Genomic DNA, 56,767 nt, shown 5'->3' with positions numbered 1-56,767 from the left:
CGCAGGCAATATCAAGTGCATTACCCAAGGCTGGAGTTCTGCACTGACAATGGCGCCATGATCGCCTTTGCGGGCGCGATGCGCATGCAACACGCCAAGCAAACCGACCACAGCTTCACAGTAAGGCCACGATGGGACCTGGCAGAATTGACCAGACCTTAAGCAAGCGAATCAAGGCTTTTTGCTGAAACCAGATTCTGTACCATCCAGCAACTTGCGAATGTTGCTGCGATGGCGCCAGATCAGTAGTAATGACAACACAAATACCACAATGATGTATCCCACCTGGGTGAGCAGCAACCAGGCAAATCCGGGTGCCAAGGCCGCAGCCGTTAATGCCGCTAGCGATGAAAAGCGCGTCAGGGCAAACACAGCAACCCAACTCAACAAAGCCAGCCCAGCCAATAATGGTGAGAATGCAAGCAAGACACCCAAAGCAGTCGCCACACCCTTTCCACCCTTGAAGCGATAGAACACTGGATACAAGTGTCCCAAAAATACCGCCAGAGCAATCCAGCACACCACATCTGCTGGCAAGGCATAATATTGCGCCAGCCAAACCGGCAGCCAGCCCTTGGCTGCATCACCCAGCAATGTCAGCAATGCTGCGAGCTTCTTGCCACTACGTAATACATTGGTCGCCCCAGGATTACCGGAGCCGACAGTCCGCGGATCAGGCAAGCCAAAGGCCTTGCTCACCAATATGCCAAAAGAAATTGAGCCGAGAAGATAAGCGGCGATGACGAAAACTGCGTTATTCATGAAGATTGGATTAAAATTGAATTGCAGTATTCTATCAGCCCTCAAGCTCTAACGCAGGATCCCAGCCTTTATGGACATTATTTTTCTCAGCGAAGTCAAAGTTGAAACTCATTTGGGCGTGCCTGATTGGGAGCGGCTCGTCGCACAAACCATCATTCTCGATATTGAAATCGCCATGCCGCACAGCCACTCGTGCCAGACTGACGATATTACAGACACCATAGACTATGGTGTTGTGGTCTCCCGCATTCGAGAAACACTCACATCAAAGTCATTCAAGCTAGTCGAAGCACTGGCAGAACATATCTGCCAGCTCATCATGGGAGAGTTCGGTGCACCATGGGTCAAATTACGCGTTGCCAAGCCAGGTATCTTGCCAGGGCTGAAGGCACTAGGAGTGGTGATAGAGCGCGGTAATCGGAACCTCTCCTAGCCTCGAGGATGGTGCGCCTGATGCAACTGCTTCAAGCGCTCACGCGCAACATGGGTATAGATCTGCGTAGTAGTGATGTCGGCATGACCTAGCAGCATCTGCACCACGCGCAAATCTGCGCCGTGGTTGAGGAGATGGGTCGCAAAGGCATGGCGCAATACGTGGGGTGACAAGGAAGCCTTGATGCCAGCAATAGCGGCATAGCGCTTGATCAAATACCAAAAAGCTTGACGCGTCATGCCTTCGCCACGCTGGGTGACAAACAAGTGATCACTCAACCGCTGCTGCAGAATGGCAGGGCGCCCCTCTGCAAGATAGCGCGACAACCACTCCACCGCTTGCTCACCCAAGGGCACCAACCGGGTTTTGCTGCCTTTACCAGTAATACGCACCACCCCATCGGTCAAGCTAAGCTCTGTCACCTGCATACCAACCAGTTCCGAGACTCGCAAGCCTGTCGCATACAAGGTTTCCAGCATGGCACGATCGCGCAGGCCAAGGTGCGCATTGTAGTCGGGGGCGTTGATCAGTTGCTCTACATCGTCCTCACTCAAGCTCTTAGGCAATGAGCGTGGTAATTTTGGCGACTCGATGTGAATACTGGGGTCTACATCAATATGCGCTTCGCGTAAGGCAAAACGATAAAAACGCCGCAGGCTAGCCACCAGGCGACTGATACTGCGCGGCTTGCTTTGGGGAAAGCGAAACGCAATAAAACCCTGGATATCTTCAGGCCCAGCTTGCAGCATGCCCTTGCCTTTATCCTGTTGCAGCCAAGCAGCAAATGCAGCAAGGTCTTGGCGGTAACTCGCCAAGGTGTTTTTTGCCAAGCCATCCTCTAGCCACAAATGGTCCAGAAAATGATCAAGCAGCGCCTCAGTAGTATCCATCAGCTTGCTCATGCTGCAACAACCAGCGCTTGATCTCCAGGCCTTTGGCATCGCCTTGCATGAAACCACCTAAGCCGCTCTTGGCAACAATACGATGACAAGGAACCACCAGAGTCAGGTGGTTGGCACCGCAAACATTCGCAACAGCCCGCGGACCAGATCGTACGCGCTCAGCAAGTTCACTATACGTCCACACTGTACCCAGCGGAATCTCAACCATCGCCTGCCACACCCGCTTCTGGAACAAGGTGCCTTGCAATAAGTAAGGAAAATCCAGCGGGACGGTCGCATCTTGTAAATATTGTGCAACCTGGCGGGCAACCTGCTGAACAAAAGGGTTGTCGCTACAAGATGCTGTCAGCTCATCAGAGAGCAGGCGCATGCCCGTCACATAGTCATTCGAGACATGAATGCCTACTGCTCCGAATGGCGCTGCCACAACAGCATCAAAAGTGGACTCTGACTTTGGTTTCATAGCAAGATGATAGAGGAAAATAGCGAGGTAGATAAAACTCGGTATCTGGAAAATAAAAAAGCCCCGAAAATCGGGGCTTTTTTGCACTGCTGATAATCAGGCGCTTATTCTGCGCTGTTGGTTTCCTTGTTGCGCAGTTGCAGCTTTTCCTTGATACGTGCGGACTTACCGGAACGCTCGCGCAAGTAGTACAGCTTGCTGCGGCGTACGTCACCACGGCGCTTGACTTCGATGCTGGCGATCAGCGGGGAGTAGGTTTGGAAAGTACGTTCCACGCCTTCACCGGAGGAAATCTTGCGCACGATGAAGGAGGAGTTCAAACCGCGGTTGCGGATTGCAATCACAACACCTTCGTATGCCTGTACACGCTTACGTGTACCTTCAACCACGTTAACACCAACGACAACGGTGTCGCCTGGCGCGAAAGAAGGAATGGTCTTGCCAAGGCGGGCAATTTCTTCCTGTTCCAGTTGCTTGATAATATCAGCCATTTTTTGCTTCCTTTTAGTTATGGGAATCTTGTTCCTGCTCTATTTCTATGAGCAGCCGAGATTCCTCTTTCGTCAACGGCCTTACGGCCAATAAATCCGGGCGTCTTGCCCGAGTTCGCGCTAGCGATTGTTTCAGCCGCCAGCGCTTGATCTTTGCATGGTTACCGGAGAGCAATACTTCCGGTACCTTCTGCCCCGCATATTCCTCGGGGCGCGTGTAATGCGGACAATCCAGCAATCCATCAGCAAAAGAATCTTCCTCTGCCGAACCAGCATCACCCAAACTGCCGGGCAACTGCCTGATGATCGAGTCTAGTATTACCATGGCGGGAATTTCACCACCAGAAAGTACATAGTCCCCGATAGAGTATTCTTCATCAATCAGGGTAGACAGCAATCGCTCATCTACACCTTCATAACGACTAGCCAATAAAATCAGGCCAGGCACATCTTTCAACTGCATCACATGCTTATGCTTAAGCGGAATACCTTGTGGCGAAAGGTGAATCACTCTGGGATTTTCAACCCCGCGTGATTGCTGCCTTGCCTTGGCCGCCGCAATCGCTTTTTCCAATGGCTCTGCCAGCATCACCATACCAGGACCACCGCCATAAGGCCTATCGTCAATGGTACGATAATTGTCAGTCGTGAAATCTCGCGGATTCCACAAGGCCAACTCATAAATCTTGCGTTCTTGTGCCCGGGAACTGATACCAAACTTGGTCAGCGCATCAAACATTTCCGGGAACAGCGTCACCACATCAAACTGCGTGGCAGGCTTTTCCTGCGCCTGATCAGCATCGTTCAAAACTCAGGATCCCAATCCACCAGCATGGTCTTGGCGACTACATCCACCTCAAGCACGACCTGCCCGACAAACGGCACCAAACGCTCACGATCACCCTTGAGCACCAGCACATCATTCGCACCAGTCGCGAACACATCAGCCACCTGACCGAAATCGACACCAGCCTGGTTACGCACTTGCAAGCCAATCAGGTCAGACCAGTAATACTCGCCTTCCTCTGGCTCTGGCAATTCATCACGGCGTACCGCGACATGCATACCCTTGCAAGCGAAGGCCTGGTCACGGTCATCAACGCCTTCCAGCTTAACCAGCAGGAGATCGTTATGGACCTTGGCCTTTTCTACTTCATATGGCTGCCATTGCTCAGGGCGTTTTGGATCACCGCGCCCCAGCAACCACCGGTCATAATCAAACAGGCTATCGATATACTCGGTATCTGGCTGGACTTTCACCCAACCATAAACGCCATAAGGGGCGACGATGCGCCCCATAATGACTAATTCACTCACAGCTTGCCAATAACCGCTTGCACAGCGGCCCTTAAATTAAGCAGACTTTTGAGCTTGCTTAACCAAGCGTGCTACGCTCTCAGACAACTGAGCACCGTTGCTACGCCAGTGAGCAATACGCTCGCTGTTCAGACGCAGGCCCTCTTGGCCTTCCTTCGCGAGAGGGTTGTAGAAACCAACACGCTCAATGAAGCGACCATCGCGACGGTTACGGGAATCAGCTACAACAACGCTGTAAAAAGGAGCTTTCTTCGCGCCACCGCGGGCGAGACGAATAATCACCATAATCTTGTTCTCTTTGGATTGGACTGAAAGGCGCGGATTTTACGTTATTTTTTATAGTCTTGGCAAGTCCATCATGCAGTTTTTGCTGTCGATGCATAACGCGTAGGATCAGCCAAGCCTGCTGCAATAAAGCCCTGACGCCGTAATCGGCAAGAATCGCACACACCACATGCATGTCCTTGCGCATCCGCCTGGTAACAGGAAACAGTAATGCCATAATCAAGCCCTAGCGCAGTCCCCTGCGTCACGATTTGAGCTTTGGTCATTTCGATCAATGGCGCGTGGATGCTGATTGTACGGCCTTCAACAGCACTCTTGGTGGCAAGATTAGCCATGGCCTGAAAAGCACGAACGTACTCACCGCGACAATCCGGGTAACCAGAATAATCCAAAGCATTGACGCCGATAAAGATATCGCGCGCATCCAGCACCTCTGCCCAAGCCAACGCAAGCGACAACATAATAGTGTTGCGCGCAGGTACATAAGTCACGGGAATACCCTCAGCTGGCGCCTCAGGCACGGCAATCGAGGCGTCGGTCAAGGCAGAGCCGCCAAAGATCGAGAGATCAAGCTTTACCGTTCGGTGCATGACAGCCCCCAGCGCCTGGGTAACACGCTCTGCCGCATCCAGCTCGGCACGATGGCGCTGCTGGTAATCCAGACTCAAGCAATAGGCTTCATAGCCTTGACTGCGGGCAATCGCCAGCACAGTGGCCGAATCCAAGCCACCTGACAATAGCACGACGGCTTTTTTGCTCATGACGTTAATTCCTCAAGAATGGCTACAGACTGGTAGCCAGCTTTGATTATTTTCCTGGGGCCTCGCCCCAGAGAATTTTGTGCAACTGCACTTGCATACGCACCGGCAATTTATCTGCTAACACCCAGTCGGCAAGCTCTGCAGGCTTCACTTGACTGTAAACGGGTGAAAAAATAACGGGACATTTCTCGTTGAGCGCATGTTCGGCCAGCAATTGCTTGGCCCACTCATAGTCCGATCGACTACAGAGCACGATCTTGATTTCATCATTAGGCTTGAGACGCGAGAGATTTTCCCAATGATTTTTGGCGAGCTCGCCTGAATCTGGCGTTTTAATATCCAGAATCACCGCCACGCGCTCATCAACACCATCAGTGGCGATCGCACCACCGGTTTCCAGAGAAACTCCATACCCAGCGTCACACAGCCGCCTTAACAGCTCCAGACAGCCTTTCTTTTGCGCCAAGGGCTCGCCCCCGGTCACACAGACATAGCGCGCACCGTAGCTGGCCACCTGCTCAAGGATAGCATCCAGCGTCATATTGCTACCGCCTTTGAAGGCATATTCGGTATCACAATAGACACAACGCATCGGGCAGCCGGTAAGGCGCACAAAAACGGTAGGCAGGCCTACACGCGATGACTCCCCTTGCAGGGAGTAAAAAATCTCATGAATACGTAACACGGGAAACTATCTGGACTTGATTGAGTCCAGCACATTCAGGCGTCGCTTGGCACTCGGCGCCAATTCGTGGCTGGGAAATTTGTCCAATAAACCGCGTAAGGTTTTCTTGGCACCATCCACATCAGAAAGCTGGATATGGCTATTGGCAATACTAAACAAGGCATCAGGCACCTTATCGCTATTCGGAAACTGCGAAATCAGTTTCTGCTGGGTGCTGATGGAAGCCTTGTAGTTCTTCAATGAAAACTGGGCACTACCCAAGCCGAGCAATGCTTCTGCCGTCAGAGATGAACCGGGATAGGTTTGCAGGAACTTGTTATAAGCGTCAAATGCTTCCTTGAATTTTCCGGAGGCACTTAGCGCCTTGGCCGCATCTAGATCGCGCGCTTCAGGATTGCCAGCACTACCACCATTCTGGGCAGAGGCGGCCCCCTCATCAGAACCAGCCTGCGCATGGGCAGATACACCACCCTCTTCCAGCTTGCGTAAGCGCCCGTCAGTATCAGCATACAAATCACGCTGACGCTGCTGGGTATTGTCTACATTGTGATTGACCACCTCAAGATCACCCCTAAGGCGGCTAATTTCCTGATTGAGCCTGTCGATTTGCCCCATCAGGTCCAGCATGCCTTGGCTTTTTGCTTCCAAGGCCTGCTGGCTTTTCTTCAACTCCGCTAATGCAGCTTGCGTTTCCTGGTGCTGGGTTTGTACCTGCTGTTGCAGATCTGCAATCTTTTTTCTTGCTTCATCATCCCCAAATAGCGCAGCCTGCGCAAGAAGAGGCAGAGAAAGAAAACCGACGACAACCAACACCAGTAAACGCTGCATCATGAATTACTCGCCTTGATATTGAAGTTCTACACGGCGATCTTGCTGCCAGCAAGTTTCATCGGCGCAAGCAGCGTTAGCCTTTTCCTTGCCGAAACTGACAGTCTCGATCTGTGCATCTTGTACGCCTAGCAGGTTCAATACCTTCTTGACGGCAACAGCACGGCGTTGACCCAAGGACAAGTTGTATTCACGTGTACCACGATCATCGGTATTGCCTTGCAGGAACACCTTGGCATCACCATGTGAGCTCAGGTATTGCGCATGCGCTTCGATCAGTGGGCGGAACTCTGCCTTGATCGCATCGCTGTCAAAGTCGAAATATACGTTGCGCTTGGACAAGATGTTGTTAGGATCCTTCAGCGGGTTGCTGGACAGAGAAGAATCAGATACGCCACTAGTAGCAGAACCACTGGAGCTGCTGCTTTGTGTTGTAGCTGGGCTCTTGTCTTCAACAGCCGCTTGTGGGGTTTCCTTTACTGCCTTGCTTGAGCAAGCTGCCAACATCGCTGCGAGCAATACACTGATCACGATATTCTTGTTCACTTTGTTCTCTCCTTTAAATTATCTAAAGACACACACATCAACTGTTACATCACTACAAACTTGCCTGTTGTTACAAAAACACCCGACGTACGCTTAACGGCTATTTTCACAAAAACTTGCTTGTTATTCTTTACATCGCCCTACTGATTGATAATCGGTCCCCAAGCAGGCTCACGCACATCACCACCACTTTCACTCAAACGCTGCTTGACGCGGCCATCAGCAGATACCGCGGCCAAGGCCCCACGTCCACCGATACGAGTAGCATGCAACAGCATGCGGCCATTAGGCGCAAAACTAGGAGACTCATCCTTGGGGCCATCACTCAACACCTGCACCTGACCAGACTGAAGATCTTGTATCGCGACCTTAAAGAGCCCGGCATCACGGCGGATATAAGCAAGAGACTTGCCATCTGGCGAAATACGCGGACTCACCACATAACCACCCTCAAACGTCATGCGGCTAGCATCGCCACCAGTAGCAGGCATGCGGTAAATTTGCGGGCTACCGCCACGATCAGAGGTGAAATAGATATAGCGCCCATCAGGCGACCAAGTTGGCTCTGTATCAATCGCGGTGGTGCGGGTCAACTGCTGCAGACCAGTGCCATCGGCATTGATGCTATACACCTGGGAATTGGCCGCATGCGTCAATACAATCGCCAGCTTCTTGCCATCAGGCGACCAAGATGGTGCACTGTTATTGCCCTTGAAGTTGGCCAATACGGTGCGCTGACCGGAGACCAGTGACTGCACATAAACAATGGGCTTTTTCTTTTCAAACGAAACATAAGCCAGCCTGCTACCCTCAGGCGACCACACCGGAGAAATGATAGGCTCGACAGAGGAAACCACGGTTTGCGGGTTATACCCATCAGAATCCGCGACTTGCAAGGCATAACGCCCGGCAGACTTGCTGACATAGGCAATACGGGTGGCAAATACCCCCTGTTCGCCTGTCAGCTTCTGGTAGATCACATCGGCAATCTTGTGTGCCGTCAGGCGTAGCTGGGCTGGGGTAATGTTGTATTCCATGCCCACCAATTGGTTTTGCTTGTAAACATCAAGCAGACGGAAAGATACCTTAAGGCGGTTGTCTGGCAATACTTCGACTTTACCTATAGTCAATGCCTGTGCCTGGATAGCTGCCCAATCGGAATAGCTCACTTGGCTGATATCGCTAGGTTGATTAGCAACACCCCGTGTTTCCAGCACACGAAACAAGCCACTGCGCCGCAAATCAGCACTAATCACATTGGCAATCGTGTCTTGCTGGGCAGGGAGATTACCCTGCTGTGCAAACGGGACAATGGCAATCGGGATCTGTTGTGCTGCACCACCGACAATTTCCACCGTCAAGGCCGCATGCGCACCATGGGTGAGACCAAATGACAGGAAAAAAACTAAGGGACTGAGAAATAAGCGTAATTTATTCATGAGGGTTTAGGGCGATAAAATAATGCAAAGTTCCCCGATAGCTAAGCGCACATTCTATCAAACTCCCACCCCATCTTGCCATGGGGCTTGATAAAACAATGCCTTCCCGCCGTCAATGATGTAACTATCAACTGGTATGTGCTAACAATTGACACTTCCGCATCACAAAAGCAGGTAGCACCTCTATATCAACCGCAATGACTTAGCCGTCCTCATTGGGGCGGAATTTGAGCCTGAGATCACGGAATCGCGAGAATAGTTCGGACTGAACAGGAACAGGCAAAGGCTGCGCCTGCAATATCGCCCGCTCAATCGCCTCATCACAAGCTGGCAAGCCACTGCTCTTCAATATGCGCGGCACACCAATGACCTCCCCCGTCGGCATCAAGCTAATACCCACTTCCAACTCAGGCTTGCCCGTGCCACATAGCTGGCGGTTGACATTGCGCTTGATCTTGTCGCGAATCTGGCCCAGGTATTTATCTATTTCACTCTGATTCACCACATTATCGCCAGATTGAGTAGGCCCTTGTTTTTTAGCTGCCGCAGGCTGGGCACTTTCTTCCAGTAACTGTTGCTGTAACTTCTTCAGCTCATCCAGCTTGACCTTATCCTCTTTCTTCGGCTCAGCCTTTACCGGCTCTGGCTTCTTGGGTTCAGGCTTGGGCTCCGGCTTTTTTGGTTCAGGTTTTTTTTCCGGCTTCACCACCTTTTTCTCAGGCTCCTTTTTCACTTGGATTTCAGCTTCAGGCTGAGGCTCAGGTGCTGGCTCGGGCTTTGGTTCAGGTTTAGGCTCTGGTTTGGGTTCCGGTTTTGGTGGCTCAGGAGCCGGCTGTGGCTGTGGTGGTTTAGTCACCGGCTGGGCAACAGGCAAGTTTTCCCACAGCTCAACTTGTGCGACAGTCACTGGCTGATGCGTCTTCCAATCGAAAGACACAAACAACGCACCCAGCAATAAGAGATGGGTGAGTAGTGAGAGTGCCGCAGCGCGGACCTTGTAAGGATTTCTATTACGTGGCTTCATGCATCAATTGGCTGGCTTGAGCAACAACCCCACCTTGTACTGCTTGAGACTGTCCATCAAAGTCACCACCTTGTCATACTGGACATTCTTGTCAGCAGCGATCACGATCGCCCGATCAGGCGTTTGCTCGATTTGTGTCTTGACGGCAAACAGTAGCTCATCGCGCTGCAACACTTTGCCATCAAGCTCGGCGCGACCATCCGCCTTGACAGTAATCACAACAGGGGCAGCAGCCTGCTTGAGCGCCTGGCCCACCTGGGGCAACTCAACCACCCCGGGATTGGTCATGGGCGCAGTCACCATAAAAATCACCAACAGCACCAACATCACGTCGATGTACGGCACGACGTTAATCTGGTTCATCAGGCGGCGTGATTTGCGACGACTCATCACACCCTCCTTAAGCCTTGCGTTGCAGGATATTGGTGAACTCTTCGATAAAGCTCTCGTAGCGTACGGCCAAGCGATCCACAGATGCCGTGAAGCGGTTATAGGCAATCACGGCTGGGATGGCAGCAAACAGGCCGATGGCCGTCGCCACCAATGCCTCGGCGATACCGGGTGCAACATGGGACAAGGTGGCCTGTGCCATATTAGATAAACCACGGAAAGCATTCATGATGCCCCATACCGTCCCCAACAAACCGATATAAGGGCTGACAGAACCCACGGATGCCAGGAATGGCAAGTGCGAATCCAGATCATCCATTTCGCGATTGTAAGCAGCGCGCATTGCACGACGTGCCCCCTCGGTGACATCGCTCACTTCCAGACCTGCCTGCCGCTTGAGACGGGCATAATCCTTGAATCCAGCTTCAAAAATACTGGCCATGCCCTGAGTGCTACGGCGACCGGAATTCACGCTTTCATAGAGCTGGTTAAGATCGCCACCCTTCCAGAACACGCGCTCGAACTCTTCCGCATCGCGATCTGCGCTGCGAATAGCAAAAAACTTGATGAAGATATACCACCACGAAATCAGCGATGTCAGCACCAGCACCGCCATCACCAACTGGGCGGGCACGCTGGCACCAGCAATCAGCGAGATAAACGACATGTCTTCAGTAGGATTCATTCAAGCTCCATTGGGTTTGATCATGTAGATTGATCACTCAGGATCAATCATGTTGCGTACAACAGCCGGAATAGTGACCGGCCTGAATTGTTCTGCATCAATACAGACAATCTCAACCGTGGCTTCAGTCAGCAATTCATCGCCACGATAGATTTTCTGCTCAAATGTCATCAGGCTGCGCCTAAAGTCCTTGAGTCGCGTCACGACTGCCAGCGCATCATCAAAACGCGCAGGGCGGCGGTATTGTAGCGCAAGGCTACGCACCACGAACAAGACCCCAAGATCATCTCTTAGTTCCGCCTGCCCAAACCCCAGGCTACGCAAGAACTCGGTGCGCGCACGCTCCATGAACTTAAGGTAATTCGAGTGATAAACCACGCCGCCACTATCGGTATCTTCGTAATAAACACGTACCGGCCAGCGGAATTCCCTACTCGCACTCATTGCTGCCAAAGGTCTCCCGCACCGATCTTGCCAGGCACAGCCAAGCCGAAATGCTGATAGGCTTGCTGGGTGGCGATGCGTCCACGCGGAGTACGCATGAGGTAGCCTTGCTGGATCAAGTAGGGCTCCAGCACATCCTCGATGGTATCGCGCTCTTCGCCAATCGCCGCGGCGAGGTTATCCAGGCCTACCGGCCCGCCATCAAACTTCTCCAGCACAGCCAGCAAAAGCTTGCGGTCCATGACATCGAAGCCGAGTTTGTCTACATCCAGCATCTTCAGGGCCGCATCGGCAATCGCGGCACTCACCATGCCATCCGACTTAACTTGCGCGTAATCGCGCACGCGGCGTAACAGGCGATTGGCGATGCGCGGCGTACCGCGCGAGCGGCGGGCGATTTCCAACGCCCCTTCCTGCTGCATGGACACCTCCAACAAACCAGCGGAACGATGCACGATGCGCGCCAGCTCTTCTGCGGTGTAAAACTCCAGGCGCGACACAATGCCGAAGCGGTCACGCAGCGGGTTAGTCAGCATACCCGCACGGGTAGTTGCGCCGACCAAGGTAAAAGGTGGCAAGTCCAGGCGCACCGAACGCGCGGCCGGCCCTTCACCTATCATGATATCGAGACGGTAATCCTCCATCGCCGGATAGAGAATCTCCTCGACCACTGGCGACAAGCGGTGGATTTCGTCGATGAAGAGCACATCATTGGGCTCAAGATTGGTCAGCAGTGCAGCCAGGTCACCTGCTCGCTCGAGGACCGGGCCAGAGGTCTGGCGCATATTCACGCCCATTTCCTTGGCGATAATATGTGCCAATGTAGTCTTACCCAAGCCAGGTGGCCCGAACAGCAGGACATGGTCCAGCGCCTCGGAGCGCCCGCGTGCAGCGTTGATGAAGATTTCAAGCTGGCCACGCGCCTTTTCCTGCCCGACATATTCGTCGAGCACCTTGGGGCGCAATGCGCGCTCCAGCGCTTCTTCCTGCGTGCCTTGGGTAGAGGGGGCGATTAAGCGGTCGGTTTCTATCATCAGGTTGGATTCTGCTTAGCTACGCTGCGCAGCTTCTGCGCTCAGCGGCATATGCCATGATACAGAAAAGCCTTCGATTGTTCTCTACCTTGCCAGTCAAAAATCGTAAAAACCTTCCGCGACTTACTAACCGGGACTGGCTATTTCCAGTCGCTGGATGATCCGGCCCAGAGATCAATGCCGCCTTCCTGGGCGAGGACATCTATCGCCGCCAGCTCTTCTGCCGTGAAGGCAAGGTTCTGCAAAGCGGCAACATTCTCGCGCACCTGCTGGCTATTGCTTGCACCAATCAAGGTAGAAGTCACGCGTTCGTCGCGCAGCACCCAGGCTAGTGCCATCTGCGCCAGCGTTTGCCCACGCTGTGATGCAATCTGATTGAGGCCCTTAATGCGCTTGAGGTTTTGCTCGCTCAAGTGGCTGGGTGGGATGGAGTTGCCACCCGGGCGGTTGATACGTGCCTCCTGCGGAATTCCGTTGAGATATTTATCCGAGAGCAGCCCTTGGGCCAGTGCGGTAAAGGTAATGCAGCCCATGCCTTCCTGCTGCAGGGTATCAAGTAGGCCGCGCTCTATCCAGCGATTCAGCAGATTGTAGGAGGGCTGATGGATCAGGCAGGGGATTTTCCACTCGTGCAGTAGCCTGGAGGCTTCCAGCGTTTTGGCTGGAGAATAAGAGGAAATACCAACATAGAGCGCCTTGCCCTGCTGCACAGCACTAGCGAGGGCGCCCATCGTTTCCTCCAGCGGAGTTTCTGCATCGAAGCGGTGGGAATAGAAAATATCCACATAGTCCAACCCCATGCGCTGCAGGCTTTGATCCAGGCTCGCCAGCAGGTATTTGCGCGAACCGCCGCCCTGGCCATAAGGCCCTGGCCACATGTCCCATCCCGCCTTGGTAGAAATAATCAGCTCATCGCGGTAAGGACGAAAATCCTGCCGGAGCAATTGTCCGAAGTTAGCTTCAGCACTGCCATAGGGCGGGCCGTAGTTATTGGCAAGGTCAAAATGGGTGATGCCGAGATCAAACGCGGTGCGCAGCATATCGCGCTGCACGGCGATATTAGTGTTATCGCCAAAGTTGTGCCACAAGCCCAACGATAGCAAGGGTAGTTTCAAGCCACTCTTGCCACAACGGCGATATTGCATCTGGTCATAACGGGCTTCATTTGCTTGGTAAGTCATTGCTACTCCTTCAATTCATCAATATTCAAGCGCTTTCACGCACAATCAATTCACAATCCAGCAGGTTCAAATGCGGTACGGCACCTTCCACCGGGATATCCCCCAAGGCCTGTAATATCCGCAAAGCAGCAATCTCGCCGATTTCCCTGGCGGGAGGGCGAATAGTGGTCAGGCTAGGCAATAGCAATTCAGCAAACGCATAATTACCAAAACCAAAGATGGCACAATCCCCGGGGAAACTCATGCCAGCACGCGTTCCGGCCAGCATGCCACCAGCGGCCAGATTATCATTGGCAAAAATAATCGCTTCAGCAGGCTGGGGGCGTAATAACAGCGCATTAATCGCTTGCCGGCCTGCCTCGAAGGGATCAGCCTGAGTCGGCACAAACACCCAGGGCTTAAGGCCATTCTCGGTCATCTGCGCAATATATCCATCCCGCCTATCCAGCGCGCTCAAGTCGCCGACCATGCTGTTCTGCACAAATGCAATCCGCTCATATCCCTTGCCGTGCAGATACGCCACAGATTGCCGGCCCACTTCCACATGAGAGAACCCCACCTGTAGAGGGTTGCGTGCCGGAACATAATCCCAGGTTTCCACGATAGGCATATTGGCTTTTGCAATTAAACGCTCTGTTTCCTCGGAATGATATTGGCTGGTTAACACCAGTGCAGCAGGAGACCAGCCCAGGAAGGCACGCACAGCGCTTTCCTCCTTCTCGATGGAGAAAGAACTGGATGCCAGAAGCAACTGGTAGCCATGGCGGTTTAACTCATCACTGAAGCTCTGGATGGTATTGGCAAAGATCGGGCCTGAAATATTCGGGATCACCATCGCCACGATACGCCCGTGCGTTGACGCCAGGCCTCCAGCAGCATGATTGGGTAAATAATCCAGCCGCGCTACCGCATCGGCAATACGATCCCGCAACCCCTGAGACACGATGCCCGGCTGCTTGAAATAACGCGAAACAGTGATGGAAGAAACCCCAGCCAGCTTGGCCACATCATGCACCGTTGCCCGGCCCAGACCTTTACGCTTACCCGACATAGATATTGAGCCACATATAACTTTTAAAAATATTTAATTTCAATTTAATTCTTTGACAGCATGTAAAGGCTTGCTGAAAATCTCTAATGTTACCGGTAACATCATTGAGATTATCAGTGTTTTTAAAATTTTCAAACTCTTTCACTTTTATTCAGCAAATATTGCAATCGGATATATTGAAAGCACATTTAATACAAGCAGGCACCTATGGCAAAGCTTAGCTTGCAGCGTATCAGCAAGCACTTTGCCCAGACGCATATCCTGAAGGATATCGACCTGGACATTGATTCGGGCGAGTTCCTCGTCCTCATTGGCCCTTCCGGCTGCGGGAAATCCACCTTGCTCCGCATAGTGGCTGGGCTGGATCATGCCGATGAAGGGCAGGTGATCCTGGATGGTCGCAGCATCAATCGCCTACCTCCGCGTGAGCGCAATATGGCGTTGGTGTTTCAGGACTACGCCCTGTATCCGCACAAGACGGTGTATGACAACTTGGCGTTCGGCCTCAGCATCCGCGGCACACCTAAAAGCGAAATCGAGCAAAAAGTGCAGGCAGCAGCAGAACTTCTGCAGCTCACTAACCTGCTGCAACGCAAGCCTGCCGCGCTTTCTGGTGGACAGCGCCAACGCGTAGCCATTGGCCGAGCCCTGGTGCGCGAAGCCCAGCTATTCCTGTTCGATGAGCCACTCTCCAACCTGGACGCCAAGCTACGCACCGAGATGCGCATGGAGATCAAGCGCCTGCACCAGCGCCTAGGCAAGACCATGATCTACGTGACGCACGACCAGGTGGAAGCCATGACGTTGGCAGACCGCATTGCCGTCATCAACCATGGCCGTATCGAACAACTGGGTACACCGGCAGACATATATCAGTCTCCCGCCACCACTTTTGTGGCCGGTTTCATGGGCTCGCCCGCGATGAACTTGCTTGATCTGCCGTTGCAATGGTCTACTAACGGCCAATCAGCCTTTATTGCCGGGCAAACCGTGCCTGTTGGCCACCTTGAAACCACCCCCGAGCAAGCCATCACACTGGGTATCCGGCCAGAGCACCTGTATATCGATCCTGGCCATCTCAACGGCCAAGCCGCCATCACCCTCAATGCCGTCATTGAGCTGATTGAACCATTGGGCGCAGAAACCATTGCCACTTTGCGCCTGGAACAACCCACTGCCAATCTTGAGACATTCACGGTACAGGCTCGCCTGCCTGGCCACCAGGCTGTCGTCAACGGGCAGAAGCTGCAACTTCATGTCGCCCATGCAAACCTGCACTGGTTCGACAGCGAAAAAGGCACACGCCTCATGACCCGCCAGGCCGGCAACAAGGATCAGGCAGCATGAGCCTCCTGCATGCGCTCCGCACCGTGTCACTCTTGCTATTGATGCTTGGGGCAATGCCTGCTCAGGCAGACACCGTGCTACGCGTTTTTATTGGCGGACCAGCACAACGCCCTGATCTGTTCCGCACGCTGGCAGACCGCTATGAAGCCAGTCACCCTGGCATCCGCATAGAAATTGGCAGCAGTGCCGCCACTTCAGAATTGCAACGAAAATACCTTTCCGTCTTGCTCAATGCACACGATCCCAGCTTTGACGCCCTGATGCTGGACATCGTCCACCCCTACCAATTCGCCACTGCCAGCTGGATCGCCCCGCTAGACCCGTATCTTGGCAAAGAAAAGGAAGCCCTGCTTGCTGATGGCCTGCCCATTTATCGCCAGACTAACCTGATCAAAGGCCAGCTATATACCCTGCCTGCGGTGACAGATGCCATGTTCATGTATTACCGCAAGGATCTATTGGCGCAATACGGCATTGCCCCACCACAGAGCTGGCAGGAGCTGGAAGCGGCCGCACAAACCATTCTCAAGCAAGAGAACAAACCAGCGCTGCAAGGCCTTTCCATGCAGGGCGCACCGATCGAAGGCACGGTATGCAGCTTCTTGCTGCCTTACTGGAGCCAAGGCAAGGAGGTGCTCAACAAAAACGGCAAGCTGATATTGGACAAACCCGCCGCATTGCAAAGCCTGACACTATGGACAGGTCTGATTAAGAAAAACGTCATCCGCCGCCATGTCGGCGAAGTCAAGACCGGCGACACCGTCAACACCTTCAAGGCGGGCAATGCCATTTTCGCCATCAACTGGGGCTTTGCCTGGAACGTGTTCCAGAACGATGCAGATTCCCGCGTCAAGGATAAAGTCGGCATTATCAGGATGCCGGCCATGCCGGGCGGAGAACACGCCACTTGCCTGGGCGGATGGCAGTGGGCGCTATCCAACTATTCGCGCAACAAGGCCCAGACCGCCGATTTACTGCGCTTTCTGGCATCGCCTGAAAGTGTACGCTTCATCACGCTGCAAGGTGGCTTGCTGCCACCTTACCTCTCACTTTATGACGATGCAGATGTCCAGGCCGTGATCCCTTGGCTCAAGGATGCCAAACCCGCATTGCTGGGCGCCAGGTCACGCCCGTTGACCGCACGCTATGCGCAGGTATCGGACGTGCTACGCATCTCGACTTCTGCCGTGCTGGCCGGCTCACTAACGACCGAAGAAGGCCTGGAAGACATCAGCCTGCGCCTGGAAAGGATATTGCGTTGAGCCTGCGCACCATATTCACACGCCGGCAACACAGCCTGCGCCAGAAATCTGGCGATATCAGTCAAGCCTCGCTGGCGTTCTGGCTATTGCTCCCCGCCGTGCTATTGCTCGGCCTGATTGTGGTATACCCCGTGGCCAAGGTCATCCATGACAGCTTTTATTCCATCAGCCTATTCAGCGATAGCGGCCCGATGTTCATTGGTTTTGCCAACTATCTTGATGCCCTGCGCGACCCGGATGTCTGGCGCGCCGTGCGCTTCACGCTGGCCTTGTGCGTAGTGACTGTACCCGGTGCCTTGCTGGTTGGCCTTGGGCTGGCCCTGCTCGCCAACCGTGAGTGGAAATGGCGCTGGCCAGTACGCCTGGCGCTGCTATTGCCATGGGCATTGCCGCTGGCTTTTTCCGGCATGATCTTCGCCTGGTTCTTCAATACGGAATACGGCGTAGTCAATGATCTGCTGCGCCGTGCAGGCTTTGCGCCGATCTCATTCCTGCTGATACCGCAATGGGGCTTTTTCGCCATTTGCATCGCCACCATCTGGAAAACATCTTCATTCGTTGCATTGATCCTGCTCGCGGGCCTGCAAACTATCCCGCGCAGCCTCTACGAAGCAGCAGAGCTGGAGGGTGCCAGCCGCTGGCAGACTTTCCGCCACGTTACCCTGCCCTTGCTGGCACCGGCCATGATGGTCGCGCTGATCTTCCGCACCATCAGCGCACTGCAATCCTTTGACATCCCCTATGCCATGACGCAAGGCGGCCCTGCACGCTATACCGAAACCTTATCCATCCTCATCAACACCACAGCGATTGAATATATGGATGTTGGCTACGGCTCAGCATTGGCCGTGCTGTTGTTCCTGCTCTCCATGGTGGTCAGCTCCATTTATCTGCGCAAACTCTACAAGGGGACTCTGTGATGCTGAAACTCCCCTTACGCTGGATTGCCGCAGCCGTACTGCTGATCAACGGCTTTTTTCCCGCGCTGTGGATATTGCTGACTTCGTTCAAGAGCGATATCGAGCTGGCGCAAACCCCCATCACCTGGCTGCCGCAACACCCCAGTCTGAACAATTACCTGCATGCATTCAGCGATCAGCCCTTGCTGCTATTTCTCGGCAACAGCTTTGCCGTGGCATTGTTATCTACCCTGCTAACCCTGTTTGCAGCCACAGGTGCCGCCTATACCCTCACCCGGCTACAGCTGCGGCATCGCGACCTGATTCTCATCCTGCTGGTTGCCGTGGCCATGTTTCCACCCGCGACATTATTGGTACCACTGTTTGAGATCATGCGCGGGCTAGGGCTGATCAACACCTATGGCGCACTGATCCTGCCTTACGCCGTGCAAAGCCTGCCAGTTTGCACCCTGGTGCTGGCAAGCTTTTTCCAACAGGTGCCCAAGGACATTGAAAACGCTGCCATGCTCGATGGTTGCACCCGCTTGCAAGCGCTATACCGCATCGTACTGCCACTCTCCGCTCCCGGCGTGTTTACCGCGGGCATCCTGGCTTTCGTCAATGCCTGGGATGAGTTCCTGCTGGCACTGGCGCTGAATGCTGCCCCAGGCAGCCGCACCTTGCCCGTTGGCATCCTGCTGTATCAAGGGGAATTCACCTTCCCCTGGCCGGTGATCTCCGCCGCTTTGGTGGTTGCTATCGTGCCACTCGCCATCCTCATCGTCCTCTTTCAGGAGCGCGTCATCAGCGGGCTCACCACAGGAGGCATCAAAGGATGAAACATTTCTTTTCATTCCCCTGGTTTCCCGACAACGGGTATCAGGCTAACGACATCATTTTTACGACTAAATTAGGGGAATCTGCATGAAACCACACCATACTCACTTACAACAGTTCCGGCGCAGCGGCATCCGCCTGGCGCTGGCTTCGGCACTACTTTCCGGCGGAATTTCCGCTGCGCTGGCAGCTGAAGAGCCCAAAGAAACTGAAAGCAAGAAAACAGCCTCCGAACAAGAAGCACAGCCTTCGCTCGGTATCGTTACCGTCACCGCAACCCGCCGTGAAGCCAGCCTGCAATCTATCCCGGTGGCGGTTTCCGTACTGGATGGCAAAAAGCTGGAACAATCCAATCTCAACAGCATCCAGACCATTGCCAACGAAGTGCCCAGCCTGACCTTCCGTCAGCAGGGTGGTAACAAGGACTCATCCATCTTCATTCGTGGTGTAGGAACAATCTCTACATCACCAGGTATTGAACCTACCGTTTCTACCGTGATTGACGGCGTGGTCTATGCCCGTCCCGGTCAAGCAACACTGGACCTAATGGATGTTGAGCGCATCGAAGTCTTACGCGGCCCGCAAGGCACCCTGTTCGGCAAAAATGCCTCCGCGGGTGTCATCAACATCGTATCCAAGGAACCCAGTGCTGACACTCATGCTTATGTCGATACCTCCTACTATGAAGGTGGAGAGAAACGCATCCGCTTTGGTCTTTCCGGCACATTAGTACCTGACCTACTCTATGCATCTATCAATGGTCTCTGGGCCGACTATGACGGGAACGTAAAAAATGTGCTCGGCGGCCGTCTCAACGGTTATGAACGCGAAGGCGCACGCGCCAAGTTCTTGCTGACACCAAATGAAGACCTCGATATTACTCTGATTGCCGACTATACCCACGGTACTAATACTATTGCTTCCGTGCCTTATCAATCCCGAGATGCTGCGTTTAACCAAGCTATTAGTCCAGTGCAAGCCAGCAAGGGAAACCGCACAGTCCGTAGCGATGGCAAAAACGAAATCACCGATACCAATCAAGGAATTTCTGCGCAAGTCGATTGGCGCATCAATGACTACACTTTGACATCAATCACAGCATTCCGCACTTGGGATAATACGCAAAACACTTCCTCATCTCCAATAGGTAACAACTATGATCTCAGTAGAATCACAACCGCCTACCCCGCAACTCGGGACAGGGGAACAGTAGACTCCAAGCAGTTCTCACAAGAAATTCGCTTAGCATCACCCAAGGAACAATTCCTTGAGTATGTAGCAGGTATCTATTATCTCAAGAGCAAAACTGATGAGGTCTATCAACGCAACGCAACGACCCTGGCTGGCGCAAACCTTGTAGGACGTTCTGACTACGGGGTGGAAAATGACAGCATCTCGCTATTTGGTGAAAGTACTCTGAACTTTACACCCGAGCTTCGCGGCATTTTAGGCCTGCGTTACACGCATGACGACTTATCTTTCGACCATATACGTAACAGTAATGTCCCTTCTGGAATACAGGCAGCGGTCAGATCCAGCCAGCCACTCAGAAAAGGAACCACTAGCGCAAGCGAATACTCTGGTCGACTAGGTGCACAATATGACTTGAGCAAAGATGTAATGACCTACGCTACCTATTCTCGTGGCTACAAAGGTCCAGCGTACAACGTATTTTTCAATATGTTCGATGGTAATAATGATACAAACGCGCTGGCTCCTGAAACAGCTAACTCCTTCGAGATCGGCCTAAAATCGGCATGGCTTGATAATCGCCTTATCTTTAATGCAGCAGCTTTTTATACTAAATATAAAAACTACCAGGCCAATGCTCCAGAAAATGTTGGCAACAATGTGTTCATATACCGGCTAATCAATGCTGGTGATGTATCTACTCGGGGGGTTGAACTAGACGTTAATGCAAAAGCCACCTCCAGACTAAGCTTATCTGGCTCGTTGGCTTATGTAGATGCACGCATTGACAATCTCAATTGCCCTCCAACCGATGCTAGTTGCCAGGTCAATGGCAAGCCACTGCCATTTGCTCCCAAGTTCAAATCCGTAGTACGCGCCAACTATGCTATCCCTCTAAACAATGGCTATATAGTTGACGTTGGCACCGACTACACCTGGCAAAGTAAACAACAATTCGTACTAATACCACAGACAGATGCCACCATTCAGGAAGCCTATGGCATCTGGAACGCCAGCGTTGCGCTTTCCACCCAGGATGGCTGGCGCTTTGCCGTAGTAGGCCGCAATCTGCTGGATCGCTCATATGCCACCACATTGTCTGGCAATGCGACTGTCTCCCATCGCTTCGTCCCCCGCGACGATGCTCGCTACTTCGGCGTTCAAGTGAGAAAGGACTTTTAATCATGAGCCAACCCCGTCAACTCAGCCTGGGCGCGTTTCTTATCCGTAATGGTCACCATGTGGCCGGATGGCGCTACCCGGACAATGTGCTGGATGACGACCCGTTCGCCGTCTATAAGGAAGCTGCGCAATTGGCAGAAGCAGCGCATTTCGATGCGGTGTTTTTTGCCGATGCAGTCACGGCTGCCGCAGGCCCCGCGGGGCTGGAGCCGCTGACCTTGCTAAGCGCGCTGGCAGCGGTGACCAAGCGCATCGGCCTGATCGGCACAGCTACCACGACCTATAACGAGCCCTACCACATCGCGCGCAAATTTGCCTCTCTCGACCAGATTTCGCGTGGACGCAGTGGCTGGAACCTGGTGACCTCCGACAATGCCTCGGAATCTGCCAATTTCGGCCTACCGCAGCATGTTCCCCATGCCGAGCGCTACGCAAGGGCACGTGAGTTCTACGATGTGGTGACCGGCTTGTGGGATACCTGGGAAGAAGGCGCGTTTCTTAACGATAAGGAGAAAGGCATCTGGTTTGACCGCAGCAAGCTGCATACGCTTGATCACCACGGCAAGTACTTCAATGTGGCCGGGCCGCTTAACGTAGCTCGCAGCCCACAGGGTAGACCGGTGATCGTACAGGCAGGTGGATCGGAAACGGGGCGCGAGTTGGCGGCGGAAACCGCAGAAGTCGTATTCACTGCCCATCCAACCTTGAGCTCGGCACAGGCTTTTTATCAGGATCTCAAGGGTCGCCTGGCAAAATACGGCAGGCAACCTGAGAGCCTGAAAATCATGCCTGGCATCTTCAGCATTGTGGGGCGCACCCAGGCAGAAGCAGAGGCAAAGTTCAACAAACTGCAAGAGCTGGTTGACCCTGAGTCTGGCTTGGCATTGCTGGGGCGCATGATCGGTAACTTTGATTTGTCACCCTACCCGATTGATGGCCCATTGCCAGAGCTGCCACTGACCGACAATGGCCAGCAAAGTCGGCAGAAACTGCTGACTGAATTGGCCCAAGGCGAACACCTGACCATACGCCAGTTATACCTGCGCATTGCTGGCGGGCGCGGTCATCTGACCGTTATAGGGACGCCAGAAACCGTGGCGGACAAAATACAGGAGTGGTTCGAGCAAGGCGGTGCAGATGGTTTTAATGTCATGGCCCCCTGGCTACCAGGCGGCTTGCGCGACTTCACGGAGTTGGTAGTGCCGGAATTACAGCGACGTGGTATTTTCCGTACCCAGTACCAAGGCAGCACATTACGCGAACACCTAGGGTTGAAGAAACCGGTGAATCGCTATAGCAAAGCCTGATAGCACACCACACAGCCTTCCCTCCATTAATCACCTTACATGCCTGGCAACTATCGCCAGGCATTTTCTTTTTAAATCATCAGAGACGGACAAGGCTGAGCACAAGTATGCCCAGTCGCAGGAGGGCATACCCAGAAAATGCTAGGCCACTGCCCTGCATGGCGCGAGAAATAAAGGGATATTTTTGCTTATACTTTAGAAAGCGACTTGAGCGACAGCTTAATACCTTCAGCAACCGAGGTATCAGCAGGCAATTGCTTCACGGCCGCCAACGCTTCGCGCTCGTTGTAACCTAGCGCCAGCAGCGCATTGAGCACGTCTCCACTGGCTGATTTAGCCTGATTCGTACCTGCTAACGTAGCTCCGCCATCAATAGAAAACTTGTCCTTGAGCTCCAGTAGCAGGCGCTCGGCTGTTTTCTTGCCTATGCCAGGCACCTTGGTCAGCAACCCGGTTTCCTGCAAGGCCACGGCCTGGGCAAGATCATCAACAGACAGGCCGCTAAGGATAGCAAGCGCTGACTTTGCACCTATACCATTCACCTTGAGCAATTGGCGGAAAGTTGCACGCTCTTGCTCAGAACCAAAGCCATACAAGAGTTGCGCATCCTCACGCACGATGAACTGGGTCAATAGCACGACTTTTTCACCCGTGGCTGGCAGGTTATAGAAAGTGCTCATGGGCACTTCGCATTCATAACCCACGCCATGGCAATCAATCACCACCTGCGGTGGGGTTTTCTCAATGAGGATACCGCTTAATCTTGCAATCATATTAACCTGCCACCCTTTACCCTGAATCCTGCCGTTGCCAATTTACCCAAGCCCTGCCCGCCATGTGCATGGCAAATCGCACAAGCCAACGCATCTGCCGAATCCGGCCTGGGCAGGCCAGGCAGATTGAGCAAACGCTTGACCATCTCCTGGACCTGATCCTTCGCGGCATGGCCATTACCAACCACGGATTGCTTGACTTGCAAGGCGGTGTATTCCGCCACCGGCAGATTCTGCAACACCAGCGCACTGATCGCAGCACCGCGCGCCTGGCCTAACAACAAGGTAGACTGGGGATTGACGTTGACAAACACCTTCTCGATGGCAGCCTGCTGCGGCTGGTAGCTGGCGATTACCTCGGCAAGGCTATCAAGAATGATCTTGAGCCGGGTTGGCAAATCCTCGATTTCACTGCCCTTGCCAGTCGTCGTCTTGATGGTGCCACTTGCAATATAGGCAAGCTTCTCGCCGGTTTTCTCAATCACCCCGAAGCCCGTCAAGCGCAGGCCGGGGTCGATACCGAGGATACGCGTTGTCATTACTCCTCGATCACGGCTGTCGTGTAGACATCCTGCACGTCATCAAGATCTTCCAGCGCATCCAGCAGCTTCTGCATCTTGGCACCATCTTCACCGCTGAACACAGTTTCGTTATCCGGCTTCATCGTTACTTCAGCCAATACCGGCTTCAGACCTGCCGCTTCCAATGCCTCTTTCACCACAGTGAAGTCACCAGGCGAGGTAATCACCTCGATGCTGCCATCCTCATCTGTCACCACATCTTCCGCACCGGCTTCCAGTGCAGCTTCCATCACTTGATCTTCGCTGGTGCCTGGCTCGAACACTAACACGCCGCAGTGCTTGAACATGAAAGAAACCGAACCATCAGTGCCGAGATTGCCACCATTTTTGCTCAGGGCATGACGCACATCAGCGACCGCGCGCTGCTTGTTATCGGTCAGGCAGTCGATAATGATGGCAGCACCACCAATACCATAACCTTCATAACGGATTTCTTCGTAGTTGACGCCTTCAAGCTCGCCAGTACCACGTTTGATCGCACGCGTGATGTTATCCGCTGGCATGTTCTGCTCCTTGGCTTCTGCCACGGCAGCGCGCAGGCGCGGATTGAAATTGAGATCGCCGCCCGAAAGGCGCGCAGATACAGTGATTTCCTTGATCAGCTTGGTGAAAATCTTGCCACGCTTAGCATCCTGGCGACCTTTACGGTGCTGGATGTTGGCCCATTTGGAATGCCCTGCCATGTGTAAAATCCTTTGATTGCGAATTGTGCAAAAAACTTGGCGGATTTTACCATAGAGCTTACCTGGTCTGCCTCCCCATCCTGATTGACAAGATCAGGGACGACAGCCCGGCTTTATCCTATTTCAATAACTCCTCAAGAATTTTTTTGCCCTTGCGTCTCGCATCATCCGCCGCTTTCACCTTGGCCTCCTTGCCGACCTGATCCGGGAAGAAACCAGCGAAAATATCTTCAGGATCATAATCTCTCAACCATTCCCGTGGAAATGTGGCCAGTTGCTCACCCGTGCCTTCGTAGCGATACACCATCCCTGGAGATACGCGCTGGTTATAAGGAATCACATTCTTGCCTTGCTTGGTCTGCAACCCATCATAAAGCTGTTTACGTAACGCCACTTTAGTCTTGATGATAGCCTCATCCTTGGAGTCGATCAGATTGTGCTTTTCCTGCGGATCGCGCTGCATGTCGTACAACTCTTCCTTATCCCAAATACCGTAATACTGTATGTATTTATATTGCGCTGTACGGATAGCAAACGTTGTCGGCGTTTGTGGGAAGGTATATTCCCAGAAATATTCGTAGACAAAATTATCTGGCCGCTTAGCAGCCCTTTCACTATCTAGGCCCAGCTTCCAGAAGCTTTGACCATCATAATGCTGCGGTGTCTCGATGCCTGCGGCCTCTAATATAGTAGGCGCAACATCAATATTCCTGACAATACCTTCTTCCACCTTGTTTTTGGCAAACCCTGGCCCGGCAGCAATCAAGGGCACGCGTATCGATTCCTCATAGGCATTGCGCTTGTCGATGAGACCATGCTCACCGAACATGAAGCCATTATCACCCATCACCATGATGATGGTATTTTTATCTAGGCCATTCTGTTTCAACCACTCCCGCACGCGCCCAACACTATCATCCACCGCACGCAGGGTTTCATAATAATCTCGCTGATATTGCTCAATCTCCAGGTTGGAGTTGTAGGGGTAATCCACACCATGCCAGCTATTGCGCTGATTCTTTACCCACATCGGCTTACCAGCGTAATTTTCCTCAGTATCGGCATATGTATCGGGACGGGGGAACTGAACATCTTTCATGCTGCCACGATGGCGCTTGGCAGGATAGAACTCAGAATGCACACCTTTATGAGATAAGTACATCATAAACGGCTTGCGCTTATCGAGATGGTTCAACCAGTCCACGGCGTAGTCAGTCAACTCATCCGTGATATAGCCTTTCTGCGGCACCAGCTTTCCATCAATATTAAGTTTCTCAGGCTCACCATAATTGCCAACAGGGTAATAGTTGCCCTGCCCCAACAAACCAACCCAACGATCAAATCCCGCAAATCCCTTGGTCGCTGTTTTATCCGCACCACCAAAATGCCATTTACCAAAGAAACCCGTCTGATAACCCTGGTCACGCAGCAGCTGCGGGAAATAACTCAAATGCGAAAGATCCATCGGATTGTTATCCGATACACCATGGTGATGTGCATACATGCCGGTGAGAATGCTGGCACGACTCGGTGAGCACAACGATGTAGTCACGAATGCATTCTTAAAATAAGTCCCTTCCTTGGCAATGCTGTCCATATGTGGTGTTTGCAGGGCTGGTTTCAGGAAGCCAAAAGCATCATAGCGTTGATCATCGACAAGAATGTATACCACATTGGGTTTTGTGCCGGCGCCCGGCAGTGTTGGTAACGCGGCCATCGAAACCTGGGGCATCGCGGTCTGCATGGCCAGCGCCAGCGCAACCAGGACTTTTTTTCTGTTCATACGGACTTTCTCTTTCTTCAATACCATCACCCGGCTGTGGGTCATTCCATTCACTTTCAGTGAGGTGAGCTGATAGGACAGGCTCAATAGAATGCTTCCTTGATCTGTTTCTTTACCTTTTTTAAAGGCTCCCTGCGCATCATCTGGCTCAACAATAGTTGCATGCGCGGCATGGCATGGGTGAGATGCGTTTTGTATCCATCACAAAAATAATTCCTGTTGCGCTGACCGTCGCTGGAAAACTCGAAACGATGTTTTGGGCAGCCACCGTTGCACACTGGCCTGACTTCACACCCCAGGCAATCCTTGCTGATATTGTCGAGCTTATCCTGGCCAAACTTTATGTTCTGGGGCGAATTCACCATGGCCACCAGGTCATGCTGGTTGATATTGCCCAGCTTGTGCTCCGGATAGACAAAATGATCGCAGGAATACACATCGCCATTCGACTCGACAATAAGGTTGCCACCACAGGCTTCATTGATCACACAGGCGCTCGGCTGGCCTGTCATTTTGGTCAGCGTCTGCTCAAAATTCATCACAAACACATTGCCAATATCATGCTGTATCCAGGCATCGAAAATGGCATTGAGAAAACGTCCATAAGCCCTGGCGGGAACCGACCACTCCGTGACGCTGCAATCTCGGGAGAACGTCGGCTGGATCAGGATCAGGCCGTTTTCATCCGGCTGCGCAGCACGGCGCTCCACCAGGGGGATGAACTGCATGTGACGGCTGCCGATACCCTTGAGAAATCGGTAAACATCCAGCGGGCGCTTCACATTTTCGGAATTTACAACGGTGAGGGTATTGAATTCGACCTTATGGCGCCTGAGTGCCGCGACACCCTGCATCACAGCATCAAAGGTACTTTTTCCTGTGCGGGTCAGGCGGTGCGCATCGTTACTGACGCGGTCACCATCAATTGATAGCCCGACCAGAAACTGATGCTCCTTGAGAAAACGCGCCCAATCATTGTCGATATTGATGCCATTGGTCTGAAAGAGGTTGTTGATCTGCTTATGCCCACGATATTGCTGTTGCAAGCGGATCGCCTCGCGAAAGAAATCAATACCCAGCAGGGTGGGCTCTCCCCCTTGCCAGAGAAAATCGACCACATGCGCCTGCTGCCCTTCGATATTCTTACGCACATAGTTTTCTAAGGTGTCGCCATTCATCTTCCAGCGACTTTTCCGGTCAGGGTAGAGGTGCTCTTTTTCCAGGTAAAAACAATACGAGCAATTAATGTTGCAGATTGACCCGGAGGGCTTAGCCATCAATTGGAAGTTTTGAATAGACCGCGCCATGGAAATTTATATAACAACTAGAATGAATCATTATATAAAAACTGCCTGGCCGGCTATAGATCGTTTCATTACAAACTTAAAACTATCCTTTATTTAGCCCCGACCATGTTTCATGCTAGCTTAACCAATCATCGGGTTTGCGAACAGCATTTAATCCTGCCCCATGGCCGGATCAACTTCTTCATGTCGCTTCATGCTGTGCAATGAAATAATCAGCAAGGCAACGCCTATCAGCGCCATGCCAACCACCTCTCCCTGACTCGGCTCCTCACCAAGCTGCGCCCATGCCGCCAGCACACCGATCACGGGGGCCAGCAGCGAAGTCATACTGGCAATACCGGCAGGCAAGTGCTGCAGGGCATAGAGCCAAAGCAGCCAGGCCAAGGCATTACACAGCACGGCATTGAAGAGCACAGCGCCGATGAAGTTCATGCTCCAGTCTATCGGCGGGGCTGGCACGATAAAGGCGATTGCCACCAAGGGCAACGAGCCAAATAACATCTGCCAGGCCGTGAGCGACATCAGGTCAAGGTCTGGTACTCGATGGTGCAGTTTTTTGGCCACAATTACCGAGATCGCCCAGAACACCCCTCCCAGTATCGCCAGCATCATGCTGAAAAGGTCAGCACCAAGATGCAGGGGATCAAGGATGAACAGCAAGCCCATTACTGAGAATAGCGCCGCCAGCCACTGGATGCCGCGGATTTTCTCGCCCAACAATGGCCAGGCCAACACCATGACCCAGAACGGCATGGTGTAAGTCAGGACTGCTGTCTTGCCTGCGCCGCCTTCGACCAAGGCCCAGATGATCAGGCCTGTAAATCCACAGGTCTGTAATACCCCAAGCCAGATCAGGGTGGGAAGCTCGCGGGGCTTGAGTGGCTTGCGCATCAAGATCAGCAGCGCAAACAAGCACATGGCACCATAAAAAGTACGCATGGCACCAAACTGGAAAGCACCCGCATAATCCAGCGCATGCTTCATTACTACCCAGTTATAGCCCCACAGGATTGCCAGCAGCAGCAATGCTGCAAAGGCCTTCACCGTGGTCGAGGTTCCCGCGTTCATGTCGATTCCTGGCCCAGGGCCTTAAGTTAAGCTTTAATTCCAGATATGGCTGAGTAGCTTCCAGTTGCCATCCGCCTGCTTCTTGTAAAGCAAATGCACATTACCATTGAAGCTCTGGCGATTGCCTTGTTGATCAATCACTGCAGCACTCCAGTGACCACGCTGAAATGCCAAGTTGGCATCAGCCCCAGCCTCTAGCAGCTCCAGCTTGTGATCAATGATGCCTTGGGCAATAGAGGTTTTCCAGAAGCCCAACAACGCTTCCTTACCAGTAATTTGCGCGGCACCAGCAGGCAATACAGTGGCGGCATCATCGTAGAAAGATGTGACCAAGGCATGATCCTTGGCATTAAAAGCGGCATCCCATGCTTGGTTAAGCTGTTGGGCCGTCGCCTTGAAATCGCTATTCGACATCGTGCTTCCTTTGTAGTCTAAAAATTAATTCCAGGTATGCGTGAGGATTTTCCAGCTACCGTCATCCTGCTTTTTGTAGAGGATATGCAAGTTGCCGCTGAATTGTTGTGGCTCGCTGTCTGCACTCTTAAGCACCGCACTCCACTTGCCACGCTGGTACAAGGTGTTACCCACAATACCAGTTTCGACATTGGTGATCTGGTGCTCAGCAAATCCCTTTGCAAACAAGCCAGACCAGAAATCAGCAATCGCCTTGCCCCCTGTTACTTGCTCACCACCGGCAGGCAGCAAGCTGCCATTGGCATCGTAATAAGTCGCCAAGGTACCGGCAGAAGCTTGGGCAAATGCCTCATCCCATGCGCTATTAAGCTTATTGACGATGGCCTTGGCCTCTTCCTCGTTAGGCTTGGCATTACATTGATACACCGCAACCGCAGCGACACTAACCAACGCCAGCAATACCACTGCCACTATCACCTTGCTGATCTTCATGATGGTGCTCCTCTCTTGAAAAATATTGATATAAATACACTTACACTAACGCTGTTGCACTATTTGGCAACATCAAACGCCGCCATACCGACATTTAACTTGTGCAGAATGTCGTTAAGCACTGCTCGCTCTGCCTCAGTCACGCCAGACATACAATGCCGTAGGCGCGTGTAATAATCCGGCATGACTTGATCCAACTTCTCCTGCCCTTGCGCAGTCAAACGTATCGAGACCCGCCTGCGATCATCCGTATCAAAAATACGTTCAACCAGGCTATCGCGCTCCAGACCATCGAGCAAGCCAGTCATGGTGGCACGGCTCACTCCCGCTTTTTCCGCCAGTACCGAAGGCAATGAAACTCCCTGATCTTCGCGCATGAGCAAGATGAGCACCCACCAGCGCCCTTGCAGCAAACCATGCTGACTAAGGCAAGCATCCAAAGCCAGTGAAAGATCACTAGCCACTCTTAACAAATGCAAAAAGGACGATACTGCACTGACATCCGCTTCTGGATAACGTGCAGAAAATTTATCAAGCACCGCTTTGCTGGGGAGGTCTCTAAGTTGCAACATGATTAGTCGAATTATAATTAGCCAGCTAATTATGTCAATCGCATCCTGTCTTATTCAGAATTTTCATACCAAATCAACAGAATGTCTGAGCTGACATTCTGTTGCTCGCTCAACCATTTAACCCCGCTTCAATAAGGTGTATATTGATCCCACGCCAATAAGAAAACGAAGGAGGAGCCAACATGAAAACCGTGAGGCAAGTTCTGGAAACCAAAGGCAGCACCATTTATTCAGTATCACCAGAGAGCCTGGTCTATGACGCCTTGCTACTCATGGCCGAGCATCATATCGGCGCATTAGTCGTCATGCAGCGTGACAAGATGGTAGGTATCTTTTCCGAGCGCGATTACGCGCGTGAGGTAGTCATCAAGGGTAAAACGTCCAAGACCACGACAGTAGGCGACATCATGTCAGTACAACTGATCACGGTCAGTCCGGATGATACGGTTGACCACTGCATGAACCTGATGTCCGGCAAACGCATTCGCCATTTGCCGGTATTGGAACATGATCAATTGATCGGGCTGCTCTCCATCGGCGATCTGGTGAAGGAAACCATCGCTTATCAAGAGTTCCTGATCAAACAATTGGAAAGTTATATCCAGAGCTAGCGATAGCTCCCCCCACCTAAAGGTGGGCGCAATCACTAACTGGATGTGTTCTGGCCTTCCCAGGCATTGTGCCCAGGATTTGCAGCAGCCTCCTCGGTTTCACGCATCAAGGTACGCTGCAAATCTTGTCGCGCACGCACGGTGTAGGACACCACCTGTTGCATATCGGTGTGGATGGGATGCACATCCCGCATCATCTTTTCATCACCCTGACGGAAGCGCCAAGCCTTGCCATAGGCATCGAACGGTGAGTAGCCCATTTCCCGCAATGCCTTTTCCCCCAGGTGCACGGCACTCAGGAAGGTCTCCCGCACGCAATCAATGCCAAGATCCATATAATCGAAGGCATAGGTCCGGTTACGTGCACGCGCCAGGATTTTCACATCAGGATAGTATTCGCGCACATAACGTGCAGTCTCCAAGGCCTCTTCCGCGTCATCTATTGCCAATATCAACAATTTTGCGTGCGCAATGCCTGCAGCCCTCAAGACATCAGGCCGCGTAATGTCGCCGTAATATGCTCGATAGCCAAAACCACGCATCAACTCGATCTGGTTAGGGTCATGCTCAATCACGGTAGGCTCTACGCCAACACTGGTCAACAGCCGGGTAATCACCTGCCCCACACGACCAAAACCCGCCACAATGACTGGACGTTCCTGGTCAAACTCGTCATGTCGCCCATCCTTGCGTCGCTGCTGCAAACGGCGTCGATACACCGCATGAATGCCCAGCAACAGCAAAGGAGTGGTGACCATAGATACCGCCACTACTGAATTCAGCAATGCACCGTGTTCATAACGAATCACCTTGGCATCCAGTGCCGCGCCAAAGATCACAAAGGCAAACTCGCCGATCTGCGACAAAGTCACGGCGAACATCAGCCCTCCCGCATTATCCAGCTTGAATGCCTTGGCAAGACCGAACAGCAACAGCAGCTTGAAAAGCACAAACCCCAGCGCCAAACCAATCACCAACCCCGGCTGCTGCAACACCAAATCAAGGTTGACGGACATACCCACCGAAATAAAGAACAACCCTAATAGCAGTCCCTTGAAAGGCTCAATATCCAATTCCAGCTCTTGCCGGTACTCGGAATCCGCCAGCAAGACGCCCGCAATAAAAGCGCCCAAGGCCATGGAGAGGCCAACCAGCGTCATAAGGATGGAAACGCCGATGATCAAGAACAAGGCGAAGGCAATGAAAATCTCGCGCAAGCCTGTGTTGGCGACATACCGCAACACTGGCCGCAGCAGGTATTGCCCACCCAGCACAAGCAGCACAACCAAGGATACCGCCTTGAGAATGGCGAGCCAGTCCATGTGCACGCCATGCGCAGTGTGAGCGCCCGGTGCGATCACCAATAACAGGATCATGATAGGAATAACGGCAAGATCCTGGAATAACAGCACCGAGAACGCAGAGCGTCCGGACGGACGATTCAATGCCCCCTGTTCAGCAAGCATCTGCATGGCAATCGCTGTTGACGACATGGCTACCCCCATACCGACCACCAACGACAAGCGCCACTCCAATCCGAAAGCGATGCCAGCGGCATACACCAGCGCTGCGGTAATCACGACCTGCAAGCCACCCATACCAAAAATCGGCATGCGCAATGTCATCAACTTATCCGGCTCGATCTCCAGACCGATCAAGAACAACATCATGACCACGCCAAATTCGGAAAAATGCATGACCGACTCGGTATCTGCCACCAAAGACAAGCCCCAAGGGCCGATCACGATGCCAGCAAACAGGTAGCCCAGCACCGAGCCAAGCCCGATGCGCCGAAAAACAGGCACAGCCAGCACGGCAGCACCAAGATAGATGGCGCTTTCGAGCAACAAGGAGGGAATATGTACTTCAGTCATCAGGATGTCTCTAACGTCGGATTGGCAGCTACCAAATATTCAGCCTGCTCCATCTGGAGGCTATCAACCTGCGGCGGCCCGTTCCCCTCGGTAAGTTGCATCAACCATGCCGCATAATGAGCAGCATGCTCATGCAAAGCCTCATCGCTCAAAGTATCTGCCGCCTGAGTAAGGAATGGCTGTAGATAGCGCATGTTGCATAACCGTGCCGTCTGCTCGAATGGTCGCAACAACTCAGCGATAGAAAAACAATTGTATCCACGCCTCTGATAAACAATTTCCGAACCGCCAGTGGAAACCGCCTGCACCCAGGCCTTTCCTGTCAGCCTGGTGGCATTATCGCCATATGCCCAGCCATAACTCAGCACAGAGTCGAACCAGCTCTTGAGCAAGGCTGGGCAAGAATACCAATACATCGGATGCTGAAACACCAACACATCGTGCGCATCGACCAGAGCCTGCTCGTGCCGCACATCGATCATCTGCTCTGGATAGCGTGCATAAAGATCATGCACTTCAACGCCATCACATTGCCGCGCCGACTCCAGTAAAGCGCGATTGACGCGAGAGCTTTCCAGCGCAGGATGCGCCACGATTACCAGCACACGCTGCTTCAAAGCTTACTCACCAATAATCTTAACCAGGACGCGCTTGTTGCGCCGCCCATCGAACTCACCGTAAAAAATCTGTTCCCACGGGCCAAAGTCCAATTGCCCGTCAGTCACCGCTACGACCACTTCACGTCCCATCACCTGGCGCTTCATATGCGCATCGGCATTATCTTCGCCAGTATCATTGTGGCGATAATTGCGAATAGGCTCATGCGGTGCAAGGCGCTCCAGCCACTCGCGGTAGTCATGATGCAAACCGGATTCATCGTCATTGATAAAGACGCTGGCAGTAATGTGCATGGCATTCACCAACACCATCCCTTCCCTGACACCGCTCTCGCGCAAACAGGCCTCGACTTCGTGCGTAATGTTGATAAATGCCACGCGCGAAGGCGCATTGAACCACAGCTCTTTACGGTAACTTTTCATGGGTTTTGCCTTTAAAAATAGTAAGCCGGGAAATTATAGCCTGCCGCTGTTGTCATTGAGTGGTCTGCCAGCATTTTTGCAATTAGCGCGGATTTCAGTTAAAAGTAACTGATCCATTATTTTCGTTATCTATTTCATTTCATCAGCAAGGAGAAACAAGTGAGTGACAAGATTTTCATGCGCGTCGGCGAGGCCCTGGTAGCAGGAGGCCCTCCTGGCACGGCAGCAGAGCCTGAAGTCATCATCGGCGAGATGGATGGCCCTATGGGGACGGCTTTCGGCACATTGCTCGGCGACCAAGTGAAAGGCCACTCCCGTGTACTTGCCATCCTCAACACCGACATTATGGTCCGCCCTGCCACCATCATGGTGAGCAAGGTCACCGTCAAGAATGAGCGTTATACCAACATCCTCATGGGCACCGTGCAAGCCGCGATCGCCAATGGCGTGCTGGATGCGGTGCGTAATGGCGACATCCCTAAGGAAAAAGCCAATGACCTCGGCATCATCGTCTCGGTCTGGCTCAACCCTATCGTGGCCGAACAAGATAACCTGGATCACAAGATCCTGTTTGATATCCACCGCAAGGCGACTGCCAATGCCATCCACAAGGCGATGAGCAACAAGCCGGATATCGACTGGCTATTGGAAAACCAGGAAAAAATCGTCCACAAATATTTCCAGATGGGCCTGGACGGCAAAATATAAATAGCAAGTTTCATCTGCCATTACCCATGTTATAAAGAGCGCATCGGCGGCATCCATCTGCCGATGCGATACCAGCCTTCTGGCTGGAACCTCATGACATGACTGGCTCCACAATCACCAAAGGATGCTATGGCTGCAGCAAGTTTTCAGGTAGAGCAAACTCCCCAGGGCGCAAAACGCATTGCCCTGCATGGTCAATGGTCCTTGCGCGACCTGGATAATGACTTCGCCCAGTTGCGTCGGGCGCTCAAACCATACTTTGCCGATGCCAAGATGCAGTGGGACCTGACCCAGGTCGAACAGCTGGATACCGCTGGTGCAGCAGTCTTATGGAATGGTTGGCAGGGCCAACTGGAAAACCGCGTTACGCTAACTGAAGAACAAGCTACCTTATTTGATACTTTGGCCAGCATTGAGGCCAAGGATGATCACAAGCCACCACGCTTTGACTGGCTTAGACTGATTGCCGGAGCCGGCAAACTGACGATGTTCCTCTCCAGCCATATCGTCGATTTCGTCAAGTTAGTCGGGCTGTTGATATTGGAGTTAGGCTACCTCTTTCGCCGTCCGCAGGATTTCCCTTGGCGCGAGTTCAGCGCCAATATTTACAAAAGCGGTGTGACCGCTTTACCCGTCACCGCGCTGCTTGGGTTCATGATCGGGATTGCCATGAGTTACCTGATGGCAACCCAGCTACGCACCTTTGGCGCAGACATCTTCATCGTCAATATTCTCGGGCTAGCCGTCATTCGCGAATTAGGGCCTATCCTTATGGCGGTATTGATCGCAGGGCGCTCTGGCTCTGCCATGGCGGCGCAAATCGGCGTCATGCGCGTTACCGAGGAGATTGATGCACTGGCCACCATGGGCATTTCCCGCATTCTGCGCGTGGTGCTGCCCAAAGTGCTAGGGCTCACTTTCATCGCGCCATTCCTGGTAATATGGACTTCGTGCTGGGCCTTATTTGGCGGTGCTCTCTCTGCCAACCTTGAGCTAGGCCTTGGATTCCGCTTTTTCTTCGACTATCTGGCAGCGGTAGTGCAACCGGTCAACATCACGCTCAGTATCATCAAGGGCTTCATGTTCGGCTTTATCGTGGCCGTCATGGCCTGCCACTTCGGCCTGCGCATCAAGCCCAATACCGAAAGCTTGAGCCGAAGCACCACCAGTTCAGTCGTCACTGCGATCACCTGCGTCATCCTGATCGACGCCGCTTTTGCCATTCTCACCAGCGGCATCGGGGTATAAGCACCCATGGCAGAGCATATGACAGAAAAACAGGCGCATCCAATCTGTGAAATCAAGAAGGTCTGGACCGTATTTGGCAGTAATGTAGTGCACCAGGATCTAGACTTGACCATCAACGCAGGCGAAATCGTCTCGCTAGTAGGCGGCTCAGGCAGCGGCAAGACCACGCTGCTCAGACACATCGTCGGCCTGACACGCCCGACCAAAGGTGAGGTGCTGCTTTTTGGCAAAAACCTGCATGCGATGGATCGCGTCCCGCAACAACGCCTGATGAACCGACTCGGCATGCTGTTTCAACAAGGCGCACTGTTTTCTGCCTTGAGCGTATATGACAACATTGCTTTTCCGCTGCGGGAGCTCAGGCAATTCGACGAAGCCACCATTCATCAATTGGTACTGCACAAACTATCATTGGTAGAACTGGAGCTGGATACTGGCTCAAGGTTGCCTTCGCAGCTATCCGGCGGCATGATCAAGCGTGTCGCCCTGGCTCGTGCATTAGCGCTAGAACCCGAGCTATTGCTGCTGGATGAGCCAACCGCGGGGCTGGACCCGGACCGCAGCGAAAAATTCGTCGAATTGATCAAGAGCATCAAACATGCCCTGGGCTTGACGGTGATCTTCGTCACGCACGACCTGGACACCTTGGTATCACTCACCGACAAGGTTGCCGTGCTCGCCGACAAACGCATCGTCGCCAATTGCGGCCTACGCGAGCTGGGTAATATTGACCATCCCTTTGTGCAACACTTTTTCCAAGGTGTACGCATTCGCCTGGAGAGAACTGGATAATTTATGGAAAATCGCGCTCACGCCCTTGCCGTTGGCATTGTTACCCTCATCCTGATCGGCATTCTCGCCTTTGCATTCTGGTGGATGAGTGGCACGCGCCAGGCATTCACGGAATACAAGATCATCTCGAAACAACCAGTGACCGGCCTTAGCCAGGAAGCCTCAGTGAAATTCCGTGGCGTCAATGTCGGCAAGGTCTCGGATATATCGCTTGACCCAAACTCGCAATCCTCTATCGAGATCACCATTCGCGTCGATGAGAAACTGCACCTGACCAAGGATGCCTATGCAGAACTGCGCGCGCAAGGCGTAACAGGGCTTGCCTATATTGACCTCAACGACCTGAATGACACGGGCGAGCAGCTGGCCCCTGGCTCGCTCATTACTATGCGCCCATCGCTCATAGACCGCATTTCCGAACGCGTGCCGCAGTTGGTGGACAAGGTAGAAGCATTCGTCAACCACGGTGTCTCCACCATCGAGCAAGCCAACACTGTGATGCAAAGTATTGACGTACAAAGCCTGAACCAGACCCTTGCCAATCTTGAGCATGCCTCATCCAAGCTAGGCGAAACGCTGGTATCTGCCAATGATGCCTTCGGTAAGGCCAGCAAATTTATGTCTGCACAAAATCAGCAGCACCTGACGCAAACATTGGATAACCTGCAACAAGCCACGCAGGCCGCCACGCCCTTGCTCAATGAGCTCACCGCCACGGTGCAGGACATACGCGGCATGTCTGGTGACTTCCGCCAAAGTGTTAGCCTGATAGGCGACACGCTCAATAACGAAACCCTGCCTAGTATTAATGAACTGACAGTCACTGCCAATGACGATGCACGCCGTATCAGACGACTGTTGGATATGCTGGAAGAAAACCCGCAAAGCCTGATTTTTGGTAAACCGACGCTACGCCCTGGCCCAGGTGAATCTGGCTTCAAACCCGCTCAATGAGGTATCCCATGCACATCACCCCACCTATTGCATTCCTGTTGCTGGCAACACTCGGCCTCAATGCCTGCGTTAGCTCAATCAAGCCTGAAACCAAGCAATTGGACTTTTATGATTTCGGCTTGCAATCCAATGAAAATCGCGTGAGTTTCGACCTGCCTATCGAGCAGCTGAGTGCCACGGATGCCATCCAACATAGCAATATCCGCTACCGCCTCAACGACAAGAATCCAGCCCAGGTATTCGGCTATACAGAAAGCCGCTGGTCTACCCTGCCTGCGGAGTTATTGCGTCAAAAGATTGTCAATGCGCCCTCTAACAATACAAGTTGTAACGTAAAACTGCAGATTGCGGCATTTGACCAAGTATTTGATAGCGCCAGCAGCAGCCATGGCGTAGTGCAGCTACAAGCAGGCCTGATTGACAGGCGATCGCGTAAACAACTCGCTTCCACCTTACTCTCCGCGCAGAGCACTGCACAAAGTGCCGATGCCCGCGGGGGTGTTGCAGCATTGAATGCCGCCAGTACGCAAGCATTGCAGCAGGCCGCTGATTGGGCGAAGCAAACCAGTCAGTCCTTCAGTGAATGCCAAACCAGCACGCTGCCATGAGCCTCTTAAGCAGCCACCTGCAACATGACAGAGATCACAGTTTACCCAGTCTTCACTGACCTCAACGGCACAGGCCCAGATCCGGACCTTTCTCCATTGCCGGTTGTCGCCCGGGTGGGCCGCTACTCCAAGCACTGGCAGGTTGAAACACACGCGCACCAGCGCGGACAATTGATGTTCGTGACTTCGGGCAGCATGCGCGTACAAACACGCGACGGCTCCTGGATTACCCCACCAGGCCGTGCCTGCTGGATACCCAGCGCTGCGATGCATAGCGTCACCTATACCCAAATGTCAGAAATGCAGACTGTATTGATCTCTCCGACGTGGCTGGACACCTTGCCTACACGCTGTTGCGTCATCAAGCTGACACCGTTGCTTCGCGAACTGGTCTCGCAAGCTGTTGCGATCAATAACCAATATCCGCTTGATGGGCCTGAGCACAGATTAATGCGCGTATTGGTCGACCAGATCAGCATTGCCCAGCAAGCGCCGCTTTTCCTACCGGAAGGCCGCGATCAACGTTTACGCCGCGTGACAGAACGCCTGCATCAGAACCCCGGTGATAATCGCAATATTGAAGAATGGTCACAGCTTGCCGGAGCCAGCACACGGACGCTCGCACGCTTGTTCCAGAAGGAAACCGGCATGACCTTCTCCGCCTGGCGCCAACAGCTATGCCTGATCAGAGCCGTCGAGATGTTGATTGAAGGCGCCAGCGTCACCAATATTGCACTGGCGCTGGGTTATGAGAGCACCGCGGGTTTCACCAGCATGTTTTCGCGCTCAATGGGAGAGTCGCCCAGTAATTACCTGACACGTTGGTCACAAGACAAACCAGCGTCGCAATAACCCTCACTGCAGACTAGCAGCAGCAGTAGCCGACGCTTCTTGCTGCTACCAACCACCACCCAAGGCGCGGATCAAATCCACGCTGGCACGTAACTGGCTGACATTAAGCGTCAACAGTGCACGCTGGGTATCCAAGGCCTGCGTTTGTGCCGAGGTAACCTCAAGGTAGTTGGCTGCCCCTTCACGATAACGGTTCATCGCAAAATCCATTGATTTCTGCGCAGCTTCTGCCGCTGCTCGCTCGGCATCCGTAGCAGATTGGTAATGATTGAGCCGCGCCAGGTTGTCTTCCACCTGCTGAAAAGCTTCCAGCACTACACCGCGATAGCGCGCACCCGTTTCGTCCAGCATCGCTTCAGCCTGGGCAACCTGGGCTTTGCGCCGCCCACCGTCAAAGAGCTGGAATAGCATACCGGGGCCAATCGACCAGAAATTACTAGGCGCACTCAACCAGTTCCCGGTAGAAACACTCTGGTAACCAAAAGCCGCGCTCAAGCTCAACGCCGGAAAATAAGCCGTTTTTGCCACGCCAATATTGGCATTGGCAGCCGCAACACGCCGCTGTGCTGCGGCAATATCAGGCCGGCGCTGCAACAAAGTGGAAGGCACACCCAGCGGGATCTGCGGCAGGGCAATCACATCCTGCCGACTGGTGATAGCAAAGCTGGAGGGAGATTCGCCAACCAGGGCGGCAATCGCATGCTCGACCACCGCACGCTGCGCCTTGACCTGCTCCAGCTGCGAACGTGTGGTTTCAAGCTGCGTTTGGGCACGGCTCACATCCAGGCCGGGCACAATGCCCGCATCGTGGCGCGTTTTGGTAATCACCAATGCCTTGTCGTTGGCTTGTACGGTCTCGGCCAAAATATGTAGCTGTTGATCCAGGCCACGCAACACGATGAAATTTTCGGCCAGCTGGGCTTGCAAACTCAAGCGCACCGATTCAAGATCAGCCTCGCGCGCGCCAGCCTCGGCCACCCCGGCCTTGACCGTGTTGCGTACACGCCCCCATAAATCCAGCTCATAATTGGCCTGCAAGCCTATGCTGTAGTTGGAGTAAGTAGGCGGGATCACCGCATTGGGGGGCACCAGCGGGCGGTGCTCAGAAACTCGGTTACGCCCGGCTTGCCCATTTGCAAACAATGTAGGAAACAACCCGGCCCGGGCTTGCTCGCTGTAAGCCAGCGCCTGCTGATAACGTGCCAGTGCCGCTGCAAGGTCTGGACTGTGTGCCAGCAGCTTCTCTTGCAATGCATCCAGCTCTGCATCGCCATACAGTTTCCACCAGTCCCCACGAGGCAACTGATCAGCCGACTGAGCCGGCACCCATGGTTGGACCTCTTTGTAGGCGCTAGCCACTGGCACCTCCGGCAATTTCAACTCGGGCGCAAACGAACAGCCTCCAAGCAATGCCGCCAGGCCGAGCAAAGCATATTGCCTGACGCTCATGACTGGCCTGCCCCTGGATTGGCTTTCGTATTTGCGCGCACTTGCATGCCATCGGCAATATCATCGGGCGGGCTGTCTATCAGCTTATCGCCAGCGTCCAAGCCAGCGCTGATTTCCAGGGTTTTACCCAAATCACGCGCCACGGTAACTGTCTTCAGCACAACCTTGTCATGCTCGCCCAGCGTGGCGACACGCAAGCCATCCTGGCGGAAGATGATGGCACTTGCCGGGATGCTCAACGTAGCTTGGCTGGCTGGCAGCTCGATGCCAGCACGCGCAAACCCGCCAGGTAACAGCTCGCCCTCTTTATTCGGTACCACAAACTGGAACAGGGTGGTGCCAGAAGCCGCATCCACGGCACGTGACGAAGCCACCAAGCTGGCAGAATACTCTACACCTGGACGGCCTGGAATCGTCACCTTGGCCAAGGTACCCTGCCCCAATGCTGGCGCATAGCTTTGCGGCACATTCACATAAAGACGCAGCTTGCGCATATCAGACACCACGAATAGTGGTTGCGCCGCCTCACCCGCATTGATGAGGGCGCCAATATCCGTATGACGTGCGGTCACGATGCCATCAAAGGGTGCCACCAGCCTAGTGAAACCCTTATTGGCTTGCACGCGGTCCAGGTTTGCCTGGGCAGCTTGCAAGAGTGCCTGCTTGGCTGCGTAATCACCCAGGCGCTCATCGACTTCCTGCTTGGAGACAGAATCGGTGTTCAACATGGATTGCCAGCGCTTGGCAGTGGTGCCCGCCAATTCGGCATTCACCTTGGCAGCCGCCACATCAGCCTTGGCCTGCAGCAACTGCTGGTCCAAGTCTGGAGTTTCAATCTCACCGAGCAATTGGCCAGCCTTGACCGGGCTACCAATATCCACATGCCATTGCTTCAAGTAGCCACTCACACGCGCATAGATAGGTGCACGCGCAAATGCCTCAAGACGGGCAGGTAATTCCAGCGTGCTCATCTTACTGCCAGCCACAGGCTCTACCAGGGTGACAGATGGGATGGACTGCTCATCCGTCCATTGCTTGAGGGCATCGCTTTCCTTGGCCCGTATCGTCAAACCATACGCCACCACTCCAATCGCCACTAGGGCAATGATCAAGCCGCCTCGACGCACAGTACGGCGCGGGGCACCAAGATCAGTAGAGCTAAAATCAGATGACATTTACTTCTCCATAACTCGAATTCTCGACAACGGGCTTGCGGTAATTACGGTGCACAACGCTAAATACCACAGGCACAAAAATCAGGGTGGTAATGGTGGCAAACAACAGGCCGCCGATGACTGCGCGCCCTAGCGGCGCATTCTGTTCACCACCCTCGCCCAGGCCCAATGCCATTGGCGCCATCCCTATCATCATGGCCAGGGCAGTCATCAATACCGGGCGGAAGCGTACAAAACCAGCTTCTATCGCAGCCTGGGTCGCATTCCCCAGCTCTGCCAAGCGCTCGCGTGCAAAGCTGATCACCAAGACGCTATTGGCGGTCGCCACCCCCATACACATGATCGCCCCGGTCAATGCCGGTACGGACAAGGGGGTAAAGCTTGCAAACAGCATCCAGACAATGCCAGCAATCGCGGCAGGCAAGGCACTGACGATCACGAAGGAGTCACTCCATGATTGGAAGTTCACCACGATCAACAGATAGATCAGCGCAATCGCCCCCACCAACCCAAACAGCAGGCCAGAAAATGCGTGCTCCATGGTTTCGACCTGACCCAACAAGGCAACGCTAGAACCCTTGGGTACCGTATCAGCATGGGCATCCATGATCTGGCGTATCTCCTTCGCCACCGCACCAAGATCACGTCCCTGGGTGGTCGCATTGATCTGCACCATAGGCTGAATATCATATTGGCTAACCAAGGCGTTGGCATTGCTACGCGAGAAAGTCGCCAAGCCGCCCAGGATTTGTGAGCTTGTGCCCGGCACGCTGCCGTTAATCGGCAAGTTTTCCAGCGCAGACAGGCTATCCATTTTGTATTGAGGCGTTTGCATGACGATAGGATAAGAAACCCCATTCGCCGGATTCAGCCAGAAAGTAGGGGCTACCTGGCTACTACCGGCCAGGTTGACCACCATGTTATTGGTCACGTCACGTGTCGTCAGGCCAAGCTCCTGCGCCCGCACCCGGTCAATATCGACATTCAAGACCGGATTACGACGCGACTGCTGTATACGCACGTCAGCGATGCCGGGCACCTTGCGGATTTCCGCCACCAGCATGTTGGCATAATCAAAATTAGCCTGCAGGTTATTGCCACGGATTTGCAGGTCAATCGGAGCTGGAGAGCCAAAATTCAGGATCTGGCTGACAATATCCGCTGGCGGGAAGGTAAAGGTTGCATCCGGGAACAGGCGAGGTAACTCCTCGCGCAAGCGCTTGACGTAAGCAGCGGTTGGCTGGTGCTCGCGACTCAAGGCGATCTGGATATCACCATCCTGCACCCCCATGATGCCAGTGTTATTGTAGGCAAGGTTGATTGAGCTGATCGGCAAGCCAATGTTGTCGACGATAGTTTCGATCTCATGAGCCGGGATGATCTTGCGAATCTCGGTTTGTATATTGGCAAACTTGGCGGCTGTTTCCTCCAGTCGGGTACCAACAGGCACGCGTACATGCATGAGAATCTGCCCGCCATCCACCTCGGGGAAGAAGTTCCTGCCTAGGAATGGTACCAGCGCAAAACTCAGCAAGATAAACGCCATGAAGCCCGCAATAAATTTGCGGCGATTGGCCAGCATCAATAGCAAGACACCACGATAGCCTTCACGGAAATGCTCAAAACGCGCCTCAAAACCACGCTGGAACCTCACCAGAGGATTGCGTGACGGCGCCAACACCAGATTATTACCATGCAGGTCGGTATGCGGCGCATGCGGCTTAAGCAGGTATTTGGCCATGGTCGGCACCAGGGTGCGCGACAGGATGAAGGAGCTCACCATCGCAAACATCACCGCTTCTGCCATCGGCACGAACAGGAAGCGCGATACCCCCTCAAGGAAAAACATCGGCACGAACACAATACAAATACACAAGAGCGAGACAAACGCAGGTGTCACGATCTGGCGCGCACCATCAAGAATCGCTGGCTCCACTGGTTTCCCCTGCTCCAGGTGCCAATTGATGTTTTCTATCGTCACAGTGGCATCATCCACCAGGATACCCACGGCGAGCGCAAGCCCACCCAGCGTCATGATATTGAGCGTTTCCCCCACCAGTGCCAGGCTGGCAATTGCACCCAGAATCGATAATGGGATGGAGATTGCGATAATCACCGTAGAACGCCAGCTACCCAGGAACAGCAGGATCATGATGCTGGTCAGCGCAGCCGCAATACAGCCCTCCAGCACTACACCCTTGATCGCGGCACTGACAAAAATCGATTGATCGTTGATGGGGCGAACTTCCAGCTCATCAGGTAAGGTTGGCCTGATTTCGTCCAGTTTGGCCTTAATCCCATCCACAATCGCCAGCGTAGATGTCGCACCGTTCTTGAGTACCGACATCAATACCGAACGCGCACCATCCACATGCACCAGATTGGTCTGTGGTGGATTACCGTCACGCACCTGCGCCACATCGCGGATATACACCGTGGCACCATTGACCACCTTGACCGGCAGATTGCCCAGCTCTTCTAGCGCCGATGGGGCATTATTGAGCTGTATCGTATATTCAAAATTGCCGATTTTCTGGGTACCGGCCGGCAAGATCAGGTTCTGTGCGGCAAGCGCATTCGCCACATCCTGGCCAGACAGCCCCCGTGCCTGCATGGCATCGGGGTCCAAGTCGATCTGCACTTGGCGTGACTTGCCACCAAATGGCCAGGGAATCGCTGCTCCCGGCACGGATACCAGCCGCACACGCACCGCATTCATACCCAAGTCTGCAAGGTTTTGTTCGGTCAGCCCTTTGCCTGCGAGAGCAAGCTGCAGGATAGGCACAGTGGAGGCGTTGTAATTGAGGATCAGCGGAGGCTGTGTTCCTGGCGGCAATAAGCGCAACATGGTTTGCGAGATCGCCGTCACCTGAGCATTCGCCGTTGCCACATCAACGCCTGGCTGGAAGAAAATCTTGACGATACCGAACCCAGCATAAGAATTAGCCTCGATATGCTCAATATCGTTTACCGTTGTCGTCAATGAGCGCTGGAAAGGCGTCATGATGCGCCCGGTCATCTGGTCCGGGGACATCCCGGCATATTGCCAAGCGACCGCAATCACGGGGATACGAATTTCCGGGAAAATATCGGTAGGCATGCGCAATGCCGACAACACACCCGCGATCAGAATGAGGATCGCCATGACCACAAAGGTATACGGGCGCCTGAGCGCGATTTTCACTATGCCTAACATACAGGATTTACCACACTGGATTCTTTTGACAGACTGATTTAGTCAACAATTATTTCAGAGATTATCAGCCTCGTGCTTAATGGAAACTGCCACTTTCTTGCTTGATCATGCCATTATGACCTGACTAGAAGTAAGGGGATTGAAGCCCAAGCCTAAAGTAAAAAGCCGCTGTTGAAAGCGGCTTTTTACTTTCTATTCTGTCACTTTATGACTTATTGACCGGGAGATTGATCTTGCAATCATTGTAGTCATGCTTATAGCCGTCATCCAGCTTCGCCCCCTCTCCCTCCAACAGCAGTGTCGTAATGCTGTTGCTGTATGCACCAGAGTCGGTCTTGTTCAGCAGGATTTCCCGATCAGGCAGGATCAACCAGGCAGCTTTGCCAGCATCCACCTGCTTCACATAGAACTTGCGCCCTTTGTCGCATAGATATGGCGTGGAACCAGCAGGCCCACTGTGACGCACATCCCCCTCACTCCCACCGAATGGCCAGAGGCTGAAACCACCACACGCAGACAAAGTAGCCAGCAACCCAATGACCAACACCGACTTAGCAACATTAACCCACATTTCCAAAGCACCTCATGTTCGTACTGCGTGACTACGCAAAACGTACAGTATAAACAATGCGGCTTTAGTTAGCCTAGCCAGCTTTGCACTCTGTAGAATAATAGTCCTTGACCTCGTCTACCCACATCGGCTCTGCAAGGCCAAACCCTTGCAAGCCATCACAACCAAGCTCCTGCAAAAAGGACTTTTGCTCATCGTTCTCGACCCCTTCTGCGATCACCTTGAAATTAAGCGTATGACCGAGGTTGATGATCGCCGAGACAATGGCCTGGTCATTCATCAAGGTACCGGTACCCAGGTTGCTGATGAATGCTTTGTCTATCTTGAGCTCATTGGCTGGCAAGCGCTTGAGATATAGCAGGCTGGAATATCCTGTACCGAAATCATCAATCGAGATATTTACACCAAGCTGGGATAATTGATTCAATATCTCCAGTGTTTTCTTGGCGTTGTGCATTGCAACAGTTTCGGTAATTTCTAGCGTCAGACAATGAGGCGGCAACTCCCATCGAGCCAGTACCTGCCTAACCACATCCAGTAGCCGCTCATGCGAAAACTGCAAGGCCGATAGATTAATCGCGACATGCCATTTCTCGCAGCCCGAGCTGTACCACTCCTTCATTTGTCGACAAGCTGCATTGAGCACCCATTCGCCAATCGGGATGATCAAGCCGGACTTTTCAGCCAGGGAGACAAAATGATCAGGAAGCACCAAACCCAATGTCGGATGCTGCCAGCGTAATAGCGCCTCAAAACCCACCACATTGTTATGCAAGTCAAACTTGGGCTGGTACATCAACACAAACTGCTGCCTTTCAAGGGCAGCCCCCAAATCCAACATCATGTCTAAGCGTTCCCGCGTATCCAGGTGCATGGACATCTCAAAAACATGATAGCCATTACGGCCAGCACGCTTGGTGTAATACATGGCCGCATCCGCATTGATGGCAAGCTCGCGATAATTTGCCCCATGGTTTGGATACATAGCGATGCCAATACTGGTGGAAACATGCAATGCACGCTCTTCAGTGTGAAAGGGTTGCCTGATCACCGAGACAATCTTGTTGGCAACAATACATGCCTCTTCGACAGTGACCCTTTCAAGCAAAACCACGAACTCATCACCCCCCATGCGTGCCACGGTGTCATGCCCGCGGAGAATGCCATGTAGCCTGGTTGCCACCTCCACCAGCAAACTGTCCCCGACGTGATGCCCCAAGGAGTCATTGATGGTCTTGAAACCATCAATATCAACAAACAGTAAGGCAAACTGCTCCTGATCGCGTTTTGCTCGGCTCAAGGCCTCTGACACCTTGCTCTCCAACATCATCCGATTGGGCAGATTCGTCAGGTTGTCATGCAGGGAGCGATGCAGTAGCTCCTTATTGGCTTGTTCCAATGATCTCGCCAAGTGGATAAACCGACTGATCCTGACCTCCAGCTTGGCATCCAGCAATGTCACGATAAAAGCCACAAACAGAATGCTCCCTACCCCAGCGATCACCATGATGCTCAGGTCATCCAAGTTAGTCCCGTTGGCAGCACCACAAACACTACCCAAAGGGAAGCTGGCTGCCGCCATGGCGGTGTAATGCATACCACCAATCGCAGCGCCCATCACCAAGGCAGCGCCCAACCTAGCAAGCCATCCACGGTGAAGTTTATGACGCAACTTGAAAGTGATCCACATCGCCGCCCCCGAGGCAGCAATAGCAATCAAGATAGACAAACTGACCAGCCAGGGATCATAGACAGGGGTTGGATCCATGAACATGGACCACATGCCAAGATAATGCATGCTGGCAACACCCAATCCCATCAGTACCGCACTACCAGCTAAACGCGTCAAAGGTAAGGTTGGCCGAACGGCCTGGAACAGGGCAACCCCTGATGCAAGAATTGCTACCAGCAAAGAGAGCAGAGTAATGGCGGGATCATAACCAAGTGGAATATCGAGATGGAAGGCCAGCATGCCAATAAAGTGCATGGACCATATGCCAGCCCCCAGAGTCGCAGCACTCCCCCATAGCCACCATCGGGAAAGCCTCTCCCCTTTGGCGGGATTAACGCGCTCTGACATGGCTAACGCCGCATACGAAGCAAACATGGCCACGATGAGCGAAACCAACACGAGAGACTGGTGATAGCCTTCGCTCAGCATGATACGAAACCTCTCAAGATTGCCTTCAACGCATCCCTCCCAAGATTACGTTTGCTCAAACTCAAGTATTGAAGCCGTTGCTGGCACTATAGCGGAAAATGACAAAACGAAATCTCTTTTTTGAAGCCATTCCGCAAGTGTTACTGCTCCCGCCCAAGCTATATTGAAGGCAAATAGCGACTGCTCCACAAACCAATGCTATCTGCCACAAACTCAGATGCAGGACGTTCATAGACCATATGATCTGCATCCTCGATAGCGATCAGGCTCTTGGGATGGCTAGCCGCCTCGAATAATGCGTGAGCATGCTGCATCGGTACCATGTCATCTCTAGGAGAGTGCATCATCAGCAAGGGGACGCCGATGCCAGCTATCAGACTCGCCATATCAAATTGGCGTGCATTGTCCACGAACTGCTGACGCAAGGTGTAGCGCTGCCGATTCACCTCTATCTCGGTGGCTCCGTATTGCTCAATTTCCCCGGTTTTTTCCGATCCAATAATCGCCAGCACATGGGCAGGAGTACTAGGCGTAGCAATCGTGACGCAAGCCTTGACCTCATTGATGAGACGACTAGCGTTGATAGCAACCAAGCCACCAAAGCTATGGCCTATCAATAAATCTGGCGCCCGGACATGCAGTCGCAACCAGTCAGCTGCACTGACAAAATCCTGAGTTTGCGTATCCAGATTGGTAAAAGAAAAATCGCCTTCGCTCTGACCAACACCGGTAAAGTCGATACGTAAAGACCCTATGCCATATTCGAGTAATCGGCGCGCGGTTCTGGAGGCGATCAAGATATCTTTCGCACAGCCAAACGCGGGCGCAATCATCACCATTCCACGTAACGCTGTCTCCGGCAGCTCTAATCTCGCTGCCAAACCCAACCCATTCGGGTTATGAATAATGATATGTTGTGATTCCATCAGTCTTGCCATACGGTCACATGCTGCCTTATACAATCAGGTGGCTGCATACTAGCACTGTTATTCGAGGTAAATAGCCATAAATCCATTGCTTTAAAATAGATCGCGGTGATAGTGTCCCTATCATGATCAGCTTGAGCTAGGAGAATTTGATTGGGTAGCCGCTTGAATCCACAAGCCAAAGACAGCATTCGACGTTATCGTTTACGCACGTGGCTGGGACTACTCGTGATCATCGCCTTGCTGCCCATTCTGGGCTTGGCCATCCTGGCCGTCTGGCAAGTCACCGTGCAAGACAAGAATGCCAGTAAAACCCGATTACTGGATAGCGCACGCGCACTGGCAAGATCCGTCGAAAATGACATCATCATCAACACGACCTTGCTGAAGTCACTCGCTACGGCAAGCTACACCCACCAGACCAGTATTGAGCAACTACAAAGCTGGCTGGATCATGCCCAGCCCGGATTAGGACGCTTATATGTCGTATCTCCCCATGAAAGGCAGACACCAACATCCGAGCATGATAAGCTACCTCCGGCAGAGTTTTTGCAATCTGCACTTGATTTCACGGATCGCAACCGGCCAGTGATTTCCAACCTGTACTTCACCTCCCCTTTGCATGATCCAAAAATTGCATTGGGGATTGCCTGGCAGCACCAATCCATCCAACAAGTCCTGTATTTCGTGCTATCCCCTCGACGGCTGCTGCAATTGGCACCGCAACTTGGTTCATCAGAGACCAGCTTGCTGATTGCTATCGTCGATGGCAATGGCAAAATCATCGCTCGCTCACGTGACAATGACCGCTATGTCGGTCAACCTGTGCCAGACTGGGAAAAGCTCATGTCCTTGCCAAGAACGGAGAAGTTCTTTGAAGCCAAAACCAAGGAAGGCTCACATGTGATCTTTTCCTATGAATTCCTTGCAGGCACTCCAGGCTGGGTTTTGGTGGTAGGAGAGCCTTTGCAAGCTTTTGATGCGCGATGGAAGAAACCCCTGATGCAGCTTGGTATTGGCGGCGGCATCATGTTGCTACTTGCACTATGGCTAACCAGCAAACTCTCCGGCTATATCCTGCGGCCTATGCGCTCCTTAGCAAAAGAAGCTCGCGGCATTATTGATAACAAATACCAAGAGCTTTACAACACGGTCGAATACAGCTCATCTAGAATCCTGGAATTCGACTCCCTGCATGAAAGCATTATCGCCGCCCAAACCGCCCTCAAGCTCAGTACCCAACAAGCAGAAAACAGCGAGCTAAAATACCGCACACTTGCTCACACTGGGGCTTTGACACTATGGGAAGCCAATGCAAAGCAAGGCATCACTTCCATTACAGGCTGGCAGGAGTTGACGGGAGCACCGAATGAGCATGCCCTGCGATGGAACTGGATCAAACGTGTTCATCCGGAAGATGTCAATATTGTGCGCCAATGCCTTGCATCCGATACCAACGACATGGATTGTGAATTCCGCATCCTGACCGCTGACCAGACATGGCATTGGGTGCGCGCCAAGGGTTCAGCCATCCCCTCGAAGAACACCTCACAAGGATGGATAGGCACATTGGAAGACATCCATGAGCGCAGGAAAATGCAGGAACATGTGGCCCACTTGGCATTGCATGACGATCTGACCAAGCTACCTAATCGCACAGCATTAAACCAGCACCTGCAGCAGATGCTGTCACGCACCACACATGGCCATCAATCAGGCATCTTGTTTTTGGACTTGGATTACTTCAAAGAGGTCAACGATACCCATGGTCATGAAACCGGGGATGCGCTGCTGACCGCAGTCAGCGCAAGATTATCGGCACTTGCACGCGACAATGACTTTATCGCTCGCCTCGGCGGTGATGAGTTTGTCGTGGTCTGTAGCCAGCTATCCTCTCAGGAAGAATTAGCCCTCATTGCAAAACGCATCATCCAGGCACTCAGCCAACCATTCAACCTGCAAGGCCTCACCATACACATCGGCGTGAGCATCGGGATCACCCTGCTATCAAACGCCATGAGTGCCAACGAACACCTCAAACAAGCAGATATTGCCCTATACAAAGCCAAGGAAAATGGCAAAAACTGTTATGTTTTTCACCATGAGATCAACACCGACTAAACCGCAGCTTACCTACTAACGACACCTAAGTGCCGACTCGAACATCATGCCATCCGGGTATTGCGGTCAGTCACGATAGAAAAATGGTGCCGGAGATAGGAGTCGAACCTACGACCTTCGCATTACGAATGCGCTGCTCTACCAACTGAGCTACACCGGCATCATGGATTGCATTTTATTACAAACCACTGACAGAATTCACTACTTGGGGAATCCCTCGATGATGTCAGTTGAAATGGATATTTCACGCAGAAAACACAGCAAGCCTGCGACCAATGAACCCATCGCACAAATGAACAACAGGGAAACCAGCCGCGACGGGTTCCAGCCCACCTCTGTGGCAGCAAACAAAGTAGCAATCACCACGCAGACCAGCAGCGCTGCCAATGTAGATAAGCTAATGGCTAGATGAATCCAGCGCGAACGCTTGAGCAGGGTATGCATTTCCAGTGACTTTTGCTCATGGCTCCAGCCACCAGATTCATGTAATTCGCGAAACCGATCCACCACCCGCGCCAATCGGCTTGCCATCACGCCCAGCATGGCACCCGCGCCGGTGAGCAAGAAAGCAGGCGCTACCGCCAACTGGATGACATTGGCAACACTCGCCACATTCAGTACATCAGGCACAGGCAACATCAATGTTTCTCCTTGGAGCCAACCAGGCCTATCATCAGCCGCACAACCATATACACCACCCATGAAAACATGCGCTTGAACACATGTCGACGCGACCAGTCCTCCGGCCGTACCTTGATGGATTTTTCTGCAATCGCTTTTTCCAGGTCGGCCTTGAGTTCGGCATTGAACACTTTATCCTGAACCAGGATATTGGCCTCGCGCGCCAGCAACAAGCTAAAAGGGTCGATATTGGAAGAGCCCACTGTCGCCCAGCGATTATCTGCCACAGCTACTTTGCTATGCATGAAGCTCGCACGATATTCGTAAATCTCAATTCCATGCCGCAACAGCACGCCATAGACTTCATGCGTGGCAAACATGAGCCAATACTCCATGCGCCCCTGCAACAGTAGCCGTACACGAACGCCGCGCCGGGCGGCCTCGATCAAGGCCTGGCGAAATTTCTTTCCTGGTACGAAATAAGCACTGGCAATGATGATGTCAGTACGCGCCTTGCCAATCGCCTTGAGATAAGCACGCTCAATATCACGACGATGCAACACATTGTCGCGTACAACAAACGCAGCCCGCATACCATTACTGATAAAAGCAGGTGCTGGCAAATTAGGATAGGCTGCCACTTCTCGCAGATGCATCCAGGCCAATCGCCGCCACAGGTTGCGCACGCTCGCATGAATGCTGAACACCAATGGCCCATCCACGCGAACCGCGTAATCCACACGGGGTGCATCAAGATTGCTGGGTACATTCATGTCGTCGATGATATTAATGCCGCCAACGTAAGCATGCTGCCCATCAAACACCGAGACCTTGCGGTGCAAGCGCCGCAAGCGGCTACGCTTGAACGACCACGCAGAAATCTTGGGGCGGTAGAACATGACCTTGACGCCAAAAGCTTCAAGTTCCAGCACAAATGTCGGGGCTAGCTTGCGGCTACCAAAACCATCCAGGAGCAGGTGTACTGCCACACCGCGTGCAGCGGCGGCCTTAAGCTTCTCCCCGATCATGAGGCCTGTATCGTCCAGCTCATAAATATATGTCTGGATGTGAATTTCACGTTGGGCAGCCTCAATGGAAGCTGCCAGTGCCGGGAAAAACTCGGCACCGTTCCTGAGCAGGGTAATGTGATTACCGGCTTCCCAGCGCATCACACCCTCGATAGCACCGCAGTGAGTGCTGCATGGTCAGATACCTTGACGAATTGCGGGCCGGAATGCACTTCGACATGCCGCACATTAAAGCCACGCACATAAATGCGATCCAGCCTGAATACCGGCAGGAAGGACGGGAAACTGCGCGCAGGTTTGCCACCGTGGTGCTCAAAGACTTCATGCAAATGCAGGCCATGTACCAGCTCACGACCCGCCGTCATGCTCCAGTCATTGAAATCACCGGCGATTACCAACGGCGCATCGGCAGGTACCATTTCCTCGATGCGCTCCCGCAACAGGCCGATCTGTTGCCGACGCCAGCGTGCAAACAAGCCCAAATGCACGCAAATACAGTGCAGTGGCTGCTGCCAACCAGGCACGGCAATTTCACAATGCAGCAGGCCGCGCTGCTCGCTATGGTGCGCGGAAATATCAGTATTTTCGTATTTGGTGATAGGAAACTTGGACAGCAAGGCATTGCCATGATGCCCGGCAGGATAGACGGAATTCTTGCCGTAGGCGTAATCGCTCCAAACCGCGTCAGCAAGAAACTCTACCTGCCCATCCAGCGGCCAGGCGCTGAACCGACGGCTGTGCTTGATATGCTGATCACGCACTTCCTGCAGAAAAACGATGTCTGCCTGCAGCTTGCGGATCAGCTCACGCTGCTCATGCAGGGCAAAGCGTGCATTGAAACTTGTCACACCTTTATGGATATTAAAGGTGGCAATACGCAGGACGTTCTGCAAGCCTAACCCTTCATCAAGATGCGTCCAGCATGCGTTGCAAGGTCAGGCGCGCCAACTCGGCCTCGTGCTCAGGTACCTTGATCTGATTGACCACATTGCCTTCGACCAGATTCTCCAGTGTCCAGGCCAAATGCTGGGGATCAATACGCGCCATGGTGGAGCATTCGCAGATCACGTGCGACATAAACTGTACAACCTTGCCCTCTGGCTTCATCTGCTCAGCCAGGCGATTCACCAGATTCAACTCGGTGCCCACCAACCAGCGCGTACCTGCAGGCGCGTCACTGACTGTTTTGAGGATGTACTCAGTGGAACCAACGTAATCAGAATTGAGGCAAACTTCGAATGGCGATTCGGGGTGTGAAATCACGATACCATCGGGATGCTCGGCACGGAAACGTGTGATGTTCTGCTCACGGAACATCTGGTGCACGGCGCAATGGCCCTTCCACAGTAATATCTTGGCGTTCTTGATCTGCTCTTCCGTCAAACCACCCATGGGAAGATCAGGGTCCCACACTGGCATTTGCTCTAGTGGGATACCCATCTTGTAACCAGACCAGCGGCCCAGGTTCTGATCAGGGAAGAACAACACCTTTTCACGTTGCTTGAAGCCCCACTCAATAATCTTGGTCGCATTGGTAGATGTGCAAACGATACCACCATGCTCGCCACAAAACGCCTTGAGGTCGGCAGCAGAGTTGATGTAGGTAATCGGTGTAATGGTCGCGTCGAAATCCAGCACTTTGGATAACTCGCGGCGGGAGCGCTCCACCTTGGCCAGATTCGCCATATCGGCCATGGAACAACCTGCAGATAAATCCGGCAGGATAGAAATCTGCTCAGGCCGGGAAAGGATATCCGCAACCTCCGCCATAAAGTGCACACCAAGGAACACAATATATTGCGCGTCGGTCTCGGCGGCAAAACGGGACAATTTGAGTGAGTCGCCAGTGTAATCAGCATGGCGATAGACGCTTTCCTGCTGATAGTGGTGGCCGAGGATCACCAGCTTCTTCCCAAGCTTTTGCTTGGCCGCAATAATACGTGCCTGCAACTCAGCCTCCTGGGTTGCCTGGAAACGCTCAAACCTGATCGGCTCAGCGACGACGTTTTTTTCTGTTGTCTCTAGAGTTGCTTGCATAGCTGATATTTCACAATATTAAATGATGACGCTCGCCCAGTTTGCGCAGGGCCTCGACATTCGTCCATGAAAACACGCGCTTCGCCGCTTCACGCCAATCCACCCACTCGTAAGCCACATGTTCGCGCGGAGCGAGTTGGACAGCAACAGGCGCAGGTAATTCCAATCCAAAAACATGTTCGGTATTTTCCGTCACGCCAGGGGCATAGCGAAAGCGCCAGTGCGGGTAAATTTCGTATACATGCGATAGTTGCCAATCCATCAACTTGTACTCGGTTGCATCCAGGCCGGTTTCTTCACGCACCTCGCGGATGGCAGCCGCCATGGGCTGCTCCAGCTCACCATTGGGCAATTGCTCCAGGCTACCTGTCACCGATTGCCAGAGACCGGGCTTATCGGCACGCTCCATGATGAGCACCTGCAAATCAGTGGTATGAATCAATACCAGCGCCGACACCGGGATTTTATAAACCGGCTGATGACTTTCCACTAATCGCCCTCGAACTCGCACAAGCTAAATGTCTTGTAGCCCAGTGTACGCAGCTTTTGCTCACCGCCCAGATCAGGCAGGCCGATAATAAAGGCACATTCAATCAAATTGCCACCCAGCTTCTCAATCAACACGGCAGCTGCTTCCGCCGTGCCACCCGTGGCAATCAAGTCATCCAGCAACAATATGTTTTCATTCGGGCTGATGGCATCGCTATGGATTTCCACGCGGTCCGTGCCATATTCCAAGGCATAATCATGCCCCAGCACTTCACCTGGCAGCTTGCCCTTTTTACGCACAGGCACAAACCCCACACCAAGCTCATAAGCTACCGCAGCACCCACAATGAACCCGCGCGACTCGATACCCACCACCTTATCAACCGCGGCATCCGAATAACGGGCAACTAGCGCATCCACCACATGCCGCAAGCCAGTGGCATCCTTAAGCAAAGTAGTAATGTCGCGAAACTGGACACCGGGCTTGGGGTAGTCGGGGATAGTACGGATGAGTGACTTTATCGGCATTTATTCATCAATAAAATAATCAGTATCAATCTTTTTTACCTCATAAGTTGATACAGTTGAAACCCCTACATTGTTTTCAATCATCAACCTCGCCAAAGTAAATCCATTGATCAATACCACTTTATTATTGATATTCCTTACATACTCTTGAGCATCTTTAGTAAAGTCAGAAGTCGTAATAAACACACCTTTATGTGCTCGGTGCCCTTGTAAAGCACCAACAAACTTTTGTATTTCTGGCCGTCCGACGGAGCTTTCCCAACGCTTTGCTTGAATATAGATAGAATCTAGACCTAGTTTATCTTCATCAATGATGCCATCTATTCCACCGTCCCCGCTTTGCCCAATTGCACGACCCGCCTCAACTCGGCTGCCGCCATAACCTATGGCAAGTAACAACTTCACAACTAATCGCTCAAAAAAATTAGGTGAACTGGACTTAATGACTTCAATAAGATCATATGCAAGAGCAGCATCCAAATCTTTTACAGTATTTGCTAGTAACTCTTCTGGTGTACTTGTCTGCGAAATCCCAGTAGAGATCGAACCGACCTCACTCCCATTTTCCGAACCCGAACTCCTAAACGCTAGATACTCAGGGAACTGCTCAAGAAATTTCATGCTGATACATAGGGGCTTAGACCTCAATACATCTAGACCTCTACCTGTAATTTCAATATATCCGCGGCGCGGTCGACTAATTAAAAGTGCTTTCTTTAGATAGGAGGCGGCCCACGCTACTCGATTATTGAATGTAAATGCACTACCACTGGGTAATAACTCAGACTTTTCATCTTCAGTAAGGGCAAATTCAATAGCCAAGTGCTCAACTATATCCTTCATCGCATGCTGCTCTTGATCAGATGCAGTTTTAAGCACTGGCAGCATCAATGTTTGAAAGTCTGGAATAGCCATCTAACCAACTTTTAAAATGAAAGGCGCGCCGGGCTGGCAAGGCGCACACTCGCAGACAGCACATCAAGTACGGCAAGAGGTTGTAACGCTACCAGCACAAGCGATTTCATGTTATGCGGCAGGGTTCTGCTGACGCACGCGGATATGCAACTCACGCAATTGCTTCTCGTCGACTTCGTTAGGTGCATTGGTCATCAAGCACTGTGCACGCTGGGTCTTGGGGAAGGCAATCACGTCACGGATAGATTCAGCACCAGCCATCAGCGTCACCAAACGGTCAAGACCAAAGGCCAAGCCACCGTGTGGAGGCGCACCGTATTGCAAGGCGTCGAGCAAGAAGCCGAACTTCTCTTGCGCTTCCTCCTTGCTGATTTTCAGCGCATCAAATACCTTGGACTGGATTTCCTGCTTGTGGATACGCACGGAACCACCGCCAACTTCCCA

Annotated in this window: 61 protein-coding genes and 1 tRNA gene (2 of these 62 cut by a window edge); 16 read left to right on the top strand and 46 right to left on the bottom strand. The window is 52.8% G+C overall.

The window, feature by feature from the left end:
- Window positions 1–162 carry the end of a tRNA (adenosine(37)-N6)-threonylcarbamoyltransferase complex transferase subunit TsaD gene (tsaD, locus tag ACIKP9_RS12165; RefSeq protein ID WP_400883268.1) on the top strand. It extends 858 nt beyond the left edge of the window, so 162 of the gene's 1,020 nt are visible here — the last part of the coding sequence; the start codon falls outside the window, past its left edge; the stop codon is at window positions 160–162.
- Window positions 163–171: 9 nt separating this feature from the next.
- Here tsaD and plsY read toward each other — a convergent pair whose 3' ends face one another.
- On the bottom strand, window positions 172–762 hold the full coding sequence (gene plsY / locus ACIKP9_RS12160; protein WP_400883266.1) for a glycerol-3-phosphate 1-O-acyltransferase PlsY: 591 nt from the start codon (window positions 760–762) through the stop codon (window positions 172–174).
- Between the two features lie 70 nt (window positions 763–832).
- On the opposite strand from plsY, the gene folB reads away from it, so the two are divergent.
- The gene (folB, locus tag ACIKP9_RS12155; RefSeq protein ID WP_400883263.1) at window positions 833–1,195 is read left to right on the top strand and encodes a dihydroneopterin aldolase; all 363 of its coding nucleotides are present in this window, start codon (window positions 833–835) and stop codon (window positions 1,193–1,195) included.
- Here folB and xerD read toward each other — a convergent pair.
- The 18 genes from xerD to ACIKP9_RS12065 all read right to left on the bottom strand — a co-directional run bounded on the left by xerD (window position 1,192) and on the right by ACIKP9_RS12065 (window position 14,721).
- Entirely contained in the window at window positions 1,192–2,097 is a 906-nt protein-coding gene (xerD, locus tag ACIKP9_RS12150) for a site-specific tyrosine recombinase XerD (protein WP_400883260.1), read from the bottom strand. The genes folB and xerD overlap by 4 nt on opposite strands.
- Entirely contained in the window at window positions 2,072–2,560 is a 489-nt protein-coding gene (locus ACIKP9_RS12145) for a methylated-DNA--[protein]-cysteine S-methyltransferase (protein WP_400883257.1), read from the bottom strand. Before ACIKP9_RS12145 ends, xerD begins: the two co-directional genes overlap by 26 nt.
- Before the next feature lie 104 nt (window positions 2,561–2,664).
- The gene (gene rplS / locus ACIKP9_RS12140) at window positions 2,665–3,051 is read right to left on the bottom strand and encodes a 50S ribosomal protein L19 (protein WP_400883254.1); all 387 of its coding nucleotides are present in this window, start codon (window positions 3,049–3,051) and stop codon (window positions 2,665–2,667) included.
- Between the two features lie 13 nt (window positions 3,052–3,064).
- Complete coding sequence (trmD, locus tag ACIKP9_RS12135; RefSeq protein ID WP_400883251.1) at window positions 3,065–3,859, bottom strand: tRNA (guanosine(37)-N1)-methyltransferase TrmD; 795 nt, start codon at window positions 3,857–3,859, stop codon at window positions 3,065–3,067.
- Window positions 3,856–4,350 carry a ribosome maturation factor RimM gene (rimM, locus tag ACIKP9_RS12130; protein WP_400883390.1) on the bottom strand — a complete coding sequence of 165 codons (495 nt, stop codon included), beginning with the start codon at window positions 4,348–4,350 and terminating at the stop codon, window positions 3,856–3,858. Before rimM ends, trmD begins: the two co-directional genes overlap by 4 nt.
- 54 nt (window positions 4,351–4,404) lie before the next feature.
- Window positions 4,405–4,653: a 30S ribosomal protein S16 gene (rpsP, locus tag ACIKP9_RS12125; RefSeq protein ID WP_230348749.1), complete on the bottom strand. Its 249-nt coding sequence runs from the start codon at window positions 4,651–4,653 to the stop codon at window positions 4,405–4,407.
- A 71-nt stretch (window positions 4,654–4,724) separates the two neighbouring features.
- On the bottom strand, window positions 4,725–5,414 hold the full coding sequence (gene queC / locus ACIKP9_RS12120; protein ID WP_400883247.1) for a 7-cyano-7-deazaguanine synthase QueC: 690 nt from the start codon (window positions 5,412–5,414) through the stop codon (window positions 4,725–4,727).
- A 46-nt stretch (window positions 5,415–5,460) separates the two neighbouring features.
- Window positions 5,461–6,099: a 7-carboxy-7-deazaguanine synthase QueE gene (gene queE, locus ACIKP9_RS12115; RefSeq protein ID WP_400883244.1), complete on the bottom strand. Its 639-nt coding sequence runs from the start codon at window positions 6,097–6,099 to the stop codon at window positions 5,461–5,463.
- A 6-nt stretch (window positions 6,100–6,105) separates the two neighbouring features.
- Complete coding sequence (locus ACIKP9_RS12110; protein WP_400883241.1) at window positions 6,106–6,930, bottom strand: YbgF trimerization domain-containing protein; 825 nt, start codon at window positions 6,928–6,930, stop codon at window positions 6,106–6,108.
- Window positions 6,931–6,933: 3 nt separating this feature from the next.
- Window positions 6,934–7,473 (bottom strand): peptidoglycan-associated lipoprotein Pal, encoded by a 540-nt coding sequence (pal, locus tag ACIKP9_RS12105; RefSeq protein ID WP_230348745.1) that lies wholly within the window; start codon window positions 7,471–7,473, stop codon window positions 6,934–6,936.
- 140 nt (window positions 7,474–7,613) lie between these two features.
- Window positions 7,614–8,912 carry a Tol-Pal system beta propeller repeat protein TolB gene (gene tolB, locus ACIKP9_RS12100; RefSeq protein ID WP_400883237.1) on the bottom strand — a complete coding sequence of 433 codons (1,299 nt, stop codon included), beginning with the start codon at window positions 8,910–8,912 and terminating at the stop codon, window positions 7,614–7,616.
- A 202-nt stretch (window positions 8,913–9,114) separates the two neighbouring features.
- The gene (locus ACIKP9_RS12095) at window positions 9,115–9,936 is read right to left on the bottom strand and encodes an energy transducer TonB (protein ID WP_400883234.1); all 822 of its coding nucleotides are present in this window, start codon (window positions 9,934–9,936) and stop codon (window positions 9,115–9,117) included.
- A 3-nt stretch (window positions 9,937–9,939) separates the two neighbouring features.
- Entirely contained in the window at window positions 9,940–10,326 is a 387-nt protein-coding gene (locus ACIKP9_RS12090) for an ExbD/TolR family protein (protein WP_230348742.1), read from the bottom strand.
- Window positions 10,327–10,336: 10 nt separating this feature from the next.
- A complete protein-coding gene (tolQ, locus tag ACIKP9_RS12085) occupies window positions 10,337–11,011 on the bottom strand; it encodes a protein TolQ (RefSeq protein ID WP_400883230.1) in 675 nt (224 codons plus the stop codon).
- 33 nt (window positions 11,012–11,044) lie between these two features.
- Entirely contained in the window at window positions 11,045–11,455 is a 411-nt protein-coding gene (ybgC, locus tag ACIKP9_RS12080) for a tol-pal system-associated acyl-CoA thioesterase (protein ID WP_400883227.1), read from the bottom strand.
- Window positions 11,452–12,489, bottom strand: a complete 1,038-nt coding sequence (gene ruvB / locus ACIKP9_RS12075; RefSeq protein WP_400883224.1) for a Holliday junction branch migration DNA helicase RuvB — start codon at window positions 12,487–12,489, stop codon at window positions 11,452–11,454. The genes ybgC and ruvB overlap by 4 nt, the downstream gene beginning before the upstream one ends.
- A gap of 140 nt (window positions 12,490–12,629) precedes the next feature.
- On the bottom strand, window positions 12,630–13,670 hold the full coding sequence (gene mgrA, locus ACIKP9_RS12070; protein WP_400883221.1) for an L-glyceraldehyde 3-phosphate reductase: 1,041 nt from the start codon (window positions 13,668–13,670) through the stop codon (window positions 12,630–12,632).
- 25 nt (window positions 13,671–13,695) lie between these two features.
- Complete coding sequence (locus ACIKP9_RS12065; protein ID WP_400883218.1) at window positions 13,696–14,721, bottom strand: LacI family DNA-binding transcriptional regulator; 1,026 nt, start codon at window positions 14,719–14,721, stop codon at window positions 13,696–13,698.
- 207 nt (window positions 14,722–14,928) lie between these two features.
- Here ACIKP9_RS12065 and ACIKP9_RS12060 point away from each other — a divergent pair, with 207 nt between their 5' ends.
- The 6 genes from ACIKP9_RS12060 to ACIKP9_RS12035 all read left to right on the top strand — a co-directional run bounded on the left by ACIKP9_RS12060 (window position 14,929) and on the right by ACIKP9_RS12035 (window position 22,746).
- The gene (locus ACIKP9_RS12060) at window positions 14,929–16,068 is read left to right on the top strand and encodes an ABC transporter ATP-binding protein (RefSeq protein ID WP_400883215.1); all 1,140 of its coding nucleotides are present in this window, start codon (window positions 14,929–14,931) and stop codon (window positions 16,066–16,068) included.
- Entirely contained in the window at window positions 16,065–17,330 is a 1,266-nt protein-coding gene (locus tag ACIKP9_RS12055; RefSeq protein ID WP_400883212.1) for an ABC transporter substrate-binding protein, read from the top strand. Before ACIKP9_RS12060 ends, ACIKP9_RS12055 begins: the two co-directional genes overlap by 4 nt.
- Window positions 17,327–18,250, top strand: coding sequence for a carbohydrate ABC transporter permease (locus tag ACIKP9_RS12050; protein ID WP_400883209.1), 924 nt, complete (start codon window positions 17,327–17,329; stop codon window positions 18,248–18,250). The genes ACIKP9_RS12055 and ACIKP9_RS12050 overlap by 4 nt, the downstream gene beginning before the upstream one ends.
- A complete protein-coding gene (locus ACIKP9_RS12045) occupies window positions 18,250–19,068 on the top strand; it encodes a carbohydrate ABC transporter permease (RefSeq protein WP_400883207.1) in 819 nt (272 codons plus the stop codon). Before ACIKP9_RS12050 ends, ACIKP9_RS12045 begins: the two co-directional genes overlap by 1 nt.
- A gap of 85 nt (window positions 19,069–19,153) precedes the next feature.
- Window positions 19,154–21,439, top strand: a complete 2,286-nt coding sequence (locus tag ACIKP9_RS12040; RefSeq protein ID WP_400883204.1) for a TonB-dependent receptor — start codon at window positions 19,154–19,156, stop codon at window positions 21,437–21,439.
- A gap of 2 nt (window positions 21,440–21,441) precedes the next feature.
- Window positions 21,442–22,746, top strand: coding sequence for an LLM class flavin-dependent oxidoreductase (locus tag ACIKP9_RS12035; protein ID WP_400883201.1), 1,305 nt, complete (start codon window positions 21,442–21,444; stop codon window positions 22,744–22,746).
- Between the two features lie 188 nt (window positions 22,747–22,934).
- Here ACIKP9_RS12035 and ruvA read toward each other — a convergent pair whose 3' ends face one another.
- The 9 genes from ruvA to ACIKP9_RS11990 all read right to left on the bottom strand — a co-directional run bounded on the left by ruvA (window position 22,935) and on the right by ACIKP9_RS11990 (window position 30,419).
- Complete coding sequence (ruvA, locus tag ACIKP9_RS12030) at window positions 22,935–23,519, bottom strand: Holliday junction branch migration protein RuvA (RefSeq protein WP_400883198.1); 585 nt, start codon at window positions 23,517–23,519, stop codon at window positions 22,935–22,937.
- Window positions 23,516–24,058 (bottom strand): crossover junction endodeoxyribonuclease RuvC, encoded by a 543-nt coding sequence (gene ruvC / locus ACIKP9_RS12025; protein ID WP_400883195.1) that lies wholly within the window; start codon window positions 24,056–24,058, stop codon window positions 23,516–23,518. The genes ruvA and ruvC overlap by 4 nt, the downstream gene beginning before the upstream one ends.
- The gene (locus ACIKP9_RS12020) at window positions 24,058–24,783 is read right to left on the bottom strand and encodes a YebC/PmpR family DNA-binding transcriptional regulator (RefSeq protein WP_400883192.1); all 726 of its coding nucleotides are present in this window, start codon (window positions 24,781–24,783) and stop codon (window positions 24,058–24,060) included. The genes ruvC and ACIKP9_RS12020 overlap by 1 nt, the downstream gene beginning before the upstream one ends.
- Before the next feature lie 118 nt (window positions 24,784–24,901).
- Window positions 24,902–26,566 carry a sulfatase family protein gene (locus ACIKP9_RS12015; RefSeq protein WP_400883189.1) on the bottom strand — a complete coding sequence of 555 codons (1,665 nt, stop codon included), beginning with the start codon at window positions 26,564–26,566 and terminating at the stop codon, window positions 24,902–24,904.
- A gap of 83 nt (window positions 26,567–26,649) precedes the next feature.
- The gene (locus tag ACIKP9_RS12010; protein WP_400883186.1) at window positions 26,650–27,843 is read right to left on the bottom strand and encodes an anaerobic sulfatase maturase; all 1,194 of its coding nucleotides are present in this window, start codon (window positions 27,841–27,843) and stop codon (window positions 26,650–26,652) included.
- A gap of 180 nt (window positions 27,844–28,023) precedes the next feature.
- Window positions 28,024–28,941: a DMT family transporter gene (locus ACIKP9_RS12005; RefSeq protein ID WP_400883183.1), complete on the bottom strand. Its 918-nt coding sequence runs from the start codon at window positions 28,939–28,941 to the stop codon at window positions 28,024–28,026.
- A 33-nt stretch (window positions 28,942–28,974) separates the two neighbouring features.
- Window positions 28,975–29,355, bottom strand: a complete 381-nt coding sequence (locus ACIKP9_RS12000; protein WP_400883180.1) for a YybH family protein — start codon at window positions 29,353–29,355, stop codon at window positions 28,975–28,977.
- Window positions 29,356–29,379: 24 nt separating this feature from the next.
- On the bottom strand, window positions 29,380–29,847 hold the full coding sequence (locus tag ACIKP9_RS11995) for a YybH family protein (RefSeq protein WP_400883178.1): 468 nt from the start codon (window positions 29,845–29,847) through the stop codon (window positions 29,380–29,382).
- Window positions 29,848–29,906: 59 nt separating this feature from the next.
- Window positions 29,907–30,419: a MarR family winged helix-turn-helix transcriptional regulator gene (locus ACIKP9_RS11990; protein WP_400883175.1), complete on the bottom strand. Its 513-nt coding sequence runs from the start codon at window positions 30,417–30,419 to the stop codon at window positions 29,907–29,909.
- A gap of 182 nt (window positions 30,420–30,601) precedes the next feature.
- Between ACIKP9_RS11990 and ACIKP9_RS11985 the strand changes: the two genes are divergently transcribed.
- Complete coding sequence (locus tag ACIKP9_RS11985; RefSeq protein ID WP_400883172.1) at window positions 30,602–31,030, top strand: CBS domain-containing protein; 429 nt, start codon at window positions 30,602–30,604, stop codon at window positions 31,028–31,030.
- Window positions 31,031–31,065: 35 nt separating this feature from the next.
- Here the strand turns inward: ACIKP9_RS11985 and ACIKP9_RS11980 are convergent, their stop codons facing one another.
- The 3 genes from ACIKP9_RS11980 to ACIKP9_RS11970 are packed head-to-tail and all read right to left on the bottom strand — an operon-like array spanning window position 31,066 to window position 33,944.
- Window positions 31,066–32,904, bottom strand: a complete 1,839-nt coding sequence (locus tag ACIKP9_RS11980) for a monovalent cation:proton antiporter-2 (CPA2) family protein (protein WP_400883169.1) — start codon at window positions 32,902–32,904, stop codon at window positions 31,066–31,068.
- Complete coding sequence (gene kefF, locus ACIKP9_RS11975) at window positions 32,904–33,521, bottom strand: glutathione-regulated potassium-efflux system oxidoreductase KefF (RefSeq protein WP_400883166.1); 618 nt, start codon at window positions 33,519–33,521, stop codon at window positions 32,904–32,906. The genes ACIKP9_RS11980 and kefF overlap by 1 nt, the downstream gene beginning before the upstream one ends.
- A gap of 3 nt (window positions 33,522–33,524) precedes the next feature.
- Complete coding sequence (locus ACIKP9_RS11970; RefSeq protein WP_230348728.1) at window positions 33,525–33,944, bottom strand: secondary thiamine-phosphate synthase enzyme YjbQ; 420 nt, start codon at window positions 33,942–33,944, stop codon at window positions 33,525–33,527.
- A 159-nt stretch (window positions 33,945–34,103) separates the two neighbouring features.
- Here ACIKP9_RS11970 and fae point away from each other — a divergent pair, with 159 nt between their 5' ends.
- From fae to ACIKP9_RS11940, 6 genes are all read left to right on the top strand, one after another.
- Entirely contained in the window at window positions 34,104–34,652 is a 549-nt protein-coding gene (gene fae, locus ACIKP9_RS11965) for a formaldehyde-activating enzyme (protein ID WP_400883162.1), read from the top strand.
- A 129-nt stretch (window positions 34,653–34,781) separates the two neighbouring features.
- Window positions 34,782–35,900 carry an ABC transporter permease gene (locus tag ACIKP9_RS11960; RefSeq protein WP_400883159.1) on the top strand — a complete coding sequence of 373 codons (1,119 nt, stop codon included), beginning with the start codon at window positions 34,782–34,784 and terminating at the stop codon, window positions 35,898–35,900.
- Between the two features lie 18 nt (window positions 35,901–35,918).
- Window positions 35,919–36,692 carry an ABC transporter ATP-binding protein gene (locus tag ACIKP9_RS11955; RefSeq protein ID WP_400883157.1) on the top strand — a complete coding sequence of 258 codons (774 nt, stop codon included), beginning with the start codon at window positions 35,919–35,921 and terminating at the stop codon, window positions 36,690–36,692.
- 3 nt (window positions 36,693–36,695) lie between these two features.
- The gene (locus ACIKP9_RS11950; protein WP_400883155.1) at window positions 36,696–37,646 is read left to right on the top strand and encodes an MlaD family protein; all 951 of its coding nucleotides are present in this window, start codon (window positions 36,696–36,698) and stop codon (window positions 37,644–37,646) included.
- An 8-nt stretch (window positions 37,647–37,654) separates the two neighbouring features.
- Window positions 37,655–38,254: an ABC-type transport auxiliary lipoprotein family protein gene (locus ACIKP9_RS11945; RefSeq protein WP_400883153.1), complete on the top strand. Its 600-nt coding sequence runs from the start codon at window positions 37,655–37,657 to the stop codon at window positions 38,252–38,254.
- A 24-nt stretch (window positions 38,255–38,278) separates the two neighbouring features.
- Window positions 38,279–39,106 carry an AraC family transcriptional regulator gene (locus tag ACIKP9_RS11940; RefSeq protein ID WP_400883151.1) on the top strand — a complete coding sequence of 276 codons (828 nt, stop codon included), beginning with the start codon at window positions 38,279–38,281 and terminating at the stop codon, window positions 39,104–39,106.
- 45 nt (window positions 39,107–39,151) lie between these two features.
- Here ACIKP9_RS11940 and ACIKP9_RS11935 read toward each other — a convergent pair whose 3' ends face one another.
- From ACIKP9_RS11935 to ACIKP9_RS11910, 6 genes are all read right to left on the bottom strand, one after another.
- Window positions 39,152–40,555: an efflux transporter outer membrane subunit gene (locus ACIKP9_RS11935; protein WP_400883149.1), complete on the bottom strand. Its 1,404-nt coding sequence runs from the start codon at window positions 40,553–40,555 to the stop codon at window positions 39,152–39,154.
- The gene (locus tag ACIKP9_RS11930; RefSeq protein ID WP_400883148.1) at window positions 40,552–41,730 is read right to left on the bottom strand and encodes an efflux RND transporter periplasmic adaptor subunit; all 1,179 of its coding nucleotides are present in this window, start codon (window positions 41,728–41,730) and stop codon (window positions 40,552–40,554) included. The genes ACIKP9_RS11935 and ACIKP9_RS11930 overlap by 4 nt, the downstream gene beginning before the upstream one ends.
- Window positions 41,720–44,926, bottom strand: a complete 3,207-nt coding sequence (locus ACIKP9_RS11925) for an efflux RND transporter permease subunit (RefSeq protein WP_400883145.1) — start codon at window positions 44,924–44,926, stop codon at window positions 41,720–41,722. The genes ACIKP9_RS11930 and ACIKP9_RS11925 overlap by 11 nt, the downstream gene beginning before the upstream one ends.
- A 205-nt stretch (window positions 44,927–45,131) precedes the next feature.
- Window positions 45,132–45,497, bottom strand: a complete 366-nt coding sequence (locus ACIKP9_RS11920) for a hypothetical protein (RefSeq protein ID WP_400883142.1) — start codon at window positions 45,495–45,497, stop codon at window positions 45,132–45,134.
- A 73-nt stretch (window positions 45,498–45,570) separates the two neighbouring features.
- Window positions 45,571–47,658 carry a putative bifunctional diguanylate cyclase/phosphodiesterase gene (locus ACIKP9_RS11915; protein ID WP_400883140.1) on the bottom strand — a complete coding sequence of 696 codons (2,088 nt, stop codon included), beginning with the start codon at window positions 47,656–47,658 and terminating at the stop codon, window positions 45,571–45,573.
- A gap of 158 nt (window positions 47,659–47,816) precedes the next feature.
- Complete coding sequence (locus ACIKP9_RS11910; RefSeq protein ID WP_400883137.1) at window positions 47,817–48,584, bottom strand: alpha/beta hydrolase; 768 nt, start codon at window positions 48,582–48,584, stop codon at window positions 47,817–47,819.
- Between the two features lie 153 nt (window positions 48,585–48,737).
- Here ACIKP9_RS11910 and ACIKP9_RS11905 point away from each other — a divergent pair, with 153 nt between their 5' ends.
- Window positions 48,738–50,705 carry a diguanylate cyclase domain-containing protein gene (locus ACIKP9_RS11905; protein WP_400883134.1) on the top strand — a complete coding sequence of 656 codons (1,968 nt, stop codon included), beginning with the start codon at window positions 48,738–48,740 and terminating at the stop codon, window positions 50,703–50,705.
- Window positions 50,706–50,789: 84 nt separating this feature from the next.
- Here the strand turns inward: ACIKP9_RS11905 and ACIKP9_RS11900 are convergent.
- From ACIKP9_RS11900 to aspS, 9 genes are all read right to left on the bottom strand, one after another.
- Window positions 50,790–50,865: transfer RNA gene (locus ACIKP9_RS11900), tRNA-Thr, on the bottom strand.
- A gap of 41 nt (window positions 50,866–50,906) precedes the next feature.
- Window positions 50,907–51,344: a DUF2721 domain-containing protein gene (locus ACIKP9_RS11895; RefSeq protein ID WP_230348714.1), complete on the bottom strand. Its 438-nt coding sequence runs from the start codon at window positions 51,342–51,344 to the stop codon at window positions 50,907–50,909.
- The gene (gene clsB / locus ACIKP9_RS11890; RefSeq protein WP_400883130.1) at window positions 51,344–52,495 is read right to left on the bottom strand and encodes a cardiolipin synthase ClsB; all 1,152 of its coding nucleotides are present in this window, start codon (window positions 52,493–52,495) and stop codon (window positions 51,344–51,346) included. Before clsB ends, ACIKP9_RS11895 begins: the two co-directional genes overlap by 1 nt.
- On the bottom strand, window positions 52,495–53,247 hold the full coding sequence (locus tag ACIKP9_RS11885) for an endonuclease/exonuclease/phosphatase family protein (RefSeq protein WP_400883127.1): 753 nt from the start codon (window positions 53,245–53,247) through the stop codon (window positions 52,495–52,497). Before ACIKP9_RS11885 ends, clsB begins: the two co-directional genes overlap by 1 nt.
- Before the next feature lie 13 nt (window positions 53,248–53,260).
- Window positions 53,261–54,391, bottom strand: coding sequence for a quinolinate synthase NadA (gene nadA / locus ACIKP9_RS11880; RefSeq protein ID WP_400883125.1), 1,131 nt, complete (start codon window positions 54,389–54,391; stop codon window positions 53,261–53,263).
- 10 nt (window positions 54,392–54,401) lie between these two features.
- Window positions 54,402–54,881 carry a dihydroneopterin triphosphate diphosphatase gene (gene nudB, locus ACIKP9_RS11875; protein ID WP_400883122.1) on the bottom strand — a complete coding sequence of 160 codons (480 nt, stop codon included), beginning with the start codon at window positions 54,879–54,881 and terminating at the stop codon, window positions 54,402–54,404.
- Entirely contained in the window at window positions 54,881–55,408 is a 528-nt protein-coding gene (locus tag ACIKP9_RS11870; RefSeq protein WP_400883119.1) for an adenine phosphoribosyltransferase, read from the bottom strand. Before ACIKP9_RS11870 ends, nudB begins: the two co-directional genes overlap by 1 nt.
- Window positions 55,409–56,323, bottom strand: coding sequence for a restriction endonuclease (locus tag ACIKP9_RS11865; RefSeq protein WP_400883116.1), 915 nt, complete (start codon window positions 56,321–56,323; stop codon window positions 55,409–55,411).
- Window positions 56,324–56,434: 111 nt separating this feature from the next.
- Window positions 56,435–56,767 carry the final stretch of an aspartate--tRNA ligase gene (aspS, locus tag ACIKP9_RS11860; protein WP_400883113.1) on the bottom strand. It continues 1,452 nt past the right edge of the window, so 333 of the gene's 1,785 nt are visible here — the last part of the coding sequence; its start codon lies off the right edge, out of view; its stop codon occupies window positions 56,435–56,437.

It is taken from the genome of Methylobacillus methanolivorans (assembly GCF_044751345.1).
GTDB lineage: Bacteria > Pseudomonadota > Gammaproteobacteria > Burkholderiales > Methylophilaceae > Methylobacillus > Methylobacillus methanolivorans.
Note: the sequence above shows the minus strand (reverse complement) of the source record. Positions and strands in the feature narration are given on the sequence as shown.

Bases quoted from the DNA above. Each gene is read 5' to 3' on its own strand.
- plsY (WP_400883266.1), bottom strand. From the start codon at position 762: ATGAATAACGCAGTTTTCGTCATCGCCGCTTATCTTCTCGGCTCAATT.
- folB (WP_400883263.1), top strand. From the start codon at position 833: ATGGACATTATTTTTCTCAGCGAAGTCAAAGTTGAAACTCATTTGGGC.
- xerD (WP_400883260.1), bottom strand. From the start codon at position 2,097: ATGAGCAAGCTGATGGATACTACTGAGGCGCTGCTTGATCATTTTCTG.
- ACIKP9_RS12145 (WP_400883257.1), bottom strand. From the start codon at position 2,560: ATGAAACCAAAGTCAGAGTCCACTTTTGATGCTGTTGTGGCAGCGCCA.
- rplS (WP_400883254.1), bottom strand. From the start codon at position 3,051: ATGGCTGATATTATCAAGCAACTGGAACAGGAAGAAATTGCCCGCCTT.
- rimM (WP_400883390.1), bottom strand. From the start codon at position 4,350: ATGGGGCGCATCGTCGCCCCTTATGGCGTTTATGGTTGGGTGAAAGTC.
- rpsP (WP_230348749.1), bottom strand. From the start codon at position 4,653: ATGGTGATTATTCGTCTCGCCCGCGGTGGCGCGAAGAAAGCTCCTTTT.
- queC (WP_400883247.1), bottom strand. From the start codon at position 5,414: ATGAGCAAAAAAGCCGTCGTGCTATTGTCAGGTGGCTTGGATTCGGCC.
- ACIKP9_RS12110 (WP_400883241.1), bottom strand. From the start codon at position 6,930: ATGATGCAGCGTTTACTGGTGTTGGTTGTCGTCGGTTTTCTTTCTCTG.
- tolB (WP_400883237.1), bottom strand. From the start codon at position 8,912: ATGAATAAATTACGCTTATTTCTCAGTCCCTTAGTTTTTTTCCTGTCA.
- ACIKP9_RS12095 (WP_400883234.1), bottom strand. From the start codon at position 9,936: ATGAAGCCACGTAATAGAAATCCTTACAAGGTCCGCGCTGCGGCACTC.
- ACIKP9_RS12090 (WP_230348742.1), bottom strand. From the start codon at position 10,326: ATGAGTCGTCGCAAATCACGCCGCCTGATGAACCAGATTAACGTCGTG.
- tolQ (WP_400883230.1), bottom strand. From the start codon at position 11,011: ATGAATCCTACTGAAGACATGTCGTTTATCTCGCTGATTGCTGGTGCC.
- ybgC (WP_400883227.1), bottom strand. From the start codon at position 11,455: ATGAGTGCGAGTAGGGAATTCCGCTGGCCGGTACGTGTTTATTACGAA.
- ruvB (WP_400883224.1), bottom strand. From the start codon at position 12,489: ATGATAGAAACCGACCGCTTAATCGCCCCCTCTACCCAAGGCACGCAG.
- mgrA (WP_400883221.1), bottom strand. From the start codon at position 13,670: ATGACTTACCAAGCAAATGAAGCCCGTTATGACCAGATGCAATATCGC.
- ACIKP9_RS12065 (WP_400883218.1), bottom strand. From the start codon at position 14,721: ATGTCGGGTAAGCGTAAAGGTCTGGGCCGGGCAACGGTGCATGATGTG.
- ACIKP9_RS12060 (WP_400883215.1), top strand. From the start codon at position 14,929: ATGGCAAAGCTTAGCTTGCAGCGTATCAGCAAGCACTTTGCCCAGACG.
- ACIKP9_RS12055 (WP_400883212.1), top strand. From the start codon at position 16,065: ATGAGCCTCCTGCATGCGCTCCGCACCGTGTCACTCTTGCTATTGATG.
- ACIKP9_RS12045 (WP_400883207.1), top strand. From the start codon at position 18,250: ATGCTGAAACTCCCCTTACGCTGGATTGCCGCAGCCGTACTGCTGATC.
- ACIKP9_RS12040 (WP_400883204.1), top strand. From the start codon at position 19,154: ATGAAACCACACCATACTCACTTACAACAGTTCCGGCGCAGCGGCATC.
- ACIKP9_RS12035 (WP_400883201.1), top strand. From the start codon at position 21,442: ATGAGCCAACCCCGTCAACTCAGCCTGGGCGCGTTTCTTATCCGTAAT.
- ruvA (WP_400883198.1), bottom strand. From the start codon at position 23,519: ATGATTGCAAGATTAAGCGGTATCCTCATTGAGAAAACCCCACCGCAG.
- ruvC (WP_400883195.1), bottom strand. From the start codon at position 24,058: ATGACAACGCGTATCCTCGGTATCGACCCCGGCCTGCGCTTGACGGGC.
- ACIKP9_RS12020 (WP_400883192.1), bottom strand. From the start codon at position 24,783: ATGGCAGGGCATTCCAAATGGGCCAACATCCAGCACCGTAAAGGTCGC.
- ACIKP9_RS12015 (WP_400883189.1), bottom strand. From the start codon at position 26,566: ATGAACAGAAAAAAAGTCCTGGTTGCGCTGGCGCTGGCCATGCAGACC.
- ACIKP9_RS12010 (WP_400883186.1), bottom strand. From the start codon at position 27,843: ATGGCTAAGCCCTCCGGGTCAATCTGCAACATTAATTGCTCGTATTGT.
- ACIKP9_RS12005 (WP_400883183.1), bottom strand. From the start codon at position 28,941: ATGAACGCGGGAACCTCGACCACGGTGAAGGCCTTTGCAGCATTGCTG.
- ACIKP9_RS12000 (WP_400883180.1), bottom strand. From the start codon at position 29,355: ATGTCGAATAGCGATTTCAAGGCGACGGCCCAACAGCTTAACCAAGCA.
- ACIKP9_RS11995 (WP_400883178.1), bottom strand. From the start codon at position 29,847: ATGAAGATCAGCAAGGTGATAGTGGCAGTGGTATTGCTGGCGTTGGTT.
- ACIKP9_RS11990 (WP_400883175.1), bottom strand. From the start codon at position 30,419: ATGTTGCAACTTAGAGACCTCCCCAGCAAAGCGGTGCTTGATAAATTT.
- ACIKP9_RS11985 (WP_400883172.1), top strand. From the start codon at position 30,602: ATGAAAACCGTGAGGCAAGTTCTGGAAACCAAAGGCAGCACCATTTAT.
- ACIKP9_RS11980 (WP_400883169.1), bottom strand. From the start codon at position 32,904: ATGACTGAAGTACATATTCCCTCCTTGTTGCTCGAAAGCGCCATCTAT.
- ACIKP9_RS11970 (WP_230348728.1), bottom strand. From the start codon at position 33,944: ATGAAAAGTTACCGTAAAGAGCTGTGGTTCAATGCGCCTTCGCGCGTG.
- ACIKP9_RS11960 (WP_400883159.1), top strand. From the start codon at position 34,782: ATGGCTGCAGCAAGTTTTCAGGTAGAGCAAACTCCCCAGGGCGCAAAA.
- ACIKP9_RS11955 (WP_400883157.1), top strand. From the start codon at position 35,919: ATGACAGAAAAACAGGCGCATCCAATCTGTGAAATCAAGAAGGTCTGG.
- ACIKP9_RS11950 (WP_400883155.1), top strand. From the start codon at position 36,696: ATGGAAAATCGCGCTCACGCCCTTGCCGTTGGCATTGTTACCCTCATC.
- ACIKP9_RS11945 (WP_400883153.1), top strand. From the start codon at position 37,655: ATGCACATCACCCCACCTATTGCATTCCTGTTGCTGGCAACACTCGGC.
- ACIKP9_RS11940 (WP_400883151.1), top strand. From the start codon at position 38,279: ATGACAGAGATCACAGTTTACCCAGTCTTCACTGACCTCAACGGCACA.
- ACIKP9_RS11935 (WP_400883149.1), bottom strand. From the start codon at position 40,555: ATGAGCGTCAGGCAATATGCTTTGCTCGGCCTGGCGGCATTGCTTGGA.
- ACIKP9_RS11930 (WP_400883148.1), bottom strand. From the start codon at position 41,730: ATGTCATCTGATTTTAGCTCTACTGATCTTGGTGCCCCGCGCCGTACT.
- ACIKP9_RS11925 (WP_400883145.1), bottom strand. From the start codon at position 44,926: ATGTTAGGCATAGTGAAAATCGCGCTCAGGCGCCCGTATACCTTTGTG.
- ACIKP9_RS11920 (WP_400883142.1), bottom strand. From the start codon at position 45,497: ATGTGGGTTAATGTTGCTAAGTCGGTGTTGGTCATTGGGTTGCTGGCT.
- ACIKP9_RS11915 (WP_400883140.1), bottom strand. From the start codon at position 47,658: ATGCTGAGCGAAGGCTATCACCAGTCTCTCGTGTTGGTTTCGCTCATC.
- ACIKP9_RS11910 (WP_400883137.1), bottom strand. From the start codon at position 48,584: ATGGAATCACAACATATCATTATTCATAACCCGAATGGGTTGGGTTTG.
- ACIKP9_RS11895 (WP_230348714.1), bottom strand. From the start codon at position 51,344: ATGTTGCCTGTGCCTGATGTACTGAATGTGGCGAGTGTTGCCAATGTC.
- clsB (WP_400883130.1), bottom strand. From the start codon at position 52,495: ATGCGCTGGGAAGCCGGTAATCACATTACCCTGCTCAGGAACGGTGCC.
- nadA (WP_400883125.1), bottom strand. From the start codon at position 54,391: ATGCAAGCAACTCTAGAGACAACAGAAAAAAACGTCGTCGCTGAGCCG.
- ACIKP9_RS11870 (WP_400883119.1), bottom strand. From the start codon at position 55,408: ATGCCGATAAAGTCACTCATCCGTACTATCCCCGACTACCCCAAGCCC.
- ACIKP9_RS11865 (WP_400883116.1), bottom strand. From the start codon at position 56,323: ATGGCTATTCCAGACTTTCAAACATTGATGCTGCCAGTGCTTAAAACT.